Source organism: Streptomyces sp. NPDC052496, from assembly GCF_040679095.1.
In the GTDB taxonomy this organism is placed as follows: domain Bacteria; phylum Actinomycetota; class Actinomycetes; order Streptomycetales; family Streptomycetaceae; genus Streptomyces.
Genome location: NZ_JBFAUH010000002.1, coordinates 1 through 57,671, shown reverse-complemented (window position 1 = coordinate 57,671; position 57,671 = coordinate 1). Strand labels below are relative to the sequence as shown.

48 protein-coding genes and 2 pseudogenes are annotated in these 57,671 nt (G+C 68.2%); 25 read left to right on the top strand and 25 right to left on the bottom strand.

Annotated features, from left to right (window positions below; translation table 11 throughout):
* Positions 1–118 precede the first annotated feature (118 nt).
* On the top strand, positions 119–1,555 hold the full coding sequence (locus tag AB0L45_RS03720; protein WP_365835748.1) for a DNA phosphorothioation-associated putative methyltransferase: 1,437 nt from the start codon (positions 119–121) through the stop codon (positions 1,553–1,555).
* 13 nt (positions 1,556–1,568) lie between these two features.
* On the opposite strand, the gene dndA is transcribed toward AB0L45_RS03720, so the two are convergent.
* A complete protein-coding gene (gene dndA / locus AB0L45_RS03715; RefSeq protein WP_365835746.1) occupies positions 1,569–2,723 on the bottom strand; it encodes a cysteine desulfurase DndA in 1,155 nt (384 codons plus the stop codon).
* A 249-nt stretch (positions 2,724–2,972) separates the two neighbouring features.
* On the opposite strand from dndA, the gene dndB reads away from it, so the two are divergent.
* The 5 genes from dndB to AB0L45_RS03690 all read left to right on the top strand — a co-directional run bounded on the left by dndB (position 2,973) and on the right by AB0L45_RS03690 (position 9,958).
* Positions 2,973–4,112 (top strand): DNA sulfur modification protein DndB, encoded by a 1,140-nt coding sequence (gene dndB / locus AB0L45_RS03710; RefSeq protein ID WP_365835744.1) that lies wholly within the window; start codon positions 2,973–2,975, stop codon positions 4,110–4,112.
* Positions 4,109–5,701 carry a DNA phosphorothioation system sulfurtransferase DndC gene (dndC, locus tag AB0L45_RS03705; protein ID WP_365835742.1) on the top strand — a complete coding sequence of 531 codons (1,593 nt, stop codon included), beginning with the start codon at positions 4,109–4,111 and terminating at the stop codon, positions 5,699–5,701. The genes dndB and dndC overlap by 4 nt, the downstream gene beginning before the upstream one ends.
* On the top strand, positions 5,688–7,718 hold the full coding sequence (dndD, locus tag AB0L45_RS03700) for a DNA sulfur modification protein DndD (RefSeq protein ID WP_365835740.1): 2,031 nt from the start codon (positions 5,688–5,690) through the stop codon (positions 7,716–7,718). Before dndC ends, dndD begins: the two co-directional genes overlap by 14 nt.
* Positions 7,708–8,088: a DNA sulfur modification protein DndE gene (dndE, locus tag AB0L45_RS03695; RefSeq protein WP_365835737.1), complete on the top strand. Its 381-nt coding sequence runs from the start codon at positions 7,708–7,710 to the stop codon at positions 8,086–8,088. Before dndD ends, dndE begins: the two co-directional genes overlap by 11 nt.
* A gap of 127 nt (positions 8,089–8,215) precedes the next feature.
* Positions 8,216–9,958, top strand: coding sequence for a DUF262 domain-containing protein (locus AB0L45_RS03690; protein ID WP_365835735.1), 1,743 nt, complete (start codon positions 8,216–8,218; stop codon positions 9,956–9,958).
* 67 nt (positions 9,959–10,025) lie between these two features.
* Here the strand turns inward: AB0L45_RS03690 and AB0L45_RS03685 are convergent, their stop codons facing one another.
* The 13 genes and pseudogenes from AB0L45_RS03685 to AB0L45_RS03625 form a co-directional block, all read right to left on the bottom strand.
* Complete coding sequence (locus tag AB0L45_RS03685) at positions 10,026–10,499, bottom strand: DNA phosphorothioation-associated protein 4 (protein ID WP_365835733.1); 474 nt, start codon at positions 10,497–10,499, stop codon at positions 10,026–10,028.
* The gene (locus AB0L45_RS03680; RefSeq protein WP_365835731.1) at positions 10,499–12,577 is read right to left on the bottom strand and encodes an AAA family ATPase; all 2,079 of its coding nucleotides are present in this window, start codon (positions 12,575–12,577) and stop codon (positions 10,499–10,501) included. The genes AB0L45_RS03685 and AB0L45_RS03680 overlap by 1 nt, the downstream gene beginning before the upstream one ends.
* The gene (locus AB0L45_RS03675; RefSeq protein WP_365835729.1) at positions 12,574–12,759 is read right to left on the bottom strand and encodes a hypothetical protein; all 186 of its coding nucleotides are present in this window, start codon (positions 12,757–12,759) and stop codon (positions 12,574–12,576) included. Before AB0L45_RS03675 ends, AB0L45_RS03680 begins: the two co-directional genes overlap by 4 nt.
* Before the next feature lie 60 nt (positions 12,760–12,819).
* A complete protein-coding gene (locus AB0L45_RS03670; protein WP_365835728.1) occupies positions 12,820–14,970 on the bottom strand; it encodes a DEAD/DEAH box helicase family protein in 2,151 nt (716 codons plus the stop codon).
* A complete protein-coding gene (locus tag AB0L45_RS03665) occupies positions 14,970–16,757 on the bottom strand; it encodes a hypothetical protein (protein ID WP_365835726.1) in 1,788 nt (595 codons plus the stop codon). Before AB0L45_RS03665 ends, AB0L45_RS03670 begins: the two co-directional genes overlap by 1 nt.
* A 339-nt stretch (positions 16,758–17,096) precedes the next feature.
* Entirely contained in the window at positions 17,097–17,222 is a 126-nt protein-coding gene (locus AB0L45_RS03660; RefSeq protein ID WP_365835724.1) for a hypothetical protein, read from the bottom strand.
* 120 nt (positions 17,223–17,342) lie between these two features.
* Positions 17,343–17,774, bottom strand: a pseudogene (locus AB0L45_RS03655) (IS701 family transposase); the annotation flags it as partial.
* A gap of 299 nt (positions 17,775–18,073) precedes the next feature.
* Positions 18,074–19,507 carry a DUF6177 family protein gene (locus AB0L45_RS03650; protein WP_365835722.1) on the bottom strand — a complete coding sequence of 478 codons (1,434 nt, stop codon included), beginning with the start codon at positions 19,505–19,507 and terminating at the stop codon, positions 18,074–18,076.
* A gap of 37 nt (positions 19,508–19,544) precedes the next feature.
* Entirely contained in the window at positions 19,545–20,102 is a 558-nt protein-coding gene (locus tag AB0L45_RS03645; protein ID WP_365835720.1) for a hypothetical protein, read from the bottom strand.
* Positions 20,099–22,420, bottom strand: a complete 2,322-nt coding sequence (locus AB0L45_RS03640) for a hypothetical protein (protein ID WP_365835718.1) — start codon at positions 22,418–22,420, stop codon at positions 20,099–20,101. The genes AB0L45_RS03645 and AB0L45_RS03640 overlap by 4 nt, the downstream gene beginning before the upstream one ends.
* Positions 22,417–22,836, bottom strand: a complete 420-nt coding sequence (locus AB0L45_RS03635) for a DUF6507 family protein (protein ID WP_365835716.1) — start codon at positions 22,834–22,836, stop codon at positions 22,417–22,419. The genes AB0L45_RS03640 and AB0L45_RS03635 overlap by 4 nt, the downstream gene beginning before the upstream one ends.
* Positions 22,837–23,101: 265 nt before the next feature.
* Positions 23,102–24,274: a serine hydrolase domain-containing protein gene (locus AB0L45_RS03630; RefSeq protein ID WP_365835714.1), complete on the bottom strand. Its 1,173-nt coding sequence runs from the start codon at positions 24,272–24,274 to the stop codon at positions 23,102–23,104.
* A gap of 72 nt (positions 24,275–24,346) precedes the next feature.
* Positions 24,347–25,690, bottom strand: coding sequence for a transcriptional regulator (locus tag AB0L45_RS03625; RefSeq protein ID WP_365835712.1), 1,344 nt, complete (start codon positions 25,688–25,690; stop codon positions 24,347–24,349).
* Between the two features lie 269 nt (positions 25,691–25,959).
* Here AB0L45_RS03625 and AB0L45_RS03620 point away from each other — a divergent pair, with 269 nt between their 5' ends.
* From AB0L45_RS03620 to AB0L45_RS03600, 5 genes are all read left to right on the top strand, one after another.
* Positions 25,960–26,454 (top strand): ATP-binding protein, encoded by a 495-nt coding sequence (locus AB0L45_RS03620; RefSeq protein WP_365835710.1) that lies wholly within the window; start codon positions 25,960–25,962, stop codon positions 26,452–26,454.
* Positions 26,454–26,831, top strand: a complete 378-nt coding sequence (locus AB0L45_RS03615) for a hypothetical protein (protein WP_365835708.1) — start codon at positions 26,454–26,456, stop codon at positions 26,829–26,831. Before AB0L45_RS03620 ends, AB0L45_RS03615 begins: the two co-directional genes overlap by 1 nt.
* 99 nt (positions 26,832–26,930) lie before the next feature.
* Positions 26,931–27,098, top strand: coding sequence for a hypothetical protein (locus AB0L45_RS03610; protein ID WP_365835706.1), 168 nt, complete (start codon positions 26,931–26,933; stop codon positions 27,096–27,098).
* A gap of 90 nt (positions 27,099–27,188) precedes the next feature.
* Positions 27,189–28,385: a cupin domain-containing protein gene (locus AB0L45_RS03605; RefSeq protein ID WP_365835704.1), complete on the top strand. Its 1,197-nt coding sequence runs from the start codon at positions 27,189–27,191 to the stop codon at positions 28,383–28,385.
* Positions 28,319–29,176, top strand: a complete 858-nt coding sequence (locus tag AB0L45_RS03600) for an aldo/keto reductase (RefSeq protein WP_365835702.1) — start codon at positions 28,319–28,321, stop codon at positions 29,174–29,176. Before AB0L45_RS03605 ends, AB0L45_RS03600 begins: the two co-directional genes overlap by 67 nt.
* Here AB0L45_RS03600 and AB0L45_RS03595 read toward each other — a convergent pair.
* The 5 genes and pseudogenes from AB0L45_RS03595 to AB0L45_RS03575 form a co-directional block, all read right to left on the bottom strand.
* Positions 29,164–30,021, bottom strand: a complete 858-nt coding sequence (locus AB0L45_RS03595; RefSeq protein WP_365835700.1) for a hypothetical protein — start codon at positions 30,019–30,021, stop codon at positions 29,164–29,166. The genes AB0L45_RS03600 and AB0L45_RS03595 overlap by 13 nt on opposite strands.
* Before the next feature lie 110 nt (positions 30,022–30,131).
* A pseudogene (locus tag AB0L45_RS03590) lies at positions 30,132–31,848 on the bottom strand (mobilization protein).
* Positions 31,845–32,540, bottom strand: coding sequence for a MobC family plasmid mobilization relaxosome protein (locus AB0L45_RS03585; RefSeq protein ID WP_365835698.1), 696 nt, complete (start codon positions 32,538–32,540; stop codon positions 31,845–31,847). The pseudogene AB0L45_RS03590 and the gene AB0L45_RS03585 overlap by 4 nt, the downstream one beginning before the upstream one ends.
* A gap of 436 nt (positions 32,541–32,976) precedes the next feature.
* Positions 32,977–34,488, bottom strand: coding sequence for a DnaB-like helicase N-terminal domain-containing protein (locus AB0L45_RS03580; protein WP_365835696.1), 1,512 nt, complete (start codon positions 34,486–34,488; stop codon positions 32,977–32,979).
* 143 nt (positions 34,489–34,631) lie between these two features.
* A complete protein-coding gene (locus AB0L45_RS03575) occupies positions 34,632–34,868 on the bottom strand; it encodes a helix-turn-helix domain-containing protein (protein WP_365835694.1) in 237 nt (78 codons plus the stop codon).
* Between the two features lie 93 nt (positions 34,869–34,961).
* Here AB0L45_RS03575 and AB0L45_RS03570 point away from each other — a divergent pair, with 93 nt between their 5' ends.
* The gene (locus AB0L45_RS03570; protein ID WP_365835692.1) at positions 34,962–35,468 is read left to right on the top strand and encodes a helix-turn-helix transcriptional regulator; all 507 of its coding nucleotides are present in this window, start codon (positions 34,962–34,964) and stop codon (positions 35,466–35,468) included.
* Positions 35,469–35,489: 21 nt separating this feature from the next.
* Entirely contained in the window at positions 35,490–36,608 is a 1,119-nt protein-coding gene (locus AB0L45_RS03565; protein WP_365835690.1) for a site-specific integrase, read from the top strand.
* 121 nt (positions 36,609–36,729) lie between these two features.
* Here AB0L45_RS03565 and ychF read toward each other — a convergent pair whose 3' ends face one another.
* The gene (gene ychF, locus AB0L45_RS03560) at positions 36,730–37,818 is read right to left on the bottom strand and encodes a redox-regulated ATPase YchF (protein WP_365835688.1); all 1,089 of its coding nucleotides are present in this window, start codon (positions 37,816–37,818) and stop codon (positions 36,730–36,732) included.
* Positions 37,819–38,082: 264 nt separating this feature from the next.
* Here ychF and AB0L45_RS03555 point away from each other — a divergent pair, with 264 nt between their 5' ends.
* Entirely contained in the window at positions 38,083–39,057 is a 975-nt protein-coding gene (locus tag AB0L45_RS03555) for a DUF6542 domain-containing protein (RefSeq protein ID WP_365835686.1), read from the top strand.
* Here the strand turns inward: AB0L45_RS03555 and ppgK are convergent.
* Complete coding sequence (gene ppgK / locus AB0L45_RS03550; RefSeq protein ID WP_365835684.1) at positions 39,023–39,907, bottom strand: polyphosphate--glucose phosphotransferase; 885 nt, start codon at positions 39,905–39,907, stop codon at positions 39,023–39,025. The two genes, AB0L45_RS03555 and ppgK, sit on opposite strands and share 35 nt — an antisense overlap.
* A gap of 98 nt (positions 39,908–40,005) precedes the next feature.
* Positions 40,006–41,049, bottom strand: a complete 1,044-nt coding sequence (locus AB0L45_RS03545; protein ID WP_365835682.1) for a 4-hydroxy-3-methylbut-2-enyl diphosphate reductase — start codon at positions 41,047–41,049, stop codon at positions 40,006–40,008.
* A 219-nt stretch (positions 41,050–41,268) separates the two neighbouring features.
* Between AB0L45_RS03545 and AB0L45_RS03540 the strand changes: the two genes are divergently transcribed.
* From AB0L45_RS03540 to AB0L45_RS03525, 4 genes are all read left to right on the top strand, one after another.
* Complete coding sequence (locus AB0L45_RS03540; protein ID WP_365835680.1) at positions 41,269–42,681, top strand: APC family permease; 1,413 nt, start codon at positions 41,269–41,271, stop codon at positions 42,679–42,681.
* Between the two features lie 101 nt (positions 42,682–42,782).
* Positions 42,783–44,018: an exodeoxyribonuclease VII large subunit gene (gene xseA / locus AB0L45_RS03535; RefSeq protein WP_365835678.1), complete on the top strand. Its 1,236-nt coding sequence runs from the start codon at positions 42,783–42,785 to the stop codon at positions 44,016–44,018.
* 10 nt (positions 44,019–44,028) lie between these two features.
* A complete protein-coding gene (locus tag AB0L45_RS03530; protein ID WP_365835676.1) occupies positions 44,029–44,307 on the top strand; it encodes an exodeoxyribonuclease VII small subunit in 279 nt (92 codons plus the stop codon).
* Positions 44,308–44,606: 299 nt separating this feature from the next.
* Positions 44,607–45,200 (top strand): malonic semialdehyde reductase, encoded by a 594-nt coding sequence (locus AB0L45_RS03525; RefSeq protein WP_365835674.1) that lies wholly within the window; start codon positions 44,607–44,609, stop codon positions 45,198–45,200.
* A gap of 111 nt (positions 45,201–45,311) precedes the next feature.
* On the opposite strand, the gene AB0L45_RS03520 is transcribed toward AB0L45_RS03525, so the two are convergent.
* On the bottom strand, positions 45,312–45,821 hold the full coding sequence (locus AB0L45_RS03520; protein ID WP_365836331.1) for a DUF4245 domain-containing protein: 510 nt from the start codon (positions 45,819–45,821) through the stop codon (positions 45,312–45,314).
* 277 nt (positions 45,822–46,098) lie between these two features.
* Between AB0L45_RS03520 and glpX the strand changes: the two genes are divergently transcribed.
* Complete coding sequence (gene glpX, locus AB0L45_RS03515) at positions 46,099–47,130, top strand: class II fructose-bisphosphatase (protein WP_365835672.1); 1,032 nt, start codon at positions 46,099–46,101, stop codon at positions 47,128–47,130.
* Between the two features lie 90 nt (positions 47,131–47,220).
* On the opposite strand, the gene AB0L45_RS03510 is transcribed toward glpX, so the two are convergent.
* Positions 47,221–47,580 (bottom strand): WhiB family transcriptional regulator, encoded by a 360-nt coding sequence (locus AB0L45_RS03510; protein WP_365835670.1) that lies wholly within the window; start codon positions 47,578–47,580, stop codon positions 47,221–47,223.
* 224 nt (positions 47,581–47,804) lie between these two features.
* Complete coding sequence (locus AB0L45_RS03505) at positions 47,805–48,566, bottom strand: DUF1707 domain-containing protein (RefSeq protein WP_365836329.1); 762 nt, start codon at positions 48,564–48,566, stop codon at positions 47,805–47,807.
* Between the two features lie 210 nt (positions 48,567–48,776).
* Here AB0L45_RS03505 and AB0L45_RS03500 point away from each other — a divergent pair, with 210 nt between their 5' ends.
* From AB0L45_RS03500 to AB0L45_RS03475, 6 genes are all read left to right on the top strand, one after another.
* The gene (locus AB0L45_RS03500) at positions 48,777–50,471 is read left to right on the top strand and encodes a fumarate hydratase (RefSeq protein WP_365835668.1); all 1,695 of its coding nucleotides are present in this window, start codon (positions 48,777–48,779) and stop codon (positions 50,469–50,471) included.
* 106 nt (positions 50,472–50,577) lie between these two features.
* Positions 50,578–51,990, top strand: coding sequence for a class II fumarate hydratase (locus tag AB0L45_RS03495; protein WP_365835666.1), 1,413 nt, complete (start codon positions 50,578–50,580; stop codon positions 51,988–51,990).
* 68 nt (positions 51,991–52,058) lie between these two features.
* On the top strand, positions 52,059–52,766 hold the full coding sequence (locus AB0L45_RS03490) for a DUF402 domain-containing protein (RefSeq protein WP_365836327.1): 708 nt from the start codon (positions 52,059–52,061) through the stop codon (positions 52,764–52,766).
* 235 nt (positions 52,767–53,001) lie between these two features.
* Positions 53,002–53,685: a class I SAM-dependent methyltransferase gene (locus AB0L45_RS03485; protein WP_365835664.1), complete on the top strand. Its 684-nt coding sequence runs from the start codon at positions 53,002–53,004 to the stop codon at positions 53,683–53,685.
* 215 nt (positions 53,686–53,900) lie between these two features.
* Entirely contained in the window at positions 53,901–55,892 is a 1,992-nt protein-coding gene (locus AB0L45_RS03480; protein WP_365835662.1) for a SpoIIE family protein phosphatase, read from the top strand.
* A gap of 172 nt (positions 55,893–56,064) precedes the next feature.
* Positions 56,065–57,528: a catalase gene (locus AB0L45_RS03475; protein ID WP_365835660.1), complete on the top strand. Its 1,464-nt coding sequence runs from the start codon at positions 56,065–56,067 to the stop codon at positions 57,526–57,528.
* Positions 57,529–57,671: the final 143 nt, after the last annotated feature.

Sequence of the window (57,671 nt, the reverse complement as noted above, 5' to 3'; positions counted from 1 at the left end):
TCTAGGTGTCCGCGATCAAGCGATCAAGGAGAAACTTCGGCTTCCGAAAACCTCTTTGCCCGTACCGCCGCTCTGCCTATGCTGCGACCCGACCCCACCCTCGACTGACGAGGCCGACATGCAGCAGTTATGGAACAGCGACCGCCGCCGCACCGCGATCGGTCGCTCCAACCTCTCCATGCCGGCGCGCCAGGCTCTGGCCGACCGCCAGCTCAACGCGGACCGCACGATCCTCGACTACGGCTGCGGCCGAGGCGGCGACGTCGCCTCCCTCCAGCGCCTCGATTGCAAGATCACCGGTTGGGATCCCTACTACAGCTCGAGCGCACCGGTGGCCCCCTCTGACGTTGTCCTTCTCACCTACGTCCTGAACATCATCGAAGACCCCGTCGAGCGTCGGCAGACGCTCAAAGAGGCATGGAGGCTCGCCACCTCCGTACTCATCGTCTCGACTCGCCTCACCTGGGAGCGGTCCAAAGTCCGCGGCCAGGAGTACGGCGACGGCCTCCTCACCAGCCGGCAGACGTTCCAGCACCTCTTCAGCCCGGACGAGCTCCGGGTCTACGTCGAGGAGGTCATAGGAACACGCTGCATATCAGCGGCACCCGGCATCGTGTACGCCTTCAAGGACGACTCAGCCCGACTGGGCTACCTCGCACACCGCATCGTCCCCGACGCCGAGTGGCTCGCTTCAGCCGATACCACTTCCGCTATCGCGTCGCTGGTCGACTACGTCGAACGGCGTGGCCGCCCGCCCCGTGTCGACGAGATGCCCCGGCCGATGGCCGAGCAGCTCGCCCACCTGAAACCCAGCGATCTCAAGCGCCTCGTGCGCGACTCCGCCGACGCCGAGAAGGTCTCCGAGGGCGCCAAGCGCACGACGCTGAACACGCTGCTGTTCCTCGCCGTCGAGCTCTTCAACGGCCGGGGTCCGTTCAGCAGCCTCCCCCTGGGCGTCCAGCTCGACGTCCGGTCGTTCTTCAACTCATACAAGGAAGCCTGCCAGCGCTCCGACCGTCTGCTCCTCAAGCTCCGGGACGACAGCTATATTCGGGGCGCCATGAACGCATCCAGCGTCGGCAAGATCACCCCAACGGCGCTGTACGTGCACCGCCGGGCGATCGACCGGATGCCCACCGTCCTGCGCCTGTACGAGCACTGCGCTGCCGTAGCCGCCGGCCGCCCTCAGGAATGGACCATCGCCAAGCTGAAGCACCAGGGACGAGCCATCAGCTGGCTCGACTACCCGGAATTCGACAAGGACCCACACCCGCGGATCGCGTCGTCGTACCTCGTAGATCTCAAGACCCTCGAGACCTCGCACATGTCCTACGCGAACTCGGCCAACCGTCCTCTGCTCCACCGCAAGCACGAATTCCTGGCACCCGACGACCCGGACGTGTCGCGTTACCGCCGTCTGACCGAGTTCGAGCTACGTGCCGGCCTTTACGAGAATCCGCAACTGATCGGCACCGAGAATGGCTGGGAGGCCGAACTGATCAGGTGCAATCGCATGCTTAGGGGACACCGGCTGGTCCGGCGCCCCGAAGACTGAGCAACTCAAACCGTCAGGGGGCATCCGGCTGCATGTAGGCGATCGTCTCCGCCAGGTCATTCGGGTCGAAGTCCGAGATTTGCCCGGGGAACCACGAGAGGCGGATGCCGTTGGTGGCCACCTCTCCCGGGAGGCCCATTGCGGTCAGCACGTGGCTGGGCGTGTACGAGGCGCTGGTGCATGCGGAACCGGTCGCCACGGCCACCTGGTCCTTGATCCGTACGATCAGGGCCTCGGCGTTGAGCCCGTCGAAGGTCACGTTGAGGATGTGCGGGACCGAGTGGTCGGTATCGCCGTTGATCTGGAAGCGGGTCTTTCCGAGCGCGGCGAGCAGCCGCTCCCGCATCTCCTTCGCGTCCCGCTCCCAACGCGACCGGTTCTCTCGGAAGACCTTGGCTGCTTCGTACAGCCCCATGATCAGTGGCACCGGAAGCGTCCCAGGACGCAGCTTCCGTTCCTGCCCGCCGCCGAACATGATCGGCTCCAGCGGCACCTTGTCCCAACCTCGACGCCGGGTCACCAGAGCGCCGATCCCCTTGGGTGCACCGATCTTGTGGCCGCTGATGCTGGTCAAGTCGATGGGTGCCTTCAGGTCCTCGGGAACCTTTGCGTACCCCTGCGCGGCATCGACGTGAAGATAAGTCGGGGTCTCCTGGAGCTTCTCCGCCAGCTCGGCCACGGGCTGGATGACACCCGTCTCATTGTTCACGTGCATTAGCGAGACGAGCAGGGTGTCCGGCCTCAGCTTCTCCAGCACGGCCTCCGTAGAGATCCGCCCCGAGGGACCAGGCTCCAGGAAATCGACCTCGAACCCCTGCTTCTCCTGCAGGTGCAGCAGGGGCTCGATGACCGCCTTGTGCTCGATGGCTGAGGTGATGATGTGCTTCCGGCCGTGCTTCTCGCCGTACGGGGCCATGCCGAGCAGCGCGATGTTGTTGGACTCCGTCGCTCCACTGGTGAAGATGACCTCTTCGGTTCTCACATCGACTGTCCCGGCAAGGAACGCCCTGGCCTCCTGGACCGCTTTCTTTGCCCGAGCTCCGTACTCATGGGTGCGGCTGCCCGCATTGCCGAAGTCTTCGGTCATCCAGTGGAGCACCACGTCAGCCACCCGCGGCTCCACACGGGTCGTCGCTGCCACATCCAGATACGCCACCACAGCGCTCACCCATCCCAGAGCAATCATCGCGTTACCGAGTACGTCAAACCGTTAACGTACACGGATGCTCGACTGGCGCACAGCGCGCCACCTCAGAGTTGTCAACGCAGACATCGACGTACGTCTTCCCGGGCAGGCACGCCCTTCGTGCGAGCCTGGAGTACCCCCAAACATGCCGGTGCGTCTTACGTACGTGAAGGTTACGCAACTTCCGCAAGCTTCGTACGTTAAGCGGGTGACGTACGCTAAGGTTGCCGGGTGGAGATCGAAGCAGCGACACCAGCGACGAGAGTCGTGGCTCCGCGCACCTCGGCGGGGTTCGAGTACACGTTCCCTGCGATCCGCGGCATCCAGGCAGGGCGCGAGTATTACGTCTCGATGTGCCCCCTGCGCCTCATCCCAAAGATCTTTATCTTCGACGAAGACGAGCTCTCGCCGGAGCTGCGCGCCCAGCGGATCCTCAACAAGGGACGCCTCCCAGCGCTCACGAAGTACATTCTGGACAATCCAGAGGATTACGTCTTCAGCGCTTTGACCGCATCCGTCGACGGCGACATGGAGTTCGACCATCTCGGCTCCGACGGCAACGCCTTCCGTACCGGGCAGCTGCGCATCCCTATGGACTCCCGCTTCCTGATCAACGACGGCCAGCACCGGCGCGCCGCTATCGAGCACGCCCTCAAGGAGAATCCGGACATCGGCAACGAGACGATCGCCGTCGTCTTCTTCCATGATGCGGGGCTCGCCCGCTCACAGCAGATGTTCGCGGACCTCAACCGGCACGCGGTGCGTCCGGCACGATCCATTGGCGTCCTCTACGACCACCGGGACGGCGAAGCCCAGGTCGCACGCACACTGGCCACCCAGTGCAAGGTCTTCAAAGGCTACGTCGAGATGGAGAAGAGCACCCTCTCCGGCCGCTCCCGGATGATGTTCACCCTGAGCGCTCTTTACTATGGCACCCAGGCCCTCCTCCAGGGCCTGGAGGTCGAGGCAGACGCCGCAGCCGAGCTGGCGCAGGAGTACTGGGAGCACATCGACACGACGCTTCCCGAGTGGGAGATGGTTCGCAAGAGAGAGCTATCGGCGCCCGAGATGCGGCGCGACTTCATTCACAGTCACGGAATCGCATTGCACGCTCTCGGCCGCATCGGGAATTCCCTACTTCGGGAATCCGCCGCGCCCACTAAATGGAAGCGGAAACTCTCCCCCCTGAAAAAGGTCGACTGGACTCGGTCGAATACAGACTGGGAGGGCCGAGCCATCGTCGGTGGTCGTGTCTCCAAAAGCCACCAAAATGTAACTCTTACAGTCAACTACCTACGCAAACACCTGCGCCTCGGCCTCAGCGCCGAAGAGCAGCGGGTAGAGGACGCATACCTGCGAGGCGAAGCATGAGCACCATCCCTCTGCAACTCACGCCAGTCCAGCGGAAGCCGTTCGACGGGCAACCCCTCGAAGAGGTCATCGCCAAGCTCTCAGACGAGGTCCGTGAGCTCTACACCGCCGACCAGGTGCCCTGGGTCATCGGATACAGCGGCGGCAAGGACTCCACCGCGGTCCTCCAGCTCGTATGGAACGCCATCGCTGCTCTGCCGGCGGAGCAGCGCACCAAGACGGTCCACGTCATCAGCACCGACACCCTCGTCGAGAACCCCGTCGTCGCGGCGTGGGTGACGACATCCCTAGAGACGATGGAGAAAGCCGCCGCCGAACAGGGCCTCCCTATCGAGCCTCATCGCTTGACGCCAGAGATCAAGGACACCTTCTGGGTCAACCTGATCGGTCGGGGTTACCCGGCGCCGCGCCCCAAGTTCCGCTGGTGCACTGAGCGCCTCAAGATCAAGCCCTCCAACTCCTTCATCCGGAACGTCGTGGCAGCACATGGCGAGGCGATCATGGTGCTCGGTATCCGTAAGACCGAGAGCCAGGCGCGCGCCCGTGCCATGGAGAAGCACGAGAAGCGGCGCGTCCGTGATCGCCTCTCTCCCAATGCGAACCTTCCCAACTCCCTCGTCTACAGCCCGGTCGAAGACTGGACCAACGATGATGTCTGGGAGTACCTGATGCAGAAGCCCAACCCGTGGGGCTACAACAATCAGGATCTCCTCACCATGTACCAAGGCGCCTCCGGCGATGGCGAGTGCCCGCTCGTGGTCGACTCGACCACTCCCTCCTGCGGTTCCAGCCGCTTCGGGTGCTGGACGTGCACGCTCGTCGAGCAGGACAAGTCGATGTCGGCGATGATCCAGAATGACGAGGAGAAGGAGTGGATGAGGCCGCTCCTGGACCTCCGCGACAAGCTGGACGCCCCGTTCGGCTACTTCGAAGAGGGCGAGGAAGGACTCCCCGCCGGCCGGAAGCTCCCGTACCCCCGCCCTGACCAGCCGGCCCGAGACTTCCGCCGCATGAACGGCAAGGTCATGGTCTACACACGCCGGACCGACGGCGAAGAGGTCCCGATCCACGGCCCGTACCTGCAGAAGTTTCGCCAGGACTGGCTCAAGGACCTGCTGGACGCCCAGACCTGGATCCGTGCCAATGCCCCGGAGCACGTCAAGAACATCGAGTTGATCACCCTCGACGAGTTGCACGAGATCCGTCGTATCTGGGTCTTCGACAAGCACGAGGTCGAAGACTCCCTGCCCCGTATCTACAAGGAGTCCACGGGTGAGGACTTCCCGGGTGGCCCACTGGACGAGCAGCTCGTCATGGGCGCTGACGAGATGGAGCTGCTGAAGGAGCTCTGCGGGGACGACGACCTGCACTACGACATGGTCCGTGAGCTGCTGTCCGTCGAGCGCAAATACCGGACAATGTCCCGACGCGCTGGCCTCTTCCAGGCTCTGGAGACTGCGGTAAAGAAGGGCTACTACGAGGACAGCACCGACGCCATCGACTTCGCGCAGCGCAAGAACAAGTGGCGTGACGAATCGCCGATCCACCTGACCCTGGACGAAGAAACCAATACTGATGCTCCTGCGTAAGATCACTCTCGAAGAGTTCGGGGCTTACCGCGGCACCCAGTCGCTAGATCTGACCACCAAGAGGAACAAGCCGATCGTCCTCATCGGCGGACTCAACGGCTGCGGTAAGACGACCCTTCTCGACGCCATCCAGCTGGCGCTGTACGGGCCGCGAGCACGCTGTAGCGGTCGAGGCAACAAATCGTACGAGACGTACCTCCGCGAAAGCATCAACCGGCAGGCCGACCCGACACGCGGTGCACAGATCATCCTGGAGTTCACGATTGCGGTGGACGGCACGGAGCACTACTACAAGGTGGTCCGCAGCTGGCACACCAGCGGCAAGACGACGCTCAAGGAGTTCGTGAACGCGTTCGTCGACGAGGGGTACGGCTCCAGGGCGAAGTCGGGACGACGTGCCGAACCTGAACTGAAGCACAGCCGGGTTCTCAGCCAGGAGTGGGCCGATCACATCGAAAGCCTGCTCCCCCTGGAAGTCGCCTCGCTGTCGTTCTTCGACGGAGAGAAGATCGAATCGCTCGCCGACCCTGAGCGCGCGGCATCGGTCATCGAATCGGCCATCCACTCGCTGCTCGGTGTCAGCACCGTCCAGCAGCTCCGTACGGACCTGCTCGCGCTCCAGCGCCGGCAGAAGTTGTCGGACGAAGAGCAGCACTTGATGGACAAGATCCACGCAGATGAGCAGGAACAGCGGACGGCCGACGCCGCTCTGGAGAACGCAGAACAGCAGGCCGCGCAGCGTAACAGCGAGCTCGGCAAAGCTCGGCGCACTCTCGAAACGCTGGAGGATGCCTACAAGCAGGAGGGTGGAAACCTCTTCGAGCGCCGTGTCGAGGTCGAGCGCGAGTACGCGCAACTCTCCGCTCGCCTCGCAGAAATCCGCAGCTCTCTCGTGCAGTTGGCTGCAGGCCCGCTTCCGCTCCTCATGGTGGGAAGCCACCTCAAGGAATTGCGCAAGCAGGCAGATCGCGAGCGGACGGCAGCCGAGTCTCACCAGGTGCTGGGCGTACTCGAAGAGCGTGACCAGTGGCTGCTGGACATGCTCCCTGCCGAGGCGAAGGCCGCCGTGATGGAGAAACTGGAGGCTGACCGCGCCAAGCGCGCCAAGTCCGCCGGCCTCAAGGTGAATCTCGGGCTCTCTCCGGACACACTCCCCCAGCTGTCGGCACTCGACGAGGCGCTCAGTCGCGACAAGGCACGAGCTGCCGAGCTCCTTCAGCAGGCTGCCGAAGCCACCGAAGAGCATGTGCAGCTGGAACGCTTGCTGGCGGGTGTACCGGCCAAGAGCAAGGTCGAAGCCATCCAGAAGAAGCGCGAAGACCAGCTCCAGGAAGTCGCACGGCTGGAGCAGGAGTACGAGAACAGCCTCAACAACGTCGACGAATTGAAACGCCGCCTCGAATACGTCTCCGCCTCTCTGCAGCGCGCCCACGAAGAGTTCGTCCGCACCAAGGTGAAGGCCGAAGAGGTTGAGCGGATCATCAAGTACTCGGAGAAGGCCCGAAAGACGCTGGGACAGTTCGGCGATGCCCTCCTCAAGCGGCACATCAGCCGCCTCGAGGTAGCAATGCTCACCAGCTTCCAAACCCTCATGCGCAAGCAAGGTCTGGTGAGCGACCTCCGCATCGATACCGACAAGTTCACGCTCACCCTGGCCGACGCCGACGGCGAGCTGATCGACCCCGCCCGTCTCAGTGCGGGCGAGCGCCAGCTACTCGCGGTCTCTCTCCTCTGGGGTCTGATGAAGGTCGCTGGCAATCACCTGCCCAGCGTCATCGACACGCCGCTCGGCCGGCTCGACAGCCGCCACCGCGAGCACTTGGTGGACCGGTACTTCCCGTTCGCCAGCGATCAGGTCCTTCTCCTCTCCACCGACGAGGAGATCGACGAGTACCTGCTGGGCCGCCTCAAGAAGTCCGTCGCCCACACCTACACTCTGGTCCACGACGACACCACCTTCACCACCAGCGTCATCGAGGGTTACTGGTGGAACGCAGGAGCCAGCAATGCCGCTTGAGAACATCCGTCTCGCCACAGCGAGCAAGGACCGCCTATCCCGCCTGAAGCGCACCACTGGCATCACCCAGTGGAACGTCCTGTGCCGATGGGCTCTGGCTCTCTCCCTGGCAGACGCCTCCACCCCCCTGGTCCGTGAGGTCGTCACCGACTCCAACGTCGAGATGTCCTGGAAGACCTTCGCCGGGCCCCACGGCGACCTCTACCTCGCGCTGCTCAAGCAGCGCTGCGTGGCCGACGGCCTGGAGCCGACGGACGACAACGTCTCCAAGACGCTGACGATCCATCTGGCGCGAGGGATCGGATACTTGGGGGCGCACAAGGAGATGACAGCAATCGAGGGGCTGATCGGGGCTGTGGCAACCGGCTGAATTGTTCAGAATGGCCCATTTAGGGCCGATTCGCCTGCATGGGTCGGCCCGTTCCTTCCCCCAAGGTGGCGAACAGCCATCAGAAAACACAGATTCACTTCACTCATTGACACATAAGCTGCCCTGTATGGCATCAGGACACGGCAGCACCTCACTTCAGCTCTACCTCGTCGGCATCGGTGAGGTCCTGCGCAACAATCGCCTGGTCGTTCCCCAGTTCCAGCGCTCGTACTGTTGGAAGGTGGAGCAGGAGGTCCTCCACTACTGGACCGACCTGAGTCGGGCGATCAATGGCGGGGCCAAGGAGGAGTACTTCTTCGGTACAGTTGTGATCACTCAGGATGGCGACGGGGCTCGAAAGCGGATCATCGACGGCCAGCAGCGGCTGGTCACCTCCTCCCTCCTGATCGCTGCCATCCGCGACGAGCTGCGAACCCTGGAGGGGAACCTGCTTAAGGCTGACGACTCCCAGGCTGTGGGCATCAGCCGCACCTTCCTGGCCAGCAAGGCATGGAACGACAGGTACGCGGAGTCGCACCTCAAGCTCAACGAGAGCGACAACCCCGACTTCCTCGGCATCACTACCGAGACCGCGCTCCCGGGAAAACCCGCGAGGACCGACTCCGACATCGTCAAGGCGTACCGGTTCTTCCGGGAGAAGGTCTCGCAGTTCCCCAACCTGCATGGGATGGACGCAGCCAACGTCCTCGAGAAATGGGTGAGCTACATCCAGCACCGGGCGCAGCTTGCCGTAGTCGAGACCCCGACCGAGGCAGACGCCTACGTAATCTTCGAGACTCTCAACAACCGAGGCGCCGACCTGACCACCGCGGACCTCCTGAAAAACCACCTCTTCGGAGCCGCCGGTGAGCAGCAGAACCTCAACGCGGTGCGGAACAACTGGCACCAGTCACTCGGGACGCTCCAGCTCGGAGCCGCCGATGCGAAGTTCACCAAGTTCCTGCGCCACTACTGGAGCTCGAAGGTCGGTAAGATCACCGAGCGCGATCTCTACGCGGAAATGCGCGCAGAAGTGACCCACCGCCAGGAGGCGCTGCAGTTCTCGGAGAACCTCCTGTCAGCCGCACACGCCTACACCGCGCTCTCCAGTCCGGAGAGCGACTTCTGGGCGACCAAGTGCAGCGGCAACGGTCACCGTCCCGCACTCGACACACTCGCCATGTTCGACCTGGTTCCCAATAAGATCCTCCTGCTGGCGGCAGTCGAGCACTTCCACTCCCACGAGCTCGAGAAGCTCCTTCGGGCCATGGTGAACTGGTCAGTTCGTGGCATGATCATGAGCCTAATGAACCGCGGCCGCTTCGAGGTCCAGTACTCCCAGATCGCGGTCGCCATCCGGAAGGGCGAAGTCACCACCACCGCGCAGGTCCGACTGCGTGTCGAGGATCTCATCCCTTCCGACACCGACTTCAGGGAGCAGTTCGCGCTCGCCACCGTGGGAAGAAGCGATTCCAAGCTTGCTCGGTACTACCTGAGCGCCCTGGAGACGACGAGGCGAAGGGAGTCCCAGCCGGAGTTCGTCCCCAACGGCAACCCGAGCCAGGTCAACCTAGAGCACGTGTTCCCGCAGAACGCCAAGGAAGCCGATTGGGAGGACTTCATCAAGAAGAGCGGGGACAAGCAGGACGCCGCCAGCTGGGTCTACCGCATCGGCAACATGGTGCTCCTGCAGACTGGAGTGAACTCCAAGATCGGGAACAAGTCGTTCGCCGAAAAGGTCGAGGTCTTCAAGGCGTCGGGCTTCGAGCTGACCAGAAAGATCAGCGAGAAGAGCGAGTGGACCCCAGACAGCATCCGACTTCGGCAGACCGTCCTTGCCGGACTCGCGGTCAAGACCTGGCCGCGCTGACGCAGGGCTCACCAGGGGTGGCAGCCACACGCCTTCCGGTTGCCACCCCTGCCGTGGAGAAGCGGCATTACCAGTCCAGGTCAGCGCTGGCGAGGATGTCGCCAACGTCGTCCTTCTCTTCCTCCGGCGGCGTTCTAAGCCCCTCGAGGACGAGGATCGAGATGATCGTGTCAAGATCCTGGTCGGACTGACGGTTTATAAGGGTCTGCAGGTGGGACAGGCCGGCGTTCGCGTACTCCTCGAAGATGAGGACCCGCTCGGGCTGGCGGTCCGCGCTGAGGATTTTCGGGTCGTCGGGGCACTCGACGGCCCCGAGCATGTCGAGGAGTACCTCCCCGTAGTCCCGGCTCTCCATGAGCGCGAGGCGGATCGGCTCGTCAGCCTGGTCGAACGGCTTGCGCTCGCCTCGGCGGCGGCCGAGCAGCGCGGCGAACATCATCGCCTCTACCATGGTCGCGAACGTCCCGGTCTTTCTGTCGGTGAGCTTACCGAGCAGGTCCTCATGCTCTTGGGGACGGCGGAAACGGTCCGTGTAGGCCATCAGAAGGTCACCTTCTCCAGAACAGTGTGCTCGAAGTCGCCGTGTGACACGTACGGAACCTCACGGTTGTTGATCACGATCGTCTCTTCGCCCGCTGACTGGTTCGGCGTGTAAGAGCGCAGTACGTACATATGATTAGCGGCCTGCTGGAGGTTCTCCAGAACCTTGCCCCGCGCCTGCGACTGCGAGAGCAGGGTGATGATCTGGGAAGTCAGCGCCGGCAGGGCCTTGGAGATCTCTTCCTGATAGGTCAGGTCGAGGCTGCCGAAGGGGGCATCCATGACGACCGGGTAGACACCGCCGCTGCCGGTCTCGATAGGCGCCTCCCCCCTGTTCTTCTTTCGGGCACTGATGTTCCTGGCAACCTCGGAGACCGCGCCGACGAAGCTGAGGCCGAGGATCTGGTTCTCGCCGGTGGAGCGGATGGCCACTCCGCTCGCGGTGTGCAGCTCCAGCTCGAAGTCGTCGTTCAGCTCGGGTACGTAGCTCTTGATGAAGATCCGGGAGAACACCTCCTTGACCTTCTTGTCGAGCTGCTCGCGGACCTCCTCGGTCTTAATTTCGAGGATCTCCTTCAATGCAGCACGCACCTGCTCAACGAGCTCGACCTGCCTCTGAATCTTGAAGGCCTTCTCACTCTTTACTTCAGCATTCCGGTACTGACGGCCGGTAGCCTCCGCCTCCTCCTTGGTCGAGGCGACCTTGTTCTCGGCTTCCTTGTACGCAACGCGGGCGTCCGTCTCCTTAGAGACGTATTTCTTCCGGCGCTCGATGAGACGCTGGACATCCTGGATGTCCACCCCTTCCAGCTGCCGAACGACATCGGAACGTTCCGCTTCCAACTCGCTGATCTCAGCGTCCGCCTTCTGTATGCCGGAAGCATTGAGGGTGAGCTGCTCCAGTATCTCCTGTCGTCTCTCCTCCAGGTTCTTCATTTTGCCGCTGACCCGCATCCAGCTCTCCTGGACGTCCTCGAGGCCAGCGTTGTACTTGCGCTTTTCCAGCTCCTCGTACTCCGGGGTTCCCTCGCAGACCTCACGACCGCACATACACAGGTGCGCCTCGAGGATGTCCTCGATGAAGCTGCGCTGGATGCCTGCAGGCAGCTGGCGCCGCTCTCGCATCTCGTCCGCGAGCTCAATGACCTTGGTGTCGATCCCGCTGGTCAGAGCCAGGAAGCCGTACCGCGACAGCAGCTCGCGCTTACGGCTCTTGTACTCCATGTGCCGGTCGTGTGCGGCCTTAATCCGGCGGGTCAGCGAGTCTCGCTTCTTCTGGAGCGGCTCCGCCTCTCTATTTTGGAGCAGGGCGCGGTCAATGGACTGAACTTCCTTCTGGAAGGCGCTGATCTCTCCGGAGAGGCGCAGCATCTCTGCCACCTCTTCCTTTTCGCGGGTGGCGAGGTGGTCCATGTGGTCGGACAGCCGCTTCAGCCTGCTGTCCTCCTTGGAGTCGATCTCACTGGCGAGCTTTCGGGAGACTTTCGGCAAGTCTTCCAAAGCACGCTCAATGGCCTCCAGGTCCAGAAGGGTCTTGATGGCCTTCTGGACCTCCTGATTCTTGCCCTCGCCTTCCCGCTTCTCGTCGCCGGAGAACATCTTCTCCATGCGCTCACCGTTGAAGAAGAAGAACTGACGCAGGCCCTTGGGTAGAATCTTCTCGATCCGGTCCTGGCCGTTGGCGATGCTATGGGCTTCGCCGTCCGTCCCGATCTCCGTGACCGTCAGCTCAGGCTCTACGAGCTCCTGCTCCGCCTTCACCTTGGTGACAGTGACGTGTCGAACCACGGAGAACCGGGTCCCGTCGTGCTCGAAGTCCAGCCGCACCGAGGCTGTGATGTCCTCCTCGAACGCGGTGTCCGCCCATGCCTTGTCGTGAATGACGCGGTGCTGCTGCTCCACGTCGTCCGAGAACGTTCCGTAAAGAGCCCAGGCGAATGCATTGAGCAGGGTGGTCTTGCCGGCCCCGTTGTTTCCGAAAATGAGGACAGCGGGCTTGCCCTCCTCTACGGACAAATCGAGGACCTGCTCCCCGTAGAAGGCGCGGAAGTTCTTCAGCGTCAGCTTGAGCAGCTTCACTTGGTCAGCTCCCTCACGGCGTCAACGATCTTCGGGACGACCTTGGTCGTCTCCCTGATGTGGATGTTCTCGTTCTCCAGGTCGATGACCTTCTGGACGAGGATCCTGGCTTCCCGCGGCAGCTCGTTCAAGACATCGCGCACCGTGCGTGCGGGGAGCTGGTCGGCTGTTTCGTCACTCACGGGTTACTCCTGGTTCGAGGTAGCAGTAGAGAAGGAGTGGGGGGTACTTGCAGTGGGTTCTCAGGTGTCAAAGAGGCCGTAGCGCTCACGCACGGGGCGGAGGACATTGAGGGTGTCCCCCTCGTTGTCAGCTAGGTAGGCGAACTCCTCGACGCGAGCCAGCTCGCGACGGAGCAGGCTGCGTTCGGTCTCGTACTGAATCGCGTCCCCGCCCGCAGGTGGCACGACAACGAAGTCGATGATGTCCGCGCGCTCCTTGCCGGGCGCCTTGCGCAGGACGCGGCCGCGACGCTGAATGAACTGGCGGGGATTGGAGGAACTGGACAGGAGGTAGGCAGTCCGGGAGGCCGGGACGTCCACGCCTTCGTCCAGGCAGCGCATGGAGGAGATGACCTGGAGGTCGTTATTCTCGAAGCGGCGCAGGACGTCCAGGCGGGCCGAGCGCTTCGTCTCCGAGGTGTAGCGGGCAGCGGGCATGTGCAGCTCGTTGCCGATCATCTCCATGACCTGGTCGATCTGGCGCGCGCCATCGGTGCCGGGCTCTTGAAGGAGCGGGTGCTTGCCCTCGGCGCAGTAGATGAGCTGGTGGCTGGTGTCCCGGCGCTTCTCGATCTCCGCACGGAGGATCTCCAGCTTGCCGCGGGCGTGGCCGATGATGTCGGCGCGCTTCTTCAGAAGTCGGCCGAGCGGGCTGTCCCGGTCGGCGGTCTCCTTCAGGTCTGTGCCGGCCGCGATTAGGCGAGCGATCTTCGCGCTGGTCTCTGCGTACAGCTCGGCTTCTTCGTCGTCCAGCTCCACGAGGATGGGTGTGTAGGTGTAGCGGCACAGGGCACCGCGGCGGATGGCTTCGCCGATGCTCATCTCGAAGACGACTCGGTCGAAGTAGTCGGTGAGGGCGTCGGTGCCCTCCTCATCGAACCAGCGCTCCGGAGTGGCGGAGAGGCCAAGGCGGTACTGAGCCTTCTCCGGGAGGCGGGTACGCAGGTGCGCGGCACCAAGGTTGTGGGCCTCGTCCGCGATGAGGAGGAGGTGCCCCCGGTAGGAGCTGAGCAGGTTCTGGAAGGCATCACCGCCGAAGGTGGCGTTGGTGGTGACGATGACGCCGCCTCGGGTACCGCCGAGGGCGATGTTCTGGAGCAGGCTGTGAGCGCGCGCAGACCATTTGCTGGTCGCCTCGTAGGCCCGCAACGGTGTCACGCCGAACCACTCGATGTCCTTAGCCCATTGGTCGATTAGATGCTGGTACGGGGCCACGATAACGGTGAGGAGTGAGGCAGACGCATCGTTCTTCCGAAGGAGCGTGCCGAGCTGGGAGGCAGCGGAAAGTGCGGTCAGAGTCTTGCCTGTGCCTGTGGCCATGCGGAGAATGCCTCGGCACTGGTTGCGGAACCAGTTCTGGACAGCTTCCTTCTGGTAGTCGCGAACCTTCAGGCTGGGCGGGATCGCAGGTGTGCCAGAAGGAGGCAGCGGCGCGGTGCGGATGGGGGTTCCGCCGGTCGGAAGGTCGTCCAGTTCGTACTGGTCGGCAGTGGCCCGAGCGCTGCGCTCGACGATCACCTTGGCCGCCTCGGTGAACGGGATGACGCGCAGCATCTGCGTGCGGTTCTCCCAGAGGTCATCGAAGTCCTTGCTTATGCGCGCGGCCCGGCGTGCATCGCTCGGGTCCCAGCTCCGGTAGACCTCGATCGCCTCAAAGTTGCCGACGAGACCGGAGCGGGTCTCGTTGGCGCTGCCCTTGAAGGCGATGACGTCTCGGCCGTCCCGGAAGACACCGATCTTCTCGTGGTACATGCCGACGCGGCCACGCTCTTCGACATAGGCCAGCTTGAAATCGACTCGGTTCTCGGCGACCAGTTGTCCAAGCTTGCCGAGACCGCGGGCTGCCCGCGCGTCCTCAACCGCCTGCTCCAGGTCGCGGAGGGCAGCATGCTGGAGGACTTCGCGCAGCTCGTAGCCGTCCTCAATGTCCTTGATATCAGCCGGGTCAAGGTAGGGGGAGGCGATGATCCGCATGGTGCCGCCGCGCGCGGTGAACTCGTCGATTCCCTGCCCGAGCGTGGCGATCACGGACGCAGCGAAGTAGCCCACGGCCCGGTCGTAGGCGGTGGAGGCGGCGAGGGCAGGCAGGTAGAAGTCCTCGACAAGGTGGTTGCGGTCGCTGCGGTAGTCGGACTCCGCGCCGCAGTCGCGGAGGAAAGGGGAAGGCGCCATCAGATCAGCCCCAGGTGGTCCATTAGGTCGTCCACGTCGGGGGCCTCGTCGGCGGGGCGGGGCTGCTGCACGGCCGACGGGTCGGTCTCAGAGGTGCGGGCTGCGGGGACAGCTGCTTTCTCGGAGCCAGCGTCCCGGTCTTCACCTATGCGGCGGACGGTCCCTCCCCGTGCGGTGAATGGGGCAATGGACATGGCGGCCCGCAGGCTGGACTCTTTGATGTCGAAGTCTCGGCGAAGAAGCGCCACGACCTTATCTGCCTCAACCTGGCCGCCGTGCGCATCGACCATGTCAGAGATCAGTTCCTTGATCGGCTTGTACACCGGGAGGTGCCACTCGGTCAGCGCCCACTGGTTCCGCTGGCTCCGGCTAAAGCGGGCATCCCCTTCGATCTGCTGCCGGAGATACTGGATCCCGATGGTGACGCCCGTGCGCTTCCTCAGCTCCTCGACAGTCAGCGGGGTATCTGCTTCGCGCAAAGCGGCCTCCACCTTGTTGAGGCGCTCGCGCTCACGCTGAGGCCCGACGCCGCCGGCAGCCCTGGTGGGTGAGACGGACGCTTCTTCTTCTCGGGAGGGAAGCCCCTGGGCCGGGATCGCTGCAGGCGAGGGTGCAGTCGCGTCGGTACCGTCCTGGAGGCACCAGGCTCCCCTGGCCGTGATCGCGAAGCGTGCATCCGTAAAAAGCGCCTCTGTCACTTCTACCGGTGACACGACTCCGTCCAGTGCTCCCTCGATGAGCGAGGTGCTCATGCCCTCAGCGCAGCCTTCGAGGACCTGCGCTATGCGGTCTCCGGGCGACGCCTCCAAGACCGCTTCGCCTGCATCCACCAGCGTGCCTGCGTGCGGAATAGATCCATCACTCTCTGCTTCCCTGTTTTTGGCTTCCTCGGTCGCACCCAAAGGACTGTTACTCTCCGTAGTCACCTCCACTGCTGAGATTCCTTCGCCTCGCACTGTCCGACGCCGCTCAGAATCGGTGGAGCGATCCGGCACAACCCAGCCATCGCGCGCCGTGAAGGTGGTATCGCGGAGCATGCGGGAGACCACTCCCAGCTCTCCGTCCGCCACCTCCGCCTCACCGATAAGGTCACCTAGAGTAAGTGCGCTCTCGCGGTTTTTATTTACTTGGAGGAGGGCGGACAGCTGCTCGACCAGCCCGGACATCCCCCCAGAGATGACAACGGTCTCAGTTGGCTGGAGCTTGGAGCGAGTCAACGAGATCTGGTTGCCCTCGCAATCAAGACCGCAGTGGATCAGCCACTGACGCAGGTGGTCGAGATCGCTGGGGACAGGCACCTGGCGTGCGTCGAGGAGAGCGGAGGCTGTCAACAGGCTCATCACCTCGTCAACATCAAGATCGAGGGCTCTCACCGTGGCGACGCCACACTCTTCCAGATCATTCATGAAGATCCACTGTCCGGTCGGGGACGCGGAGGTGGTCGCGTCCAGCCAGCGCATGCCGGTGAACAGGCGGAGGACGGTGAGCCCGTCCCCAATGTTTTCGCCAAGCCAAGCGTGGCGGTTCAGAAACGAACTGACTAGGCAAGGTTTCCGAAGGTCAAGCTCCGCGCGCTCTATCCAGGCACGGAGTATCGAATCCGCCTCGACACTGCGGTTGAACTCGTCCATGAGGAAGTTCCGACACCGCCGCGCAGTCTCCTGAAGAAGGGCATGCTGAGAAGCAAGCTCGCCCAGCGGAACCGGAGCCTCTGCGCAGAAGTGCTGCAGGATGAGGTCCCGGTTGAAGCTGCTGAGCCCCTTGTACCATCGGTCGAATGCGTTCATGGCCTTCAACGGGAGGCATGGGTGGACGATGGTCAGCGTGCTGGGAGCAGCGCCTCTTCACACGCGGCGATCGGGTTGCCGATCACCGCGCGTTGAAGGCGTCATTGGGTTGCTCGCTCCAGCCCACCCCTGTGCCTCATCCCCCCTCCTGGGACACCAGCGACAGCGCTGTCGCTTCAACGGTACAGGGGACGCCCTAAACTCATCCATGGTTCCTTGATCTACAGCAGACGCGGAACGGCGCTTGTGCGGTTCCCTGAAGCCTCACGCCCCCGTCCATGTAGCGAGCACCTCTCCAGGTCGGGCCGGCCGGCCTGCCCGATGGCCTGCCTCCGCCGATCACCGGCGACCTCTCCGCACCAGCGAGACCGGCAAGCCCACCGTTCCGTTCTCTTCCTCCCGCCCTTCGATCCCGCTGATCTGCCGCCCGTTGACCTTCACGTTCTCCGCGTTGTTCACCGTCACGACTCCCTGGGCCGCGACCGCCAGGGGATCGGCGACTAGTAGGACTCCGTTAGGTCGGTGCTGATCTGCGGTTTCTGGGCAGGGGATGTTGGCAGGTGGTGCAGATGCCGGTCCAGCACCTCAGGATGTCCTGGAGAGTGTCGAGGACCTGGTAGAGGGTGAGCCCGGCGCGGGGGCTTTTGGGGCCAGACGCTGTTCGGTCAGGAAAGCGTGGGCGGCGGTCGCGAGGGTGACGTGGTGGTGCCAGCCGGCCCAGGAACGGCCCTCGAAGTAGTCCAGGCCCAGGCCGTGCTTGAGTTCGCGGTAGTCGTGCTCGATGCGCCAGCGGATCTTCGCCAGCCGGACCAGGCCGGCGATCGGAGTATCGGCGGGCAGGCCGGACAGCCAGAAGCGGGTCGGGGTGTCCTCACCGGCGAGCCATTCGGCCAGCAGGTGCGCCTGGGGCAGGACGCCGTCCCACCGGCCGTGCCCGGCCACCGCGGCCGCCTTGGCCAACCGGCGCGGACGCACTCCGGCCGGCCGGATCTTGCCCCCCAACGAGTGCGAGACCACCATGGCCGCACCCGCAGCTCTGGCTGCATAAACCCCGCTGTCACCCGATCATGCAGCAGTCCCGCCCGCCTTGGTGACCCATGTTCTGTGAAGGGCTGACACTGATCGACCTCGCGGCGGGCATGAAGCTCCTGGCCGGCAGGGGCGTCAAGTGCCCTAGTAGGCGAGCTGAGTCAGGGGTGACCGGGGCGGTCAGGCCGACGGAGGCCGCGTCGAGGTGCTCAAGGCGAACGGCAGGCCCCTGTGAGGGCGTCGCCCATCCGCCCGGAAGCCCAGAGCCGGATGGCGGGGCCCGGGCCTCAGGCGCCGTTCAAATGGTCAGTGAGTTGTTTGAGACGTTGCCAGGCAGTGGGATCGGCACCGTCGCCGAAGGAGTAGTGGAGTGCGGGGCGTACCGCGCGCCCGAGAGGTACGGGCCGTACAGCCGGGGCGGATTCGGCGGTGGTTCGGCCAATGCTGTGTACCGCGTCGGGGCCGAGAGTGAAGGAAAGCGGGGGCGGAGAGGCTTCGCGGTGGGGCGGAATGGTCAAGTCACGCCGTGCGCAGCGCAGGTGGGTGAGCATCGAGGTCAGGTTGTGCCGGGTGGCGAGGGTCTCGGCCAGCTCGGGCATGGTCTCCAGCGGCGGCGTTTGGTCAGCCGGGTAGCCGACGGCGAGGGTGATGTGTTCCTCGACGCCTGCGGGGGTGTGGGCGATGCGGGTGGTGGCGATGGCTGGGTGGTCGAGGGCACCGACGGCGACCAGCCAGGTGGCGATGGACTTCTGGGCCCGGGCGCGGGCCAGCTCGGTCAGCTGGCGGCGGGACCAAGGCAGGCTGACGGGCTCGGCAGTGGCCCAGCCGGCGGGCGGTGCTCCGGTGAGGGCCTGCCAGGCGGCCTCCAAGGCACCGCCGAGGAGAAGATGTTCGTCGGCAGGGTGAGTGGTGCGCATGGAGAGCAGTAGCTGTCGGCCGCCCTCCCCGTCATCCAAGGCCGGCTGAGTAGTGAAAGCATCAGCCAACTGGGGCGAGGAGTGCCCGGTCTCCGCGGGGGCGAAGCGTCCTTCTCGCCAATGCAGTACGACGCCGGAAAGCCCGTCGTAGTAGCCGCCGGCGGGGGCACGCACGACCCAGCGAGCGGGGAGACCGTCCAGCAGCGTCCGGGTGGGCAGAGTCAGTCGGACACTGGGCGGGGTGATGAGCTGCAACTCGCGTCCGGAGGCGGTAGCGGTCCGCAGAGCATCGGTGAGCCAGGTTGTCGCGGCGACGACGGGGCGGTCTTGGAGCACCACGACAGACTGGTCAGTGAGGACATCGATGGAGAGTGGATCGCCTACCTCCGCAGGGTACGGGCCGTCGTAGCCCCCACCACCCTCGGGTGAGACGGCCACGACGTCGGTGTGTGCGGCACCGGGCGGCCAAGTGATGCCCCCCAAGGCAGCGATCAGACGCCCGCCGATGGACCCGGCCAGTCGCCCGGCCTCCTCAGCTGCCGTTGTCGCCCGTACCTCTGTCCACCACACCGGGGCATCCACGCCTACGTGTGCTCCCAGCAGCCGAGCGGCCTCACCGGGGACTTGCACGAGAACGGGGGCTTCGACGGTCACGAGGGGGCGGCCGTCACTTGAGTGCAGTTGGACGGCGGCGCCCTCCGCAGTGCTGGTCAGGCGCGAGTCGGGGCCGCCCGCGTACAACCCGGCAAGAAGGGTATGGACGTCGGGCATGTTCGGCGTGAGCGAGATGACGTCCTGCGGCACGAAGTTCCTAGGTCAGTGGGGTGAGAGCCGGCCGGGCTCAATCAGCATCCAGCGCATCGAGGGAAGCGGGATCCAAGGACGTCAATGGGGCAGCCGCCAGGTGCTCCTGCCACGTTGCCAGGCGGACCCGATAGGCCACGAAGTCAACGAATCCGTTCTCGACCCAGAACCCTCCACCTCGCTCGAATAGTACGACAAGGGGCTCGAATGGGTCAGGGAGTTCGGGCAGCTTTCCCAGCGAGTCTCGGGAAATCGATGCCCAGTTCAATGCTGCTCGACATAGCCTGGCGGCCAGGGCACCGGGTACATGCTCGTCGATGAAATCATCCAGGCGCTGGCTGAGCCCCTCATCCGCACGCACCGAAGGATCGACTCGCTTGGCAAGGTCAAAGAACGGCCAGCGGTCCGACTGGGAAACGTCAAAGAACGGCCGGTCATCGCCTTTTTGCAGCTCCTGCACCCAGAGGGCAGTTCTGCGAAGATATTCGCGCAGCAGGCGTGCCCGTGACGCGGAATGCTCGAACTCAGCTTCCTCGTCCCGCCAATCAATAGCCAACAGACGATCCACCATCGCTGTCGCACGTTCTTGGTTCATGAAAGCCCCAGTCCCTTCTTCGCCGCATCGACTACTACGTCCAGGTTGGACAGATCGTCCGCGATGGCGACTTCTGGCGGCGTCAGACCCATCTTGGGCCACAGCGCCAGCGTGCCCTTCGCGGTGAGCGGTGCACCTCGGAAGGATATCGGTGCCACATCGTGTGCCCCAACGTGCCCATTACCCCAGTCACGGACCTCCGCCCACGCTGACGGGTGACCCGAAGTAAACGGCATGCCGGCTTCCAGCAGTCGAGCCTCGACATATTCGTGAATGATCATCCCGCGGAAGGAACCCTCGTCTCCCTTCAGCGTCCCCTTCTCGGCCTTGGTCCACAGGTCCGCAATCTCGTCGTAGGCGGCGAAATACACACCCTTCTTGAAGTTTTCAGGACCCGGACCATTGTAAACATCGTGCTTGTCGAGGAAGAGGTTCTGCTTGGCTCTCTCGACTATTGCAGGGTCGATTCCGTAGTTCTCTGCGATCTTTGGGACGTCATCCGTTGTGGCGCGAATACGGGCGTATACCTTGGCGGCCTTTTCATCCGGCGGGAGCAAGTAGTTGACCGGCTCACCGTTGTGCGTACCCCAGTTCTCGCTGCCGTCCGCCCCATGAGGAGCGGCCGGGTCTGGAGGAGTGTCCGGGTGCGGGTGAACATCCGCACCGTCGGCACCATTCTCGGCTGAGCTCGGTGTCTCATCACCCGAATCACCATGATGGGAATCGTGAGCGCCTTCGCCGGCATGGCCATGGCCGTCCTGGTGAGGGAGGTCGTGGTTACTACCCGACGAAGGGTGGTCCGCTCCAGAGCCAGAACCGCCAGGGTCGTGCGTATGTACAGCACTGGTTCCGCCCGGTGTTTCTCCGGGGGGAGGCACAGCATTGCTGTGACCGCCTGTGCTGGGCGCTTCATGGCTCGCCTGCGGCGGCAGGTTCTCGCCCGCGTGAGCAGAACCTTCGTGGGCGCGGGCGCCGGCACCAACCAGTTCGTGGCGGGACGGCACCTGCTCCGGGCGTGGTGCATCGACAGAGGGGGTGCGTTGGCCGGCAGGCGGCTCGTGAGGGGTCGGGTCGGTGTTGGGCTGGCCGTCCTTGCTTAAGAAGAATTGGCCGTCTTCAATGCGAACCTTTGCGCCGTTGCCCAGCTCGATGACGCTGTGCGGGGTGTCCGCGGCGGCGGCCGCGTCGGTGGCAGCGCGCAGTCCGGCGGTCACCTCCGAGAGCTTGGGCAGGGCACGGGCTGCGACGCCGACCGTTTTGCCGGCCGCGCCGATCGGGTCCATGACCTCGCCGACCTTGGCCAGCGTGCCCGCCACCCGCGCGGCCGCTCCGGCCTTGCCGGCTGCCGCCCCGGTCTTGGAGACCGCACCCAGTGGGCCTGAGGCCAGGGTGAGGCCGTTGTAGAACACGGTCCCGACCGCCTTGCCGGGATTGGTGGCCCAGTCGTCCCAGGCCACGAAGGACTTGGCGAACTCCTTGGCGTCTTTGCGGTACGGGGCGTATAGGCGCTGGGTGGGGTTCAGGTCCTTCCGGTCACCGGCGGGATCGACGGCGTAGGACGCCAGGCCCATAGCGATCTTGCCCAGGTCCTCGCGCGCGGCGTCGCCCTCCTCACCGGAACTGAAAAGATTGACCAAGCCCTCTACCGAGCCGGCGGCGTTGTCCCACAGGCTGATTCCGAATTCCTGCAGGTGGTAGTCGATGCCCAACGGAGTGCCCCAATAGTGCTCGGGGCTTCCCCATGGCAGCTTCGGCGCCTCGGTCAGCTGCTCGGCGCTGAAGCCGTAGGCGTTCTTCTGCTTCGGGCTGCCGTCGTTGATGTGCCACCGGGTGCCGTGCACCAGAGCAGTGATCTTGTCGGCGGCAGTGACCCCGGCCTGCTGGAAGGCGGCCACGGCCGCGGTTACCCCGTCCAGCAGCGCCTGATGCTCATCGACCTTGTCCTGGTCATGCCGCCACCCGCCGGATATCGGATCCTGGTCGTCCTTGACCGAGGCCACAAACGCCGACGCCTTCTGCCGCAACGACTCCAGCCGCTGCACGATGACGGCTACCTCATCGGCATAGCCGGCCAGCGCGTCGGCCACCGACTCCAGCTTGCCCGCGACATCACCCGAGGTGTCGTTGACCGCCTGCGTGGTGGCGAACAGCTGCTCCGCCTCGGGCGCCTTATAGGAGGCGTCCAAGTGCTGGAAGCGAGCATGCACCGCATGCCCGTGCCCGCGAATCTCGCGCGCGGCCTGCCGCAGGCGAGTGACCTCGTGCTGCAGCTCAGCCAGATTCCCCGTATAGCTCGGGATCTTCTCCGGGCTGATCACTTTCCACCGCCCGCGTCATGCCCCTTCTTGTGGGCGGTCTTCAGCACTGCGCTCACATCCGGCACCTGCAAGGCAGCATGCTGCGCATTCCACGCCTGCTCCAAGCTCCCGGTGACGTAGGCATTGGTCGCCTCGACCGCGCCGTTGGCCGAGTCACTGGCCCGCAACGGCAGGAACGCCACATCCCGCTCGATCCCCTTGGCGAACTCACCCAGCGCCACCGCCACCAACCCGGTGGCCCGACCGTCCCCGCCACCGGCGCCGTCGTCCCCGAAAGACAGCGTGCCCGCCGCAGTCATCGCCGCCTGCACGCTCTTCCCGTACAAGTCGATGCCGTCATTCATCCCGTCGGCCGACTCGCGCACCTTGGCAATCACCAACCGCACCCCCGCGGGCGCGATATCCCACCCGGTCATTCCCCAGCCCCCGAAACCACTCAGCGAAGCGTTCCCCCGAACGGAAACTATCTTCACACAGCTCACTGACAACCCAAGGGAGACCTGGGTACCAACGTCTTCGTCGCAGCGGTAAGACGGTTGCCGCGCCGAGACTCGATGCCTGTCGAGCGACACGCACGTGACCTCAGTGGGGTGCACACGACCGCGTGGGCTGAAGGGGTGTGAAACGAGGCGCCTCGTGAAGACGGAGCAGCAGGTCGTCGCCGCAACGAGCTTGCCCCAGTTACGCCAGTGACCTGCGCACTGCGTCGACCAGTGATGCCGCGCGCACATCGTCGGAGCCGCTGATGATGTGGTTCATCACGTAGCCGAAGGCGATGCCGTGCTTCGGGTCGGCGAAGGCGAGGGAGCCGCCTCGGCCGGTGTGGCCGAAGGCATTCGGTCCGGTCATGGGGGTGGCCTCGGTGGGGAGCATGTAGCCCGAGCTGAACCGGCTCGGCATCACCATGACCCGGTCCTTGCCGTTGGCTTGTTCCGTGGTCGCCGAGGCGAGGGTTTCCGGGGTGAGCAGGCGCACGCCGTTCACCTCGCCGATCAGGGCGGCGTACATGCGGGCGAGGCTGCGCGCGGTGCCGATGCCGTTGGAGGACGGGATCTCCGCGGCCTGTGCTTCGGGAGAGTTGAAGTCCATCTCGGGTGGGTCGGTGATCGCGAATGCCCTGTTGCTGGGGGAGTTCGGGTCGCGCCAGGCGGCGACCATTTCGCGGAGTTCTTCGGGGATCGACTCCGGAGGCGCGGTGGTGAAGTCTGTCTCCGGCTGCCGGTACACCATGTGGCTAACCCGGTCACGTTCATCCGCCGGCAGCCCGATGAAGAAGTCCAGTCCCAGCGGGACGGCGATATCGTCGGCGAAGAAGCGGCCGGGCGTCCGCCCCGACACTCGGCGGATCACCTCGCCGACCAGCCAGCCGAAGGTCCGGCCGTGGTACCCGTGCGCGGTTCCTGGGTTCCACAGGGGACGCTGAGCGGCCAGTGCGTCCGCCATCGGGTGCCAGGCCAGCGCGTCGGCCAGCGGTACCGGCTGATCCAGTGCCACCAGGCCGGCCTGGTGGGAGAGGAGCCAGCGCACCGGGATGTTCGCCTTGCCGTTCGCTGCGAACTCCGGCCAGTACGAGGCCACCGGAGCGTCCAGGTCCAGCTGGCCGCGCTGGACCAGCAGGTGCGCCGCGGCTGCGGTGGCCCCCTTGGTCGCGGAGTAGACCAGTTGCAGCGTGTCACGCGTCCATGGACGACCGCTGTCAGGGTCGGCGATCCCACCCCACAGGTCAACGACGGGCCGGCCATCCCGGTACACGCACACCGCTGCGCCGATGTCCCTGTGATCGGCGAAGTTCGCCGCAAACGCCTCGCGTACGGGCTCGAATCCGGCTGCGACCTCACCATCGATCGTCGTCATGCCGTCCATCCTGGCACTTTGGCGGTCTGCTCCGAGGGGCGGGCCGGCTCGCGATGCATGAGACGGTGCCGATCAGGCGGCGTCGGGTAGTGCCTGAAGACGGTCTCTGAACTCGCGGACTTCTGGGACGGACTTGTGTGGTTCCAGGCGCGCAGAGAACTCCTTCAAACGGTCATAGGCACGTACGGAGCTGACCTTCTCTTCGAGGAGTTCTGCGCCGTGGTTCGCGGCGTCGAGCGCTCCGTCCAGGTCACCGCCGGCAAGCCGGGCCTCGGCCAGTCGGCTGGACCGTACGGCCTTGTCCCGGGGTGCGGCCTGCTTGACCGAAGCCTCCAGGGAGCTCGTCGCGCGCTCCACTTGTCCGGAGCGCAACAAGATCTTGCCTTCGGTGGATCGCAGCTGTGCCTCGCCGAACCAGTCGAGCCAGTCGGGGTTGTCCTCCGCCGTGTGGCGTTCCCAGAGAGAAGCAGCGCGGTTCAGTGCTGTACCGGCCCTGTGGTGGTCGCCGTCGCGGGACATTGCTTCGGCCTTGTGCAGGTAGAGGAAGGACTGGGTGTAGGGCGACAGTGTTCGAGGAGCGTTGTCGATGGCGGTCGAGATGAGGGCGACCCGATCGGCGGGCCGCCCGGCCTCGGAGACGTGGACGCCCATCTCGGCGAGGATGAAGGCACCGAAGGCGTCGTCTCCAGCGGTACGTGCGCTGCGCAGGGCCCCGACGTAGTAGCGCTGTCCTGCGGACCGCAGCCCGGCGTCGTAGGCCATCCAGCCGGTCAGATGCGACACCCTCGCCGCCAGTGCATAGAGTCGAACGTGGATGTCGTCCGTGTACCGGCCGGTGCTCAGGAGCCCTGTGATCAGAGCGAGGTCGCCGCGTGCCTGCTCCAGGAGTCGGGCGCCTCCGAGTTGGTCATCGAGTGTGCGGAGTGTGCCGATGCGCTGCTCGATCGTCGAGAGCATCGTGTCCGTGACGCGATCTCCGCCGAGCGCGGAGGCGAAGGCCGAGGGCGCCTCGGCCCAGCTCGCTGCCAGTCCCGTCAGCGCGGCGCCTGTGATGGTGAGAAACCCTCGACGGTCCACGCGGCCACTCCCCACCAGATCGGCCAATGCCTCATGGGTACCGGCCTGGTTCCAGGGTGCGGTGAGCCCGGTGACTTCCCATACTGGCAGCCAGCGTGGCCATCCCTCGGCCTGTACGCGTTCGTATGGGACACGCAGCAGGTCAGCGAGCACGCGCTGAGCATCCGCATCCGGTTCTTGTCCCTGCTCCCACTTCCATACGGTCGTCCGGTTGGTCGCCAGCGGGATTCCGAGCGACCTTCCGTGCGCCTGCATGAGCCGGGCGAATTCGGCCTTACCCCATCCACGTGCCTGGCGGACGAAGGTGAACGGGTGGACTGCTAAGGGCTCACCAGGCATGCGATCACTCCCGTCATCTCCACACGAACGTCGTGCGGAAGCTACTTCCCGTGCCGTACCCATGCCCATGCCTGAGTGTGCAAGGGCGTCCTCGAGAGAAACCCCCTGGAAACGTTCCGGGCCCACACGCCACGACCGTTGACTGGACATCAGCCGTCCGAGAGCCGCGCAGAAAACGTCCGCCCTCGGATGGTTCCCAGATCGGCGGCTCCACCCCTGCGCCCCCTGTCGGGAGTGGAGCCGCTCTCCACTCTTCGGAGGCGTCCGCCATGCTCACGCTCGTCACTCGTTTCGTCCTCGCGGGTAAGGAAGAGGAGGTTTCCTCCGCCCGACGTCTGATCATCGATAAGGCGCGTTCGTGGGGCGTCCCGCTGGATGACGAGACGGCTGACGCGGTCCGCCTGGTCGCCTCTGAGCTCATCACCAACGCCGTCGTCCACGGGGAAGGGCCCATCACAGTCGCGCTCTACGACCGGCCGGGCAGCCTGGTAATCGACGTTCTCGACAGCGATCCCGTGGCTGCTCTGAAGGCAAACGGCACCGAAGCCGACGACGAGAGTGGTCGCGGCCTCGCGCTGGTCGGCTTTCTGGCGGTGCGGTCGGGCTGGAATCTTACCGACCGGGGAAAGCGGGTATGGGCGGAGATTGCGCTGCCCAGGCCGGCGCAAGCCGCCTGGACCAGCATTCTGCGCCGGTTATTCGCCGACAGGCCGGGGCCTGAGATCCGAGGCGCGCCGGCTTCGCTCCCCCGGGCGGTCGCGTGATGGGACGGCACACCCTGCACGTGACCCCGCTTCCAGAGACCGATGTGGTTTTCCGGCCCACCCGCCGCGACATCGACCCGGTCACCGGAGAGCCGATCGCGGACCCCCTGTGGGACCGCCATGAGTGGCAGCCGCAGGGAATGTGCTGGCTGTGGTGCGGGCGCGACGACGTCGAGGTCACGTGGATCGGGCCCGTCCGCTCCAGCGGCATGCATGCGTCCCTCTACGCCTGCCGTGCGTGCCTGTACCAACTGGACCAGCGCGTTCTGGAAGCCAACATGCGCGAAGACGCAGGCGTCCTGCCCGCGCATCGCACGTTGGCACCTCCCGACAGGGACCGCCACCGCAGGGCTGCGGCCCATCGTGCCGCCCACTGACAGCCGCCCCCACGTCATCCCACATCTCCCACGGCCGTGGGGGCGGCCCTGCTTCCCGCCGGAACCCCGACGGGAGAACCGAAGAGGAAGGAGCACGAGGTGGCAGAGCGCACCACACCGCCTCCGGCCAGCAGTGGCCTCCTGGTGGCGGTGGAAGAACTGACCGCCGTCCACGACCGGTACGACAGCCTCCGGTCCGACAACGCCGGCAGTTCCGGCGACGCCCCGTGGCCGGGCGGTGACGGCAACCTGCACGACAGCGAGTAGTCCCAGGCGGGGGGCCTGCACGGACCGCCGTGCAGGCCCCCCGCCTGTCAGCAACAAGCGGTCAACCCATTGAGGATTGAGGAGGCAGCGATGGGACACCGGTTGATCAGCGCCATCGAGACAGCGCTCGGCTGGAGCGGAGCAGAGGAACTGGGCAAGGGCTTCGTACGGGGAAGCATGGACGACCCCGCCCTCGTCTCCCGCATCCTGACCCCGAACCGCCTGCTGGACATCGCGATGCGCAGGAGCCTGAGCCGCCCGCAGTTCCGGTGCTTCCAGAAGGGCGAGGAAGTCCACCCGGCCGTCTACTACACCGACAGCGTCAGCCCTCGGGGCCAGAGCATCCCCATGGCAAACATGCGCAGCCTTGGTCGGCTCCTTGAGCAAGGTGCCACGCTCATCCTCGACCAGCTCAATGTCTTCGACCCCACGATGGAAGTCGCATGCCGGGCTCTGCAGTGGTGGTCCCGCGAGCGAGTGCAGGTCAACGCATACCTGACGACCAACGATGCCGCCGGCTTCCCTCTGCACTGGGACGATCACGATGTCGTGATCGTCCAGCTTGCGGGCGAGAAGGAGTGGGAGGTGCGCGCGCCCTCCCGCGAGGTCCCCATGTACCGGGACGCCGACCCCAACAACACCCCGAGCGACGAGATTATCTGGTCCGGCATGATGAGGGCCGGTGACGTCATGCACATCCCCCGCGGCCACTGGCACCAGGCGACCCGGACCGGCAGCGGCTCAGGGAAGAGCCTTCACGTCACGTTCGGCATCACCAAGCGCACCGGCGCGAGTTGGCTTGCGTGGCTGGCCGACTGGTGCCGTGAGCGCGAGATCTTCCGTCATGACCTGGACCGCTGGCACGGAACCGGTGGTGAAGCCCTCACTGCGGCCGCCGCTGAGCTGATCGGCGAACGCTCCCCGGCCGACTTCCTGGCCGCCCACGAGAAGGCGACGACGCTGCCTCGGCACGTGCCGTTCCTCGACGTCCTCGGGCCGCTCGACGCCGTGGCGTGCACGACCCACTTCCCTCCCCAGATCCAAGAGCGCGGCGAGACCGTCGACATCGTGGCCTCGGGGAAGAAGCTCACCCTCACAGCCAAGGCCCTGCCCGCGCTGCGTCTGCTGTTGAGCGGCAGTCCCGTCCCGTTGGCCCAGGCCGCAGCCGTCGTCGGGGCCGAAGCTGCGGAGGTTGCCGAGATCTTGGTGAAGGAGGAGATATGCGCGACCCTGACCCCCGAATTGTCCTCGGGCTACACCGGTCTCGTCACGAACGCCGTCTGCTGACCGGCGCGCTGGACCTTGGCGTCACCGCGCTCGACACCAGCACCAACTACTTCGGCTTCCGCTCACATCAGGTCTTGGCGCAGACCGCCGGCGACCTGCTGCCGAAGTTCGATATCTCCACGAAGGTCGGCTACTTCCCGGGGCCGGGCGGGGCGGAGCACTCCCTGAATCCCGCACGGCTACACGCGGCAGTGGAACAGACGGCCCGGGACCTCGGACGGGAGCCAGACCTGGTGTTCCTGCACAATCCGGAACACTCACTCCACCATGCCGCCCCGGACAACCGGGACGTGCTGGCCCAGGCATGCGCCGCCCTCGACGAGGTCACGGCGAAGGGCCTGTGCGGTGCTTGGGGCGTCGCGACTTGGAATCCCTCTCCGCTGCTGGGCCTGATCGACGCGAGAGCACCAAGGCCGTCCGTCCTGATGATCCGTGCTGGCCTGATGGTAGGGAGCAGAACGCTCGATGCCTCGGATGCCCTTACCGCAGCGTGGGGCCTGGACGACGGCAGGGTGTGGGGCATGAGCCCCTTCGGAGGCAGCACGGACGCCCCGGTGTGGGAAAGGATCGATCCCCGTGTCTTCCTTCAGCCCGGTAGCAGGCTCTCCCGCGTCGAGGCAGCCTTCCGGGTTGCGTACCGCCTCCCGCGGGTCGGCACCATCGCCGTGGGTACGGACGAGCCCGCCCATCTGGGCAAGCTGATCGGCGCCCTGAACGGCGAGGTCGACGAGCAGGCGATCCACCAGTACCGGAGCCTCCTCCGACACCGGTTGCGGAGTCAGCCCGCCTGAAGCTCCGCGACAATTTGCTGCGCCAAGCGGCGTGCGGGCTCTAGCCGCGGGTCCTCGGGGTGCGCATACGGTCCCAGGATCTTCGAGCACACGAACAGCGTCATCAGCTTGCCGTCCCGGCTTTCGAAGTCACGGCTGCGCTCTTGCCGTACGCGATCGGCCAGAGCCGGGACGGCAAGGGAGCTTGCCCACAGCGAGGCAGAGTCCAGCCCTAGCGGCGCGTTCCCCCAGTCCTCCCAGTCGAAGAGGGAGAACGTCGGCGCGGTCATGTTCGCCCAGTTCAGGTCCGCATGGGCCGGCACCCATCGCTCAATCGTCGTGTCGAAGTCGTCGGAGAACACGCCGCGGATGGACTCGGTGACGAGCGCTTGTGTGATGGTGTCGGTGTCCGGCGTGGCGACGCGCCTCGTGTCCTGGGCCGCGAGCGAGTCCAGGGAGGAGTTGAACGCCGTCCACCACTCATCCGGCAACTCTGGATCGTCGCTCAGCACGGCGGTTCCGATGGGCTTTCCGGGCAAGAGCTCGGTCTCGTCGGCCCGCCACATGACAGGCTCGTCCGCGTCCCGCCACACCACGCACCCCTGCCATGCAGGCTGAGCGATACCTTCCAGGCGCGCCGCGGACTCGGTGCCGTTCCACCCCTGGACGCCGATCTTGTCCAGCCCTCGCCTCTCGATCCGCACCCACGAATCGCGGTCCGTCCGCACCCCGACCGATCGGCGTTTGCGTACGACGGTGTCCCGGTTCAGACGTGTCTGAAGCGCTCGCTCTACGTGGTCCAGAACCTCACAAACGGATTCAACCCGCAAGTCAGCGTTACGAGTTGTCGATGTAGAGAGCGCCATACGGGCGACCGTAGCACTGGGACAACCTGGCCCACGCCCATCTCAGCAGCTTCGGCGTGGGGGCGCGCCCCCACGCCGTCTGGCGTCCGAGGCGCCTGCCGGGCGTGTGTTCAGCGGCGCGGAGCACGAGACCGGTGAGTGACCTCGTTGGCTGCGGGTCGCGGTTGCGAGGGCAGCGTGGTGGAGCGCACCTGTGTCGCGTAGCTGCTGCGGGCCTGGGCGGCGAGGGCCCTGGCGCTGGGTGCGGGGCGGTGACCGAGCCGCTGGATGCGCCAGGTCAGGGTCATGGCAGGTGAGCGGGCGTTGTCCAGCGAGCGTTGGCGGGCAGCCTGCTCGATGAGCATGCTTGGCCGGTGGCCGGCGGTTTCGCCGTCGGTGAGCACGGCGGCGAGGGCCGGCCAGGCGGGATCTTCGAGGATTTCCTCCGCGCGCTGGGGCAGGATCGCGCGGATTTGCTGGGCGTGGTGTTCGGCGGTGTGAGTGGGTGAGGTGCGCTGGGCGAGGGCGGCCAGGGGTGCGGCTGCGGCCTGGTCGTAGGCGGCCTGGATGTGCAGCAGGCTCTCGCGGGCGGCCATGACCTGCTGGTCGTGGCGGCGAGCCTGGTGCCAGCGGGCGGCGGCGATGGTGACGAGAACGGCCGCGTCGAGGAACATCGCGAGGGCAGCCCCGTCCTTGGGCGCGGGTACTCGAAGCATCGACCGGACGGCGCCGCGAAGGGCCCGGGCGTGGTGGTGTTCGGCGCGGATGCGGGAGCGGGTGGCGCGTTCGAAGGCTTGGGCGGCCTGGCTGAGCTGGGGCCGGATCTTCTTGGGTGCGAGGACGGGGAGGGCGTCGAGGGCTTCGCCGAAGGCGGCGAGGTGGGCCTGCGCGGCCGCATCGTTCCTGGTCGAGGAGGGTGGGGATGCGTTCGGCTGCGGCGGTGGCCTGGTGCCATGGGTCGGGCTGCCGTCGGCTTCCCGGCTGTTGGCTGGCGGGGTCTGCGTCGGCAGCGGTCAGGCGTTCGCGGATCTTGGGGAAGGACAGGTCAGGGGCGAGCTTGGAGCCGGAGAACCAGATGGGTTGGCCTGCGGCGTTGGTGTCGCCGTCGAGGGCGATCTTGTAGCCGCGGATGTCGCCGGAAGGGAAGCGCTGTACGTCGACGAGGACACCGGTGCCGGCGAGCACGGTGAGGAACTCCTCGGGGTCGGTGGCCACCGCGACAGCGGTACGGGCGGTGGTGCGCAGGCGCTCGCGGGCGGTGGCCTGGTGGCCGGCGCGGTGGGCCTTTTCCTGTTCGGCGCGGGTGGGGCGTTGGGTGGCGGTGCGGTCACCGCGGAGGACGCGGTGGAGGCCGTAGTCGTTCTCCACTGCGGCGAGCTCGCGGTCGGCGGTCAGGTAGTCGTTCCAGTGGCGGGCAGGGCGCAGGTCTGCTCGGACTTTGGTGGCGACGATGTGGATGTGGTCGGGGGCGTGCCGTACGGCGACCCACCGGCAGCCGTCGGGGTCACCGGTGGGGGCGATGCCGGTGGCCGCGACGACGCGGCGGGCGATCTGGTCCCAGTCCTTGTCGCTGAGGCTGCGGTCCTCGGGCGCGGCCCGGAGCGAGCAGTGCCACACGTGCCGCTCGGGAGCCCGGCCGAGCCGCCCGGCCTGCTTGACGTGCAGGTCGAGGTCTTGGGCGAGGAGTTTCTTGGTGGCGTCGAAGTCGGCGGCGCGGCCGGGGTCGGGGGCGAAGCCGTCCCAGGAGGCGACCAGGTGTGGGTCGGCGTGGTCCTTGGCCTTCTTGGTGTCGAACAGGTACCGGATCAGGCCGGCGGTGCTCTTGCCACTGCTGATCTTCGCGATCATGCGGCCGCCTTCGCAGAGACGGCTCGGTTTGCGGCCGCCGCGATGTCGCCGATGGTGGTCCGGACGGTGTTCAGGGTGCGCTCGGCCTGGGCCAGGGTGGCGGCATCCCCAGCGTGTGGATTGCCGCCGGAGTTGAGCACGCGGGCGATCTGGTTGACGTTGTTGCCGATCCTCGCGACCTGGGCGCGGAGGGCGTTGAGCTCGTCGATGTAGTCGTCGACGGGGGTGCGCTGGCCGGGCACGGCGAGATCGCCGTGGACGTAGGCCATGACGGCGGCCCCGACGAGGTAGGCGCCGGTGATGTTCAGTGATTGGGCCTTGGCGCGGATTTTGGTCTTCTCCTCGATGCTGTAGCGGGCGTCCACCCGCTCCTGGCGCTGTCCCTTGCCGTAGGGGCGGCGGTGGGCGACGCGATGCAGGGCTGCCACGTCGGCGGCGCGCGGCAGTGGCGGAGACGCCGCATCAACGGGCTTGTCCTCCTCGGGCACCCCCTGGTGCCCGAGTGCCTGCGCCACCCTTGGGGCGCGGGCTTCCCCGTTGGAGCCGCCCTTGGACGGTCCAACGGCATACCTTGCTGCCGCGTGGATGGTGTGGTTGGTCAGTCGGCTGACGAGATGAGCTCGCGTCGTGTCGGAGTTGTCCGGGCCCGGATCAGTGTCCTGAGGCTTGGGGAGGCCGGTGTGGCGGGGCATGGATCGCTCCTGAGAGAGGGCGGGGAATTCGGCAGAAGGAAGGCGTGCACGGAGAAGCGTTCACGCGTGTCCCCCTTTAAGAGGGGGCACGCGCGTGAACGGTCCGGGGCGTGAACGCCGTGTGCGGTGGCGTGATCGCCTGACCTGGGGTTTCTTGCAGTTCGTGAACGCCGTGATCGGTCCGTGCAGGGGGGCACGCGTACGGTGGGTGTGAACGGTTCCGTGAACGCTTTTTGCGGTCCGGCAGGCGGTTGCAGAGCTGCCTCAGCGGGCGGTCAGTGCGGTGTCCGGCCGGTCACCGAAGTCCGGTCAGTCCCGGTCAGGCCACCGGAACTGACCGGGACTGACCAGGACTGACCGCGGCTGGAAGAGAGCTGACCGCAGGTGCGCCGGATGCGCGCCTGCGGCTTGGTGAGCGGTCGGTTAGACGGTCAAGTCAGGAGACGGCGACCAGGCGGCGGGCCCGGTAAGTGGCCTGCTGACCGCCGCTGGCTCCGCCGGCGGTGCCCTGGGACTTTTCCGCGTGTCCGGCCTGTGCGAGCTGATCCAGCTTGCGGCGGGCCTTCTCCACGTCCGCGCGGCTGGGCTTGGGCTCCTCGGTCAGGTGGGCGGCCAGTTCGCGTGGGGTCAGTCCCTCGGGGCTGGCCTGGAGGAGGGCGAGCGGGTCGAGGGTCTGCTCGACGTAGGAGGTGCCGCGTTGGTGGTTGTGGATGACCGGCAGGGGGCCGATCTCACCGGTCACCATCTTGAGGTGGTGGACCTTGACCGCCGGGTCGCCGGACTCTCCGGCGATGAAGAGCACGCTGCCCGCGCCGGAGGTGAACCACGTCGACCCGTAGACCCGGTCCAGGACAGGGCGCTGGTCACGGGGTGTGTCGCCGGTCCACTTGCGCTGGTGATGCAGCTCCAGGAGCTGGGCACCTTCGCGTAGCGCGTGCTGGCGGGCGTTGTTGTAGGCAATGGCGGCCTCATCCTCGGTCAGGCGGCTGACCGCATCCTTCAGGCTGTCGATCACAACCGTGTCGGCCTGGTGGGCAGCGGCCAGTTCGGCGAGGAGGTGGGGATCCTTGTCGAGCGTGGTGGGCAGCGGGCCGGACCACACCCGAAGCCGGTCGCGCAGCGTCGGCTCATCCTTGGGCCCCAGATGGCGCGCCAGGGCCTTGGCGATCTGCGGTGGTCGGTCCATGGCGAGATAGAGGACGCGCCGGCTCTCGGCGACAGGGAGATCCAGTACGGCGGCGTACACGCCGAGCCGAGCCAGGATGACCTGATGGGCGAGCGTGGTCTTGCCGACACCTGGCGGCCCCACGATCATCAGGCTCTCGCCCGCCGCCCAAGCGGTCTGCTCCGGAGTGCCCCACAGCGGCTCGGTCTCCGCACCGGTATCGGTGACGAACGTCCAACCGTCCGAGACGTACCGGTCCAGACGCGAGGTACCGGCGTTTCGGGCACGCTCACGCTCGGTGCGAAGCGTCTCCTCCAAGGCCGTGTGGAGCTCTTCCGGGTCACTGCCCGGATCGCTTGCGAGCTGGGCGGCGCGCAGACCGGCGCTCTGTACGCGGCGAAGCCGTGCCGTGCGCGCCACGATGTCGGCGTAGTAGCCGGCGCTGCCGGACGCCACGCTTGCGTGCGCCAGCGCGTGGACGGCGCTCGCGCCGCCGACCCGTATGAGGTCGCCCTGGCGCTGGAGCAGGTCGGACACGGCAATGGGGTCGGACGGATTTCCCTGCTGATGGAGCTGGAGCAGAGCGCACCAGATCGTCTCGTGGGCAGGGCGGTAGAAGTCTGTGCCGTCGAGCAGTTCGCGCACGTCGGCGATGCTCTCGGCGTGGTGCATGCAGGTTCCGAGCACGACCCGTTCGGCATCGGCGTCGTGCGGGGGTGCCTGCCCTCCGGCGTCTGCGGGCTCGGGTGACGGACCCGGGAGAGGGGCCGTAGGGTGGGGCACAACAGGTCCTCACCGGTGGTGCGGGGCGGGCAAGGCCCCGCACCACCTCAGGTTCGTTCAACAGTGGGCGATCTCGTGGGACTTCGGACGGCCTTCGGTGTTGGTGCACCGGAGGCCGTTGCCATGTCCGGGATCAGGGCTTCTCATGCGGCCCATCCCCACTGCCGCGGGCCCTGCTCCAGCAGCTGCCGATCGAAGCGGGCGAGCTCGGCCTCGCTGTAGAGCACGCGACGGCCCACCTTCACGCCACGCGGTCCGTACCCCTGGTGTCGCCAGTACCGCACGGTGCTGGCTGCGGTGCGGTAGCGCTCGGCGACCTCGGCGGTGGTCAGGTAGCGGCCCATCTTTCCCTTTCGAGTTGCGAGCAAGTCGATATGCATAGGTGTACCTGACGGGCGGCAATTAGGCAAACGGGAGAGGCTTTGGTTCAATCGGGATAGCGATGGTGAGAGACGGAAGAGAGGGAGGTCGGCATGACCACACCGCCCATCGGTGAAGGGGTACCGCTGCTCTACAGCGAGGGAAACGCGGCCGAGCGGGTAGCCCTGGAGCGCGAGGTCAGAGGGTGGAGCACGACCGAGCTCGCCGCCCGGATGACCGAGGCCGGCGTCCCCATGAACCAGACCGCGGTCTGGCGCATCGAGAACGGCACACCGCGACGGAAGATCACCCTCGACGAGGCCCTCGGCTTCGCCCGCGTCTTCGAGCTACCGCTGGAAGAGCTGATGTCCCCGCCCCAGGAAGGGCTCGACATCGAAGGAAGGCGGTGTGTCCAAGAAGCCGTGGATGCGTTCTACAAGGCTCGCGACGCGCAGGACCACCTGCACCAGGCGGTCGTCCTGGCCGCCGAATACATCCGGGCCCACCCCGACAGCTCGGCCGCGTTCCACAAGCAGTGCCTCCGCCTCGCGGGCGAGGAACGCGACGCTCGCGCTCTCACCCAGTACATCGAGGACGGTGGCTACTACCACCACAACTGACCCGCCCCAAAGGAGAACGACTTGGCGAACATTCAGAAGCGCCCTAACGGCAAATGGCGCGCCCGCTACCGCGACCTCGACGGCAAGGAGCACGCTCGCCACTTCGACCGCAAAGTCGACGCCCAGCGGTGGATCGATGAGGTCACGGCCAGCGTGATCACGGGTCAGTACGTCGACCCGCGGTCGGCCAAGACGCCGTTCAGGGAGTACGCGGAGAAGTGGCGGGCGAGTCAGCCGCACCGGCCCTCGACGGCCAAGGCCGTGGCCCAACACCTGCGTTGCTACGTCTACCCGATCTGGGAGAAGCGGGCTCTCGGCGCCATCAAGCCCGGTGACATACAGACGTGGGTCACCAGCCTGACGACCACTCACAAGCTCGCGGCGAGCACCTCACGGACCGTCTTCAACACGGTCAACTCGGTCTTCCGCGCGGCGGTTCGCGACCGCATGATTCCCCATAACCCGTGTGCGGAGGTGAAGCTGCCCGCCGTGCCCCGGAAGAAGGTGGTGCCCCTGGCGGTCGAGCAAGTGCGGACGCTGGCCGAGGCGGTGCCCGCCCGCTACAAGGGGCTCGTGCTGCTAGGCGCCGCCACCGGACTCCGGCCTGGCGAACTCTTCGGCCTTCAGCTCCAGCACGTCGACCTGCTGCATGCGACCGTCTCGGTCGAGCAGCAGATCCAGCAGACGGCGAAGCACGGGGTGTACGTCGGGCCGCCGAAAACCGCGCGGTCGTATCGCACCGTCCCGCTGCCGAGGGTGGCGGTCGACGCCGTTGAAGCCCACCTGCGGGACTTTCCGGTCGACGGACCGGAAAGCTGGGTCTTCACTGCACCGCAGGGCGGTCCCGTGGTCTACACGCACTTCATGGACGGGGCGTGGCGGCCCGCCTGCGCAAAGGCCGGCATACCGAAGGGCACCGGGCCCCACGCCCTCCGGCACCACTACGCGAGCCTGCTGATCAAGCACGGTGAGTCGGTGAAGACCGTCTCCGAGCGCCTCGGCCACACCAATGCGGCCATGACGCTGAACATCTACACCCACCTGTGGCCCGACTCCGAGGAGCGGACGCGGGCGGCGGTCGACAAGGCGTACGCGGACCGATCCGACACGGGCGCGGAGCAGGCCGCCGAAGCGGCGTAGCCACTCCCCCACGCCACTCCCCCACGCGCTGACCTACGTCAGCACCCTGCGGACTCTGTGCGGACCACAAAGGCCGCCCAACCCACTCCCCCGCAGGTCAGACGGCCTTCCACAAGATCGATCAGACGTTGAAGCGGAACTCCACCACATCCCCATCCTGCATCACATAATCCTTGCCCTCCATGCGCGCCTTGCCTGCCGCGCGGGCTTCGGCCACGGATCCCGTCTCCACCAGGTCGTCGAAGGAGATGACCTCGGCCTTGATGAAGCCCTTTTGGAAGTCGGTGTGGATGACGCCGGCTGCTTCGGGGGCTGTGGCGCCCTTTTTGATGGTCCAGGCGCGGGTTTCCTTGGGGCCGGCGGTGAGGTAGGTCTGGAGGCCGAGGGTGTTGAAGCCTACGTGGGCGAGGGTGGCGAGGCCGGGTTCTTCCTGGCCTACGGACTGGAGGAGTTCGAGGGCTTCTTCCTCGTCGAGTTCGGCGAGGTCGGCTTCCAGTTTGGCGTTGAGGAAGATGGCTTCGGCGGGGGCGACCAGGGCGCGCTGTTCGGCCTTGAAGTCCTCGTCGGTCAGTTCGTCCTCGTCGACGTTGAAGACGTAGAGGAAGGGCTTGGTGGTGAGGAGGTGGAGGTCGTGGAGGAGCTCCTCGTTGCCGGAGCCCTGGACGATGCCCTGCGAGAAGAGGGTGTCGCCCTTTTCCAGGATGGCCTTGGCCTCTTCGACCGCCTTGACCTTCGGGGCGACGTCCTTCTTGATGCGCGACTCCTTCTGGAGGCGCGGCAGGACCTTCTCGATGGTCTGGAGGTCGGCGAGGATCAGCTCGGTGTTGATGGTCTCGATGTCGTCCTTGGGCGAGACCTTGCCGTCGACGTGGACGACGTTCTCGTCCTTGAAGGCGCGGATGACCTGGCAGATCGCGTCGGACTCGCGGATGTTCGCCAGGAACTTGTTGCCCAGGCCCTCGCCCTCGGAGGCGCCGCGGACGATGCCCGCGATGTCGACGAAGTCGACGGTGGCCGGGAGGATCTTCTGGGAGTCGAAGATCTCGGCCAGCTTGGCGAGGCGGGGGTCGGGGACGCCGACGACGCCGACGTTGGGCTCGATGGTGGCGAACGGGTAGTTGGCCGCCAGCACGTCGTTCTTGGTCAGGGCGTTGAACATGGTCGACTTGCCGACATTCGGCAGACCGACGATTCCGATCGTGAGCGACACGGTGGCGACTTCCCGGAGAGGATCGAGTGGACTGGGCGACGGTGCGTACGGCCCGCTGCGGGGCCGGGGCGGCCGTAGGCGCCGTGTGGTCCGTGGGGACCGGTCGTCCAGTCTACGGGGCGCGGGAGCAGGCCGGGCGGGGGCGGGTCCGCGTACGGTGCGTTACGGCCGTGGGGTGATTTGTACGCCGAATGGTCCGGTCAGGTCAGTCAAAACGCGTGTCCTGTAACCGGTTGATCCCACTTGGCGGCCTACCGTTGCCGAGTGGAGCAACACAGAGCGCGCAGCCCCCAGCAGAGTCCGCCCCGGACCGGCCGTCCGGCAGCGGGCCAGGACGCACGGCTCCCCCGCCCCGCGGAGGCCGTGCCGCCGAACGCTCCGGGAGCCCGGGACGCCCGGGACGCCCTGAACGCGGCGGGCACCCCAGGAGCCCCCCGGGCCCCGGGAGCCCCAGGCGCCCCGCGCGGGCCAGGAGCGGGCGGGCTCGGCGCGGAGAGCACGACCGTCTACCGTGTCCGCGCGCGCCGGCGCGGGCCGCTGGCTCCGTTGGGGGCGGCGGTCGAGCGGCTGCCCGCGCCCCGGCTCACGGGCCTGGGCTGCGGCCTGCTCGGCACCCTCGCCCTGTTCGCCTTCGCCTTCTTCGACCGGCTGCTGTTCGACAGCGCGCCCACGCCCTACGGGGTCTTCTTCGTGCTGGTGAGCGTGTGCGCCGGGCTGTGGGTACGGCCGTACGACCTGATCACGGCGCCGGTCGCGCTGCCCATCGCGTATACCGTCGGGACCGTACCGATCAGCCATGACACGGGCGGCTTCGGCGGACTGCTGATGGGCGTCTTCACGGTGCTGGCGACGCAGGCGGGCTGGCTGTACGCCGGGACGCTGGCCTGCGCGCTGATCGTCTTCGTACGCAAGGCGGCGGCCCTGGCGCGGCGGCAGGCCGAGCGGCACGCGGAGCGTAAGGCGGAGCAGCATGCCGCGCGGCACGGTGAGCGGCAGGCCGAGCGGCAGGCGGCTCGTGCGGCGGGCCGGAGACCGGCCGCGGGGAAGAGCGCGGGGAGCGCGCCGGCCGCTGGTGCCACGCCGGAGCGCGGGCGCGGGCGGGGAGAGCAGGGCCCCGGGCCGGGGCAGCGTCCCGGGCTGGCCCAGGGGGCGCGCCGCCCCAGCCGTACGCCCGGGCAGGCCGCCGGCCAGCGGGCGGGTCAGGTCAGGGATCGGCCGGCCAGCCGACCTGCGACGTAGCAGCGCCGGGGCCACCGGGAGCATCGGAAGCTTCCGGGACGGTGGCCGCCGGGCCCGCCGACGCGCCCGCGCCGGCGGGGGCCGCCGCACCGTCCCGGGACGCGGCCCGCGCGGCCATCGCGGCGCCGACGATGCCCGCGTTGTTCTGCAGCTGCGCCGGCACGATCTCCGCCCGGATCCCCTCGATCAGCGGCAGGAACTTCGCCGCCTTGCGGCTCACCCCGCCGCCGATCACGAACAGCCGGGGCGAGAAAAGCATCTCCACGTGGGCGAGGTACTTCTGCACCCGGTGCGCCCACTGCTGCCAGCTCAGTTCCTCGTCGTCCTTGACCTTGGTGGACGCCCGCTTCTCCGCGTCGTGGCCGTGCAGCTCCAGGTGGCCCAGCTCGGTGTTGGGCACGAGCTTGCCGTCGGTGAAGACGGCACTGCCGATGCCGGTACCGAAGGTGAGCACGACGACCGTGCCCCTGCGCCCCCGGCCCGCACCGAAGTGCATCTCGGCCAGGCCCGCCGCGTCCGCGTCGTTGAGGACCGTCACCGGGCAGCCGCCCGTGTCGTCGCCGAGCCGGCCGGCCAGCAGCGCGGCGGCGTTCCGGTCGATCCACGCTTTGTCGACATTGGCCGCCGTACGGGTGACGCCGTCGGTCACCACCCCGGGAAATGTCGCGCCGACCGGCCCCGACCAGCCGAAGTGCTCCACGACCTGCCGGACGCAGTCCGCGACCGCGTCCGGGGTCGACGGATGCGGGGTCAGGACCTTGAACCGCTCGTCCGCCAGGTCACCGCGCTCCAGGTCCACCGGAGCGCCCTTGATGCCCGACCCGCCGATGTCCACACCAAAGACCTTCATGCCTAGAGGCTAGGCGGGGTCGGGCCGGTTCACCCCTCGACTTTCGGGTTCGTTGGATCGGGGTGCGCCCGCCCGGGCGGACCCGGGCGGTGCGCCTCTCAGCTCTCGGTGGCGGCCTTGGCCTCGGAGCGCAGGTCCCGGCGGAGCTCCTTGGGCAGGGAGAAGGTGATGGACTCCTCGGCGGCCTTGACCGTCTCCACGTCCTCGTAGCCGCGCTGGGCGAGCCAGTCCAGTACGCCGTGCACGAGGACCTCGGGGACGGAGGCGCCGGAGGTGAGGCCGACGGTGGTCACGCCCTCCAGCCAGCTCTCGTCGATCTCCTCCGCGCCGTCGACCAGGTGGGCGGCGCGGGCACCGGCGCCGAGGGCGACCTCGACGAGGCGGACCGAGTTCGAGGAGTTCTTGGAGCCGACGACGATGACCAGGTCGGCCTCGGCGCCCATCTGCTTGACGGCGGTCTGGCGGTTCTGCGTGGCGTAGCAGATGTCGTCGCTGGGCGGGGAGAGGAGGTTGGGGTAACGGCCCTTGATGGCGTCGACCGTCTCCATCGTCTCGTCGACCGAGAGGGTGGTCTGGGAGAGCCAGACGACCTTGTCGGGGTCGCGGACCTCGATGTTCGCCACGTCGTCGGGGCCGTCGACCAGGGTGATGTGGTCGGGGGCCTCGCCGCTGGTGCCGATGACCTCTTCGTGGCCCTCGTGGCCGATCAGGAGGATGTCGAAGTCCTCCTTGGCGTACCGGACGGCTTCCTTGTGGACCTTGGTGACCAGCGGGCAGGTGGCGTCGATGGTGGCGAGCTTGCCGCGCTTGGCCTCGTCGTGGACGACCGGGGCGACGCCGTGCGCGGAGAAGATGACGATGTTGCCCTCGGGCACCTCCGCCGTCTCGTCGACGAAGATGGCGCCCTTCTTCTCCAGGGTCTTCACGACGTACTTGTTGTGCACGATCTCGTGGCGCACGTAGACGGGCGCGCCGTACTGTTCCAGGGCTTTCTCGACGGCGATGACGGCACGGTCCACGCCCGCGCAATAGCCGCGGGGCGCGGCGAGCAGGACCCGGCGGCGGTCCTCGCCGCGTGAGACGTCTCCGTCCTGGGCGGTGGCGGGCGACGGGCTGGGCGTAGCAGCAGTCATACGATCCATCGTACGGGCCCGGCTTCGGGGTACGTGATCTGCCGGGGCGCGAGGGAGTGACCGCGGTCGGGGGTTCGCGGAGGTGGCGCGCCGGGCGTGCCCGCCCGCCGAAAGCGTGCCCGCCCCGTTCCTGGCGCGTCCATCCCGCCGCCGGCGCGGTCTTGCCCGAAGCTGGAGGGCAGCCGACGATCATTGTCGGCCCGTACGTCCCCTGCCGAGGTGTCCGTCATGACCGCACCGTCCGAGCCGAACCCGTCCTCCCCGCCGTCCTCCGGCGCGTCCACCGCGCCCGCCGCGCCCGGTGGCGGTGAGCTCCGGCGCACGTTGTCCTTCCGGGACCTGGTCGTCTACGGGCTGCTGTTCATCGCCCCGATGGCGCCGGTCGGGATCTTCGGCACGCTCCAGGCCAAGTCGCACGGGGCGATCACCATCGTCTACCTCGTGGCCACGGTCGCGATGGCCTTCACCGCGTACTCGTACGCGCAGATGGTGCGGGTCGCCCCGCAGGCCGGTTCGGTCTTCACGTACGCGCGGGCCGGGCTCGGCGACGGCGCGGGGTTCATCGCGGGGTGGCTGGCGATGCTCGACTACCTGCTGATCCCGGCGGTGGCGTACCTCTTCTCCGGTATCGCCATGCACGCGCTGGTGCCGTCCGTGCACCAGTGGGTGTGGACGGCGCTGGCGGTGGTCGTCACCACGCTGCTGAACCTGCTGGGAGTACGGACGGCGGCGGTGGCCGGCTTCGTGGTGCTGGCGATGGAGCTCGTGGTGCTGGTGGTGTTCGTGGTGACGGCGGTGTGGGTGCTGGTCACGGAGGGAGCGCAGCGCGGCTGGGCGGAGCCGCTGACCGGGGAGGGGACGTTCTCCACGAGCGCGGTGCTGGCGGCGGTGTCGGTCGCGGTGCTGTCGTACCTGGGGTTCGACGCGATCGCCTCGTTCGCGGAAGAGGCGACGGGGGGCGGGGTACGGGTGGCGCGGGCCGTGCTGACCTGCCTGGTCGTGGCCGGTGTGCTGTTCGCCGTACAGACGTACCTGGCGGCGCTGCTGGCGCCGATGTCGGCGGCCGAGCTGGCGGCGAAGCCCGCCGGGCAGGGCGACGCCTTCTACACGACGGCGGACGCGGCGGCCGGTGAGTGGCTGCAGAAGCTGGTGGCGGCGAGCAAGGCGATCGGCGCGGCCTTCGCGGCGCTGGCGGGGCAGGCGGCGGCCGGGCGGCTGCTGTTCGCGATGGCGCGGGACCGGCGGCTGCCGGGCGCGATGTCCAAGGTGGACGCGGGCAGCGGGGTGCCGCGGCGGGCGCTGCTGGGCGCCGCGGTGGTGACGCTGGTCGCGGCGGTGTGGGCGGCCCGCCGCGACGACGGTCTGGACCACCTCTCCTCGATCGTCAACGTGGGCGCGCTGACCGCGTTCGGGCTGCTGCACGCCTCGGTGATCGGCTGGTTCTGGGTACGCAAGCGGGCCGAGCGGCCGCATGTGGTCAAGCACGTGCTGGTGCCGGTGCTGGGTCTGGGGGTGGTGGTCGCGGTCGTGGTGGAGGCGTCCAGGACCGCGCAGATCGTGGGCGCGGTGTGGCTGGTGGTGGGGCTGGTGGTGCTGGGGGTGCAGTACGGGCGGCGGAGGGGCGGGCCGGCGGCCGGCTGACGTCGCGGCCGGCCGTACGGGCGCGGAGCCGCGCGCCCAGGCGCTGTCGGCGCGGAGCCGCGCGCCCAGGCGCTGTCGGTGGCGGGCTATACGCTCGTGGCATGAGTGTGAGGACGTCTGCGGAGGCGCCGATCCCCGTCGGCGAGGTGTCGCGGCTCATCGGGGGGTGGATCGACCGGCTGGGGGCCGTCTGGGTCGAGGGGCAGATCACCCAGTTGTCCCGGCGGCCGGGCGCCGGCGTGGTCTTCCTGACGCTGCGCGATCCGTCGTACGACATCTCGGTGAGCGTGACGTGCTACCGCCAGGTCTTCGACAAGGTCGCGGACGTGGTCAGCGAGGGCGCGCGCGTCGTCGTGCACGCCAAGCCGGAGTGGTACGCGCCGCGCGGCCAGCTCTCGCTGCGGGCCGCCGAGATCAAGCCGGTGGGCGTCGGTGAGCTGCTGGCGCGGCTGGAGCAGCTGAAGAAGTCCCTCGCCGCCGAGGGCCTGTTCCGGGCCGAGCGCAAGCGCGGGCTGCCGTTCCTGCCGCAGCTGATCGGCCTGGTGTGCGGCCGGGCCAGCGCCGCCGAACGGGACGTCCTGGAGAACGCCCGGCTGCGCTGGCCGGCGGTCCGCTTCGAGGTGCGCAACGTACCGGTGCAGGGCGTGCACGCGGTACCGCAGGTCATCGAGGCGGTCAAGGAGCTGGACGCGCTGCCCGAGGTCGACGTGATCATCGTGGCGCGTGGCGGCGGCAGCGTGGAGGACCTGCTGCCGTTCTCGGACGAGCAGCTGGTACGGGCCGTGGGCGCCGCCCGTACGCCCGTCGTCTCCGCGATCGGCCACGAACCGGACTCCCCGCTGCTGGACCTGGTCGCCGACCTGCGGGCCTCGACCCCGACGGACGCGGCGAAGAAGGTCGTACCGGACGTCGGCGAGGAGTTCGCCCGTATCCAGCAGCTGCGGGAGCGGGCGCTGCGCGCGGTCAGCGGCTATCTGGACCGCGAGGAGCGGGGCCTGGCGGCAGCCCTGAGCCGGCCCTCGATGGAGCGGCCCCACCGGATGGTCGAGGAGCGTGACGACCAGGTCACGGCCCTGCTGGAGCGCGGCCGGCGCACTCTGGGGCACCTGCTGGACCGTGCCGACTCGGAGCTGTCGCACACCCTGGCGCGGGTCGTCGCCCTCTCCCCCAAGGCGACCCTGGAGCGGGGTTACGCGGTGCTCCAGAAGCCGGACGGCTCGGCCGTCCGCTCGCCCGGCGAGGTCGCGCCGGACGAGGAACTGCGCGCCCGGGTCGCCGAGGGCGAGTTCCGGGTACGGGCGTCCGGCGCGCCGTCCGATGTCACACCCCCGGAATAGGGTGGGAAGCATGGCGAAGGCGAAGACGGACGACAGCACGGTGGTGGACGGCGCGGCGGACGCGGCGCAGCCGCAGGATTCCGCGCTCGGGTACGAACAGGCCCGGGACGAGCTGATCGAGGTCGTCCGCAGCCTGGAGGCCGGCGGGACCACCCTGGAGGAGTCCCTCGCGCTGTGGGAGCGCGGCGAGGAGCTGGCGAAGGTCTGCCGCCGCTGGCTGGACGGGGCGCGGGCGCGGCTGGACGCGGCGCTGGCGGAGGAAGAGCCGGACGAGGACACGGCCGAGTAGCGGCCGGACGGCGGTCCGGGCCGAGCAACGGACCGGACCGGACGGCGAACCGGACCGGACAGCGAACCGAGCCGGACGGTGAACCGAGCCGGACAGCGGACCGGGCCCCGGCCGGGCCGGGCAACGGACCGGACCGACCCGCACCGCCCTTCCCGCACCATCCCACGCCGCCCCCTCACCCCTCACCACCCCCACCCCCTTGTGAATCAGGTCACCATTCCCCCGTATTAGTTGAAACTTAATCTACCTTGGTTACAGTTGATGACGAACACGGAAAACCCGACTTACGAGGTGCCCTCATGTCTCTCGCGCTCGACGCCGCCGCCCAGGACCTCCTCTTCCGCGAGGCCCAGACCGCCAACACGTTCACGGACGAGCCGGTGACGGACGAGCAGGTGCAGGCCATCTACGACCTGGTGAAGTTCGCCCCCACGGCCTTCAACCAGTCGCCGCTGCGCATCACCATGGTCCGCTCCACGGACGCCCGTGAGCGCCTGGTGCAGCACGCGATGGGCGCCAACGGCCCGAAGACGCTGAGCGCGCCGCTGACCGTGATCCTCTCCACGGACCTGGACTTCCACGAGAAGCTGCCGACGCTGTTCCCGCACGCCCCCGGCGTCAAGGACATGTTCTTCTCCGAGGCCGCCGCCCGCGAGGTGGCCGGCGTCCAGAATGCGACGCTGCAGGCCGGTTACTTCATCCTCGGCATCCGCGCGGCCGGCCTGGCCGCCGGTCCGATGACCGGCTTCGACTTCGGCGCCGTCGACAAGGAGTTCTTCGGCGACGGCAAGCAGAAGTCCTTCATGGTCATCAACATCGGCAAGCCCGGCGCCGACGCCTTCTTCCCCCGCTCGCCGCGGCTGAGCTTCGACGAGGCCGTCACCACCGTCTGAGCCTCCGCGCCCGTACACGACGAGGCCGCCGCACGCCTGCCGGGTGCGGCGGCCTCGTCGTACGCGGGAAAGGTGCGGCGGCCTGGTCGTACGCGGGCAGCACGCCTGGCGTCAGTCCTTCTTCGACTCCAGCGACGCCGCCAGATCCGCCAGCCGTCCGTACGGGGCGGTGCCGGTGAGGACGGTGGTGACGCCGTCCTCCTCGCGCACCAGCGCGCGGTACTTCTCACCCTTGTAGCGGTCCCACTTCACGCCGCCGACGGCCTGCTTGCCCGCGGCCTTCTCCGCGCCCAGCGTGACGTCCTGGATGAACTTCTTCGCGGGCGCGTCGCTCTGCTCCAGCGCCGCGTACTCCTGCTCCGGGTCGAGGAAGCCCAGGTGCCAGGCGCCGCCCTTGCTGTCCTTGCTCGCCTTGTACGAGACGGAGGTGGCGCGCCAGCCCTCGGGCAGCCCCTTGGGGGCGGCGACCGGGTACGGCGCGGCGCGCCGGGCGGTCGCGAGTTCCACGCGGTAGTCGACCGTCTTGACCGCGTTCACCTCGGCGGTCCTGCTGTCGTTGTGCGGGATGAAGAGATAGATGCCCGCGACGAGGGCGCCGATCACCGCCATCGACAGGACCATGTCCCGAACCGTCTGCTTGCCTCGCATACCTGCCACCTCTCCATGGTCCCCCATGCCCGGCTCCGCGAAGACACGCCCCCTGCCGAAGTCACGCCCCCTGCCATCGGGCCGTCCGCCGCCCGCCCTGGGGCGCCTGCCGCCTGCCGGGCGGGGACACACCCGCATGGCTCCTTGTCGCCGCTCATGCGTAGGGCCCGCTGCTCATTTTGGCGACGTACCGATAAAGTCATAGCCACCCTCACCATTCCGGCCGTCGCCGTACAGAAAGGTGCGCTCGATGACCGAGCATCATCTGCCGTCCCAACTAGAGGTCAGCCCCGAGGCTCCCGACCGCAACCTCGCACTGGAGCTCGTCCGGGTGACCGAGGCCGGAGCCATGGCCTCGGGCCGCTGGGTCGGGCGCGGCGACAAGAACGGCGCCGACGGCGCCGCCGTCAAGGCCATGCGCGCCTTGATCCACACCGTCTCCATGAACGGCGTCGTGGTCATCGGGGAGGGCGAGAAGGACAACGCCCCGATGCTCTACAACGGCGAGCGGGTCGGTGACGGCACCGGAGCCGAGTGCGACGTGGCCGTGGACCCGGTCGACGGGACGACGCTGACCGCCAAGGGCATGGCCAACGCCGTCTCCGTGATGGCCGTCGCCGAGCGCGGCGCGATGTTCGACCCGTCCGCGGTCTTCTACATGGACAAGCTGGCGACCGGCCCCGAGGCCGCCGACTTCGTCGACATCACCGCGCCGGTCGGCGTGAACATCCGCCGGATCGCCAAGGCCAAGAAGTCCGCCGTCGAGGACGTCACCGTCGTCATCCTGGACCGGCCGCGCCACGACGGCCTGGTCAAGGAGGTACGGGAGGCCGGCGCCCGGATCAAGTTCATCTCGGACGGCGACGTGGCCGGCGCGATCATGGCGGCCCGCGAGGGCACCGGCGTCGACCTGCTGCTGGGCATCGGCGGTACGCCGGAGGGCATCATCGCCGCGTGCGCGCTGAAGTGCCTGGGCGGCACCCTTCAGGCCAAGTTGTGGCCGAAGGACGACGAGGAGCGGCAGCGGGCGATCGACGCCGGGCACGACCTGGACAAGGTGCTGCAGACCGACGACCTGGTCCGCGGCGACAACGTCTTCTTCGTCGCCACCGGGATCACCGACGGCGACCTGCTGCGCGGGGTGCGCTACCGCGCCGAGACCGCCACCACCTCGTCGCTGGTGATGCGGTCGAAGTCCGGCACGATCCGCCGGGTCGACTCCGAGCACCGGCTCTCCAAGCTGCGTGCGTACAGCTCGGTCGACTTCGAGCGTCCCAACTAGGCCGCGACCTGCACAAACGCTCGGGCCGGGACTCCGCCGTCTTGTTCGGCGGGGCCCCGGCCCGTCACGCGTGCCGGCCGCACCGGCCGCTCAACCGGCGGCCTGCATACGGGCCGTGCGCGGCAACTCGCTCTCCCGGCGCCGGCGGCGGGCCAGGACGACCCGGCGCTCGGCGGCGGTCAGGCCGCCCCACACTCCGTAGGGCTCCGGCTGCATGAGGGCGTGCTCCCGGCACTCGATCATCACCGGGCAGCGGGCACAGACCCGCTTGGCGGCTTCCTCCCTCGCCAGGCGCGCGGCGGTCGGTTCCTTGGACGGTGCGAAGAACAGGCCCGCCTCGTCACGGCGGCACACCGCCTCCGCGTGCCAGGGACCGGCCTCTTCGCGAGAGGGAACCCGCTGGGGCGGAACAACTGCGGTGTCCTGCAGAGGCTGATGCGGTAGCAGCACGGTCTACTCCTGACGACGGCTTCGGCGAAGAGTCACCCTTGCCCGTCTCGCTGCGCACGACTTTTCGCACCCCGCAGCCGTACGAGAGACGATGCACCAGCCCTACCCGCTGTACGCGTGCTTATGCACACGGTTGCGAACGGCCGCCGAGCAGTGCGGACGCGCCGCGGAAACACCGCCTCCGGGCCGGGGCACCGCCGTCGCGCCGCCGGCCCGTCGGCCCGTCAGTCGCGGGGGCCGCCGTGCCACCGCGCGTGCCGCTCGCGCCGCTCGTCCCGGCGGTGTTCGAACCGCTCCCGACGCCGGTCGTACCGGTCCCAGCGCTCGTCGCTCCGCTGCTCCTGCCACGCGCGCCGGGCGCCCCGCAGGTCGTCGCGCAGGTCGCGCAGCCACTTGCCGCGCTTGGGCTTCGCCTCGACGCTGCCGAGCACCGCGTAGCCGTTGACGACGACGACCGGCGCTTCGGTGTCCACCGACTCGTTGGTCTCGACCTCGAAGGCGCCGAGCACGCCGGAACCGCTGCTGCGCAGGGTGACGTTCTCCGGCACCCGGATCTCCACGCTGCCGAAGATCGCGGTGACGTTGATCTGGACCCGCTGCTGCTGGAAGATCCCCTCGGTCAGGTCGATCTCCACGCTGCCGAAGACCGCGACGGCGTTGATCCGGCCGGGCACCCGCCAGCGGCCCTTGCGGGTCGAGGCGCTGAAGATCGCGACCATGGTCTGGTCCGGCAGCGCGCCGCCCGGCTCCGCCTCGTACGCGGTGGCCGCGGGGCGGGGGGCGCCGCCCTCGGCGGGCAGATCCCGTATCAGCGGCTCCAGTTCCCCCATCGTCTTGGCGCGGTAGACCAGGTCGATGCGTTCGGAGTGCTCCTCGGCGTCCAGCCGCCCCACCGCCAGCGCCTCGCGCAGGATCTCCGCGATCCGGTCCCGGTCGGCGTCGGAGGCCCTCAGCTCGGCCTCGGCCACGGGCTTGGTCAGGTTCACCGGCTGCTGGGCTCGCTTGGCGAGCGGCGATTCGTCCACAGGGGGCAGCCTACCGAAACGCGATAGATCGCGACTAGGGGATGAACGGCCCCGAAACCGTTCCGAGTGAGCCTTACCTCACAGCGGCGACCGCGAGCGGGGGTTCTACGCTGGTCAGGCGCTGCCGCAGCCGTCAGCCGAAATCCACCGCCGAGTGAGGAATGGCCCCTGATGTCCCCCGTCTCCCACCCAGACCGCCCGGCATTTGCCTATACCGACCTGCTCCCCGTAGGCGAGGACAACACCCCCTACCGCCTGATCACTTCGGAGGGTGTGAGCACCTTCGAGGCCGACGGGCGCACGTTCCTCAAGGTCGAGCCGGAGGCGCTGCGCAAGCTGGCCGCCGAGGCGATGCACGACATCTCGCACTATCTGCGGCCGGCCCACCTCGCGCAGCTGCGCCGCATCCTGGACGACCCCGAGGCCTCCGCCAACGACCGCTTCGTGGCGCTGGACCTGCTGAAGAACGCGAACATCGCGGCGGCGGGCGTACTGCCGATGTGCCAGGACACCGGCACCGCGATCGTCATGGGCAAGCGCGGGCAGAACGTGCTGACCCAGGGCCGCGACGAGGAAGCCCTGTCCCGCGGCATCTATGACGCGTACACGCAGCTGAACCTGCGGTACTCCCAGATGGCCCCGCTGACCATGTGGGACGAGAAGAACACCGGCTCCAACCTGCCGGCGCAGATCGAGCTGTACGCCACCGACGGGGACGCGTACAAGTTCCTGTTCATGGCCAAGGGCGGCGGCAGCGCCAACAAGTCCTTCCTCTTCCAGGAGACGAAGGCCGTGCTCAACGAGGCGAGCATGATGAAGTTCCTGGAGCAGAAGATCCGATCGCTGGGCACGGCCGCGTGCCCGCCGTACCACCTGGCGATCGTCGTCGGCGGCACCAGCGCCGAGTACGCGCTGAAGACCGCGAAGTACGCCTCCGCGCACTACCTGGACGAGCTGCCCGCCGAGGGCTCCCCCACCGGCCACGGCTTCCGGGACAAGGAGCTGGAGGAGAAGGTCTTCGAGCTGACGCAGAAGATCGGCATCGGCGCGCAGTTCGGCGGCAAGTACTTCTGCCACGACGTACGCGTGGTCCGCCTGCCCCGGCACGGCGCGTCCTGCCCGGTCGCCATCGCGGTGTCCTGCTCCGCGGACCGCCAGGCGGTGGCGAAGATCACCGCCGAGGGCGTCTTCCTGGAGCAGCTGGAGAAGGACCCGGCGCGCTTCCTCCCGGAGACGACCGAGGAGGAGCTGACCGAGGGCGCGGGCCCGGACCTCGACGCCGTACGCGTCGACCTGAACCAGCCGATGGACGCCATCCTGGCCGAGCTGACCAAGCACCCGGTCAAGACCCGCCTCTCGCTCACCGGCACGCTGGTGGTCGCCCGCGACATCGCGCACGCGAAGATCAAGGAGCGGCTGGACGCGGGCGAGGAGATGCCCGAGTACCTGAAGAACCACCCGGTGTACTACGCGGGCCCGGCGAAGACCCCCGAGGGCTACGCGTCCGGCTCCTTCGGCCCGACCACGGCCGGCCGGATGGACGCGTACGTCGAGCAGTTCCAGGCGGCGGGCGGCTCGAAGGTCATGCTGGCCAAGGGCAACCGCTCCCAGCAGGTCACCGACGCGTGCGCCGCGCACGGCGGCTTCTACCTGGGCTCGATCGGCGGCCCGGCGGCCCGCCTGGCGCAGGACTGCATCAAGAAGGTCGAGGTCCTCGAATACGAGGAGCTGGGCATGGAGGCGGTCTGGCGGATCGAGGTGGAGGACTTCCCGGCGTTCATCGTCGTGGACGACAAGGGCAACGACTTCTTCCAGGACCCGGCGCCCGCTCCGACGTTCACCAGCATTCCGGTGCGGACCGCCTGACGGCCGCGCCGCCCCGGACGGCCGTACGCTCCGCGCGTACCGCCTGACGGACGAAACGTGCCGGTGCCCGGGAACAGAATCACGGTTCCCGGGCACTGACACAGGTATGAGCGACAACGGCCTGAGCGGCGAGAACGGCGAGTACCGGACCGAGCACGACTCGATGGGCGAGGTGAAGGTGCCCGCCCGGGCGAAGTGGCGGGCGCAGACCCAGCGCGCGGTGGAGAACTTCCCGGTCTCCGGGCAGCGCCTGGAGCGGGCGCACATCGAGGCGCTGGCCCGGATCAAGGCCGCGGCGGCCAAGGTGAACGCCGAGCTGGGGGTGGTGGACGAGGACATCGCGCGGGCGGTCCAGGAGGCCGCGGCCGAGGTCGCCGACGGCCGCTGGGACGACCACTTCCCCGTCGACGTCTTCCAGACCGGCTCCGGCACGTCCTCCAACATGAACACCAACGAGGTGCTGGCGACCCTCGCCACCGAGCGGCTGGGCCGTGCCGTGCACCCGAACGACCACGTCAACGCCTCCCAGTCGTCCAACGACGTCTTCCCCTCCTCGATCCACATCGCGGCGACCGCGGCCGTCACCCACGACCTGATCCCCGCGCTGGAGCACCTGGCGGCCGCCCTGGAGCGCAAGGCGGAGGAGTTCAAGGAGGTCGTGAAGTCGGGCCGTACCCACCTCATGGACGCCACGCCCGTCACCCTCGGCCAGGAGTTCGGCGGCTTCGCGGCGCAGGTCCGCTACGGGGTGGAGCGGCTGCGCTCGGCGCTGCCGCGGCTGGCCGAACTGCCGCTGGGCGGTACGGCGGTGGGCACCGGCATCAACACCCCGCCCGGCTTCCCCGCCGCGGTGATCGCCGAGGTGGCGCGGACGACGGGGCTGCCGCTGACCGAGGCGCGCAACCACTTCGAGGCGCAGGGCGCGCGGGACGCGGTCGTGGAGACCAGCGGACAGCTGCGCACCATCGGCGTCGGCCTGACGAAGATCGCCAACGATCTGCGGTGGATGTCCTCGGGGCCGCGCACCGGCCTCGCCGAGATCAACCTGCCCGACCTCCAGCCCGGTTCGTCGATCATGCCGGGCAAGGTCAACCCGGTCATCCCGGAGGCGGTGCTGATGGTGGCCGCGCAGGTCACCGGCAACGACGCGACGGTGGCCGCGGCGGGCGCGGCCGGCAACTTCGAGCTGAACGTGATGCTGCCGGTCATCGCGAAGAACGTGCTGGAGTCGGTACGGCTGCTGGCCAACGTCTCGCGGCTGCTGGCGGACCGTACGGTCGACGGGATCACCGCGAATGCCGAACGGGCCCGTGAGTACGCGGAGTCGTCGCCCTCGGTCGTCACCCCGCTCAACAAGTACATCGGGTACGAGGAGGCCGCCAAGGTCGCCAAGAAGTCGCTGGCCGAGCGCAAGACGATCCGCGAGGTGGTCATCGAGTCCGGCTACGTCGGCCAGGGGCTGCTGACGGAGGAGCAGTTGGACGAGGCGCTGGACGTACTGCGCATGACACATCCGTAACGGTCCGTGCGGCTTCCGTCACAGCCAGGGCACCGGCGCGCCACTAAGATCTGCGCATGACAGCGGACATGGTGGAGACGAGGAAGGGCGCCGCCGGGGCGAAGGGCAGGCGGGCCGCCGCGGACGGGCCGGGGCGCTGGGCGCCCGGGGACCAGATCCTGTGGCGTTACCGCGACAACGCCGGTGACGGTATCCACATCTGCCGTCCGATGACCGTCGTACAGGACACCGACGAGCTGCTCGCGGTGTGGATGGCCCCCGGGACGCCCTGCGTCAAGCCGGTGCTGGCCGACGGGACGCCCGTCCACCGCGAGCCGCTCGCCAGCCGCTACACCAAGCCGCGGCGCACCACCCGTGACCAGTGGTTCGGCACCGGGGTGCTGAAGCTGGCCCGGCCGCACGACCCCTGGTCGGTGTGGCTCTTCTGGGAGCCCGGCTGGCACTTCAAGAACTGGTACGTGAACCTGGAGGAGCCGCGGCGCCGTTGGGCGGGCGGCATCGACTCCCAGGACCACTTCCTGGACATCTGCGTCTACCCGGACCGGCATTGGGAGTGGCGCGACGAGGACGAGTTCGCGCAGGCGCAGCGGGACGGGCTGATGCCGTCCGCGCTGGCGGCGGACGTACGGGCGGCGGGCCGCGCGGCGGTCGAGCACATCGCCGCGTGGGGGGTGCCGTTCGGGTCCGGGTGGGAGGACTGGCGGCCGGACCCGGCGTGGGAGGTGCCGGGGCTGCCGGAGGACTGGGACCGGGCCGGGCCCGGCGCGCGGGAGTGAACGGGACGCCCGCCGGACGGGCCGGTCGCACGGGGCGGCTCCGGGCGCACCGGTGAGCGGGAAAGGGCGCGGCGTGGCGTGCGAGTGAGCCCCCTTGATGCGCCCCTGGGGATCAACCGTAGGATCGTCCTCCACAAGACTGCACAGGCGTAACTCAAGACTGCACGGAACTGCACGGACGTGGCTCCCGAGGCGGAGCCCCGAACTTGACCGCGGTCGCAGGAGAGGCGAGGTCGTGAGCGCTGAAGGCTACGACGGATATGAGGGCCTGAACGGGTTAGTCCTGGACCGGGCGGGTCAGGCGGAGGCGTTCGACGCGATCGGCGACCGCTACGACGAGGCCTTCCCCCACAAGGACGGTCAGCTGGCGGCCGGCGCCCGGCTGGCGGCCGCGCTGCCCGCCGGGTCGCGGGTGCTGGACGTCGGCTGCGGTACGGGCGTGCCGACGGCGCGTCAGCTGGCCGACGCGGGCCACACGGTCGTCGGTGTGGACCTCTCCCCCTCCATGGTCGCGCTGGCCCGGGACAACGTCCCGGCGGCACGGTTCCACCGGCTGGACGTCGCCGACCTGCGCGACGAACGGCTCGGCGGGCCGGGCTCCTTCGACGGGGCCGTCGCCTTCTTCTCGCTGCTGATGCTGCCCCGCGCGGAGATCCCGTACACCCTGCGGATGCTGCACGGCCTGCTGCGGCCCGGCGGGCTGCTGGCCCTGTCGATGGTCGAGGCCGATCTGGACCACTGCCCGATTCCGTTCCTGGGCAGCACGATCCGGGTATCGGGTTACCTGCGGGACGACTTGCGCCAGGTCGTGCACGACGCGGGCTTCGAAGTCACCGGGGAGGACTCGTATGCGTATGCCCCGGCCAGTACGGACACCCCACCCGAGATCCAGCTCTTCCTGCACCTGCGACGCGCTTGAGACGCGGCGCGCCACGCGCGCAGCCCCGGACGGATGGAATCCCACGCGTGACGGAGCACCCGACCTCCCACGAACCGCGACAGGCGGTCCCGCCTGCCGCGTCCCCGGCGGCCCCGGACCGGGGCCTGCCCGGGCCGGCGCCGTACGCGGCGGCCGCCGAGCCCCGCGGTCTCCCGGGGCAGCCCACGGCCGGCGGGCCGGCCGAGGTGGCTGACATGTCTGCCGCGGCCCCGCGCGGTGACGATTCTGCTGCGTGCGCCGCGGACGGCGGCCCGGCGGACGCCGGGGCCGGGCGGCCCCGGCCGCGCCCCGAGGAGACTCCCGGGGTGCCGCCGCCCGCCGCACCGCACAGCGTCCCGGTGGAGACCGGCGCGCGCGGTACGGCGGCCGGGCGCGCCCCCGAGCAGGCCGGCGGCCCGGACGCGCCGCCCGCCCGTTCCGCGCACCCCGCGCAGCCCGCCGAGAGCGCCGAGCTGCTGGCGGCGCGTCAGGCGGGCGGCGACCGGCTGCGCTTCATCGGCGCGGCCACCCGGCGGATCGCCCGCGGCATAGACCTCGACGAGATCGTGCTGGGGCTGTGCCGGGCGACGGTGCCGACGTTCGCCGACGCGATCCTGGTCTACCTGCGCGATCCGCTGCCGGTGGGTGACGAGCGGCCGACCGGCCCGGTGGTACTGCGGCTGCGCCGTACCGACCGGATTCCCGAGGAGCCGGACACCAACGGCGGGCGGCTGCCGATGCTGCCCGCGCAGCCGGACCTGAGCCCGGCGATGGGCGGCAGCGCCGCTGAGCTGTCCGAGGTGCTGCCGGGCGGGCCGCTGGCGGAGGTGCTGCGGGGCGTGCGGCCGCTGTTCGGCGAGGTGCAGGCGGCGCGTGCCGCGCTGCCCGAGCTGCTCGGTCCGCTCACGCACCTGCCGGCCGGGCACCGGGTGATCCTCGCGCCGCTGCGCGGCCGCCGCCGGGTGATCGGCGCGGCGGTCTTCCTGCGCCGCCCGGACCGCCCGGCCTTCGAGGCGGACGACCTGCTGGTGGCGGCGCAGCTGGCCACGCACACGGCGCTGGGCGTGGACAAGGCGGTGCTGTACGGGCGCGAGGCGTACATCGCGGACGCGCTGCAGCGCACGATGCTGCCGGACTCGCTGCCGCAGCCCACCGGCGTCCGGCTGGCCAGCCGCTATCTGCCGGCCGCCGAGACGGCGCGGGTGGGCGGCGACTGGTACGACGCGATCCCGCTGCCCGGCAGCCGGGTGGCGCTGGTCGTCGGTGACGTGATGGGCCACTCGATGACCTCGGCGGCGATCATGGGCCAGCTGCGGACCACCGCGCAGACCCTCGCCGGGCTGGACCTGCCGCCGCAGGAGGTGCTGCACCACCTCGACGAGCAGGCGCAGCGGCTCGGTTCGGACCGGATGGCGACGTGCCTGTACGCGGTCTACGACCCGGTGGCGCACCGCATCATGGTCGCCAACGCCGGGCACCCGCCGCCCGTGATGCTGCACCGCGGCGGGCGCGCGGAGGTGCTGCGGGTGCCGCCGGGCGCGCCGATCGGTGTGGGCGGGGTGGACTTCGAGGCGGTGGAGCTGGACGCGCCGGCGGGCGCCACGCTCGTGCTGTACACGGACGGCCTGGTGGAGTCCCGGATCCGGGACGTGTGGACCGGCATCGAGCAGCTGCGGGAGCGGCTGACCGAGACGGCCCGGCTGACCGGGCCGAACCCGCCGCCGCTGGAGCCCCTGTGCGACGAGGTGCTGGACATGCTCGGTCCCGGTGACCGGGACGACGACATCGCGCTGCTGGCGGCCCGCTTCGACGGGATCGCGCCGAGCGACGTCGCGTACTGGTACCTGGACCCGAAGGCGCAGACCGCCGGGCAGGCGCGCCGGCTGGCCCGCAGGGCGCTGTCCCGGTGGGGCCTGGAGGAGCTGACCGACCAGCTGGAGCTGCTGGTCAGCGAGGTGGTGACGAACGCGGTGCGGTACGCGGAGCGGCCGATCACGCTGCGGCTGCTGCGCACGGACGTGCTGCGCTGCGAGGTCGGTGACGACGTGCCGCAGCTGCCCCGGCTGCGGCAGGCCCGGCCGTCCGACGAGGGCGGACGCGGCCTGTACCTGGTCAACCGGATGGCCCGGCGCTGGGGCGCGACGCGCCTGAGCACGGGCAAGGTGGTGTGGTTCGAGCTGTCCATGCCGTTCGGGGGCGTCTCGTAGGCAGCGGTCCGAGCCCGTCGTCGTACGCGGCCGCCGGGGCGCCACGGGGCGTACCGGCGGCCGGACTTCGTCTCGAACCGGACGGCGTCCAACGGTTGCCGACACCGCGTCGGCGGAGTTGACTTCTCGGTGGACAGGGACTGACGACCCCACCACCGGGAGGCGCTCCGCCATGACCAGCTCCGCGCACGACGTCCCGCGTACGACGACCAACGCCGGCGTCCCGGTCGAGAGCGACGAGTACTCGCTCTCGGTGGGCTCCGACGGTCCGCTGCTGCTCCAGGACCACTACCTCATCGAGAAGATGGCCCAGTTCAACCGGGAACGGGTGCCGGAGCGGGTGGTGCACGCCAAGGGCAGCGGGGCGTACGGGTTCTTCGAAGTGACCAACGACGTCAGCCAGTTCACCAAGGCGGACCTCTTCCAGCCGGGGCGGCGCACGGAGATGCTGGCCCGCTTCTCGACGGTCGCGGGCGAGCAGGGTTCGCCGGACACCTGGCGTGATCCGCGCGGCTTCGCGCTGAAGTTCTACACCGAGTACGGCAACTACGACCTGGTGGGCAACAACACGCCCATCTTCTTCGTGCGGGATCCGAGCAAGTTCCAGGACTTCATCCGTTCGCAGAAGCGGCGCCCGGACAGCGGGGTGCGCGACCACGACATGCAGTGGGACTTCTGGACGCTGTCGCCGGAGACGGCGCACATGGTCACCTGGCTGATGGGCGACCGGGGCATCCCGAAGACGTACCGGCACATGAACGGTTACGGCTCGCACACGTACATGTGGGTCAACGGCGGCGGCGAGCGGTTCTGGATCAAGTACCACATCAAGACCGACCAGGGCATCGACTTCCTGACGCAGGAGGAGGCGGACCGGCTCGCGGGTGAGGACGGTGACCTGCACCGGCGCGATCTGTACGAGTCGATCGCGGCCGGGGACGCGCCGTCGTGGACGATGTACGTCCAGGTGATGCCGTTCGACGACGCGCCGGACTACCGCTTCAACCCGTTCGACCTGACGAAGGTGTGGCCGCACGGTGACTATCCGCTGATCGAGGTCGGCCGGATGACGCTGGACCGCAATCCGCAGGACTTCTTCGTCCACATCGAGCAGGCGGCGTTCGAGCCGTCCAACATGGTGCCGGGCATCGGCCCGTCGCCGGACAAGATGCTGCTGGGCCGGCTGTTCTCCTACCCGGACACCCACCGCTACCGCATCGGCCCGAACTACGCGCAGCTGCCGCCCAACCGCCCGCACTCGGTGGTCACCTCCTACGCGAAGGACGGGCCGATGCGCTACGAGCCGTCCCGTGCGGCGGCGGTGTACGCGCCGAACTCGTACGGCGGTCCGGCGGCCGACACCCAGAACTTCGGCGACCCGGCGGGCTGGCACGCGGCGGGCGAGATGGTGCGCGAGGCGTACAAGCTGCGCCGTGACGACGACGACTGGAGCCAGGCGGGCACCCAGGTACGCCAGGTGCTGGACGACGCGGCGCGCGGGCGGCTGGTCGACAACGTGGCCGGGCACCTGTCGAAGGGCGTGAGCCGGCCGGTGCTGCTGCGCGCCCTCCAGTACTGGCGCAACGTGGACAAGGCGCTCGGCGACCGGATCGCCGCGCGCTTCAACGGCGGCTGAGCCGCGCGGCCCGGGCGCCGTGCGAAAGGGCCGTGGGGGCCCCCCGGGGCGGGGGCGCCGGCCCCGGGGGGGGGGGGGCGGCGGGCGCGCGCGGGGGGCGGGCGCGCCCCGGGCGCGGGGGGGGGCGGGGGCCGCCGGGACCG

What these genes read in the sequence shown, in the direction of transcription:
- AB0L45_RS03630 (WP_365835714.1), bottom strand. Translation starts at nt 24,274, where the DNA reads ATGACGACGATCGATGGTGAGGTCGCAGCCGGATTCGAGCCCGTACGC.
- AB0L45_RS03495 (WP_365835666.1), top strand. Translation starts at nt 50,578, where the DNA reads ATGAGCGACAACGGCCTGAGCGGCGAGAACGGCGAGTACCGGACCGAG.
- AB0L45_RS03520 (WP_365836331.1), bottom strand. Translation starts at nt 45,821, where the DNA reads ATGGTCCTGTCGATGGCGGTGATCGGCGCCCTCGTCGCGGGCATCTAT.
- dndD (WP_365835740.1), top strand. Translation starts at nt 5,688, where the DNA reads ATGCTCCTGCGTAAGATCACTCTCGAAGAGTTCGGGGCTTACCGCGGC.
- AB0L45_RS03545 (WP_365835682.1), bottom strand. Translation starts at nt 41,049, where the DNA reads ATGGATCGTATGACTGCTGCTACGCCCAGCCCGTCGCCCGCCACCGCC.
- AB0L45_RS03620 (WP_365835710.1), top strand. Translation starts at nt 25,960, where the DNA reads ATGCTCACGCTCGTCACTCGTTTCGTCCTCGCGGGTAAGGAAGAGGAG.
- AB0L45_RS03720 (WP_365835748.1), top strand. Translation starts at nt 119, where the DNA reads ATGCAGCAGTTATGGAACAGCGACCGCCGCCGCACCGCGATCGGTCGC.
- xseA (WP_365835678.1), top strand. Translation starts at nt 42,783, where the DNA reads ATGAGTGTGAGGACGTCTGCGGAGGCGCCGATCCCCGTCGGCGAGGTG.
- AB0L45_RS03635 (WP_365835716.1), bottom strand. Translation starts at nt 22,836, where the DNA reads ATGACCGGGTGGGATATCGCGCCCGCGGGGGTGCGGTTGGTGATTGCC.
- AB0L45_RS03480 (WP_365835662.1), top strand. Translation starts at nt 53,901, where the DNA reads ATGTCTGCCGCGGCCCCGCGCGGTGACGATTCTGCTGCGTGCGCCGCG.
- AB0L45_RS03595 (WP_365835700.1), bottom strand. Translation starts at nt 30,021, where the DNA reads ATGGCGCTCTCTACATCGACAACTCGTAACGCTGACTTGCGGGTTGAA.
- ppgK (WP_365835684.1), bottom strand. Translation starts at nt 39,907, where the DNA reads ATGAAGGTCTTTGGTGTGGACATCGGCGGGTCGGGCATCAAGGGCGCT.
- AB0L45_RS03525 (WP_365835674.1), top strand. Translation starts at nt 44,607, where the DNA reads ATGTCTCTCGCGCTCGACGCCGCCGCCCAGGACCTCCTCTTCCGCGAG.
- AB0L45_RS03605 (WP_365835704.1), top strand. Translation starts at nt 27,189, where the DNA reads ATGGGACACCGGTTGATCAGCGCCATCGAGACAGCGCTCGGCTGGAGC.
- AB0L45_RS03665 (WP_365835726.1), bottom strand. Translation starts at nt 16,757, where the DNA reads ATGAACGCATTCGACCGATGGTACAAGGGGCTCAGCAGCTTCAACCGG.
- AB0L45_RS03615 (WP_365835708.1), top strand. Translation starts at nt 26,454, where the DNA reads ATGGGACGGCACACCCTGCACGTGACCCCGCTTCCAGAGACCGATGTG.
- AB0L45_RS03585 (WP_365835698.1), bottom strand. Translation starts at nt 32,540, where the DNA reads ATGCCCCGCCACACCGGCCTCCCCAAGCCTCAGGACACTGATCCGGGC.
- AB0L45_RS03685 (WP_365835733.1), bottom strand. Translation starts at nt 10,499, where the DNA reads ATGGCCTACACGGACCGTTTCCGCCGTCCCCAAGAGCATGAGGACCTG.
- dndE (WP_365835737.1), top strand. Translation starts at nt 7,708, where the DNA reads ATGCCGCTTGAGAACATCCGTCTCGCCACAGCGAGCAAGGACCGCCTA.
- AB0L45_RS03600 (WP_365835702.1), top strand. Translation starts at nt 28,319, where the DNA reads ATGCGCGACCCTGACCCCCGAATTGTCCTCGGGCTACACCGGTCTCGT.
- AB0L45_RS03625 (WP_365835712.1), bottom strand. Translation starts at nt 25,690, where the DNA reads ATGCCTGGTGAGCCCTTAGCAGTCCACCCGTTCACCTTCGTCCGCCAG.
- glpX (WP_365835672.1), top strand. Translation starts at nt 46,099, where the DNA reads ATGACCGAGCATCATCTGCCGTCCCAACTAGAGGTCAGCCCCGAGGCT.
- AB0L45_RS03690 (WP_365835735.1), top strand. Translation starts at nt 8,216, where the DNA reads ATGGCATCAGGACACGGCAGCACCTCACTTCAGCTCTACCTCGTCGGC.
- AB0L45_RS03500 (WP_365835668.1), top strand. Translation starts at nt 48,777, where the DNA reads ATGTCCCCCGTCTCCCACCCAGACCGCCCGGCATTTGCCTATACCGAC.
- AB0L45_RS03670 (WP_365835728.1), bottom strand. Translation starts at nt 14,970, where the DNA reads ATGGCGCCTTCCCCTTTCCTCCGCGACTGCGGCGCGGAGTCCGACTAC.
- AB0L45_RS03570 (WP_365835692.1), top strand. Translation starts at nt 34,962, where the DNA reads ATGACCACACCGCCCATCGGTGAAGGGGTACCGCTGCTCTACAGCGAG.
- AB0L45_RS03575 (WP_365835694.1), bottom strand. Translation starts at nt 34,868, where the DNA reads ATGCATATCGACTTGCTCGCAACTCGAAAGGGAAAGATGGGCCGCTAC.
- dndC (WP_365835742.1), top strand. Translation starts at nt 4,109, where the DNA reads ATGAGCACCATCCCTCTGCAACTCACGCCAGTCCAGCGGAAGCCGTTC.
- AB0L45_RS03540 (WP_365835680.1), top strand. Translation starts at nt 41,269, where the DNA reads ATGACCGCACCGTCCGAGCCGAACCCGTCCTCCCCGCCGTCCTCCGGC.
- AB0L45_RS03645 (WP_365835720.1), bottom strand. Translation starts at nt 20,102, where the DNA reads ATGAACCAAGAACGTGCGACAGCGATGGTGGATCGTCTGTTGGCTATT.
- AB0L45_RS03530 (WP_365835676.1), top strand. Translation starts at nt 44,029, where the DNA reads ATGGCGAAGGCGAAGACGGACGACAGCACGGTGGTGGACGGCGCGGCG.
- AB0L45_RS03475 (WP_365835660.1), top strand. Translation starts at nt 56,065, where the DNA reads ATGACCAGCTCCGCGCACGACGTCCCGCGTACGACGACCAACGCCGGC.
- AB0L45_RS03490 (WP_365836327.1), top strand. Translation starts at nt 52,059, where the DNA reads ATGGTGGAGACGAGGAAGGGCGCCGCCGGGGCGAAGGGCAGGCGGGCC.